This is a genomic window from Methylomonas sp. MgM2 (genome assembly GCF_054172045.1).
Map to the genome: position 1 here is coordinate 115,344 of NZ_JBSYXO010000005.1, position 57,671 is coordinate 173,014.

55 protein-coding genes and 1 tRNA gene (2 of these 56 cut by a window edge) are annotated in these 57,671 nt (G+C 48.7%); 24 read left to right on the top strand and 32 right to left on the bottom strand.

The genetic code is table 11. The annotated features are described in order from the left end of the window. The 6 genes from ACW73I_RS05975 to ACW73I_RS06000 form a co-directional block, all read left to right on the top strand. Positions 1 to 142, top strand: partial view of a TIGR03756 family integrating conjugative element protein gene (locus ACW73I_RS05975; RefSeq protein ID WP_458028326.1) — the 3' end only. 755 nt of this gene lie to the left of the window's left edge; the window shows 142 of its 897 coding nt (coding positions 756-897); the start codon falls outside the window, past its left edge; the stop codon is at positions 140 to 142. A gap of 11 nt (positions 143 to 153) precedes the next feature. Further along, positions 154 to 1,515, top strand: a complete 1,362-nt coding sequence (locus ACW73I_RS05980) for an integrating conjugative element protein (protein WP_458028327.1) — start codon at positions 154 to 156, stop codon at positions 1,513 to 1,515. Between the two features lie 134 nt (positions 1,516 to 1,649). Beyond that, positions 1,650 to 1,898 (top strand): hypothetical protein, encoded by a 249-nt coding sequence (locus ACW73I_RS05985; protein WP_458028328.1) that lies wholly within the window; start codon positions 1,650 to 1,652, stop codon positions 1,896 to 1,898. Further along, positions 1,895 to 3,415, top strand: a complete 1,521-nt coding sequence (locus ACW73I_RS05990) for a conjugal transfer protein TraG N-terminal domain-containing protein (protein WP_458028329.1) — start codon at positions 1,895 to 1,897, stop codon at positions 3,413 to 3,415. The genes ACW73I_RS05985 and ACW73I_RS05990 overlap by 4 nt, the downstream gene beginning before the upstream one ends. Before the next feature lie 30 nt (positions 3,416 to 3,445). After that, positions 3,446 to 3,901, top strand: coding sequence for a hypothetical protein (locus ACW73I_RS05995; RefSeq protein WP_458028330.1), 456 nt, complete (start codon positions 3,446 to 3,448; stop codon positions 3,899 to 3,901). 6 nt (positions 3,902 to 3,907) lie between these two features. Next, a complete protein-coding gene (locus ACW73I_RS06000) occupies positions 3,908 to 4,756 on the top strand; it encodes a TIGR03758 family integrating conjugative element protein (RefSeq protein ID WP_458028331.1) in 849 nt (282 codons plus the stop codon). 24 nt (positions 4,757 to 4,780) lie between these two features. Here ACW73I_RS06000 and ACW73I_RS06005 read toward each other — a convergent pair whose 3' ends face one another. After that, a complete protein-coding gene (locus ACW73I_RS06005) occupies positions 4,781 to 5,413 on the bottom strand; it encodes a hypothetical protein (protein WP_458028332.1) in 633 nt (210 codons plus the stop codon). A gap of 382 nt (positions 5,414 to 5,795) precedes the next feature. Here ACW73I_RS06005 and mobH point away from each other — a divergent pair, with 382 nt between their 5' ends. Next, the gene (gene mobH, locus ACW73I_RS06010) at positions 5,796 to 7,562 is read left to right on the top strand and encodes a MobH family relaxase (protein WP_458028333.1); all 1,767 of its coding nucleotides are present in this window, start codon (positions 5,796 to 5,798) and stop codon (positions 7,560 to 7,562) included. A 399-nt stretch (positions 7,563 to 7,961) separates the two neighbouring features. Here mobH and ACW73I_RS06015 read toward each other — a convergent pair whose 3' ends face one another. The 18 genes from ACW73I_RS06015 to ACW73I_RS06100 form a co-directional block, all read right to left on the bottom strand. Beyond that, entirely contained in the window at positions 7,962 to 14,261 is a 6,300-nt protein-coding gene (locus ACW73I_RS06015; protein WP_458028334.1) for a DEAD/DEAH box helicase, read from the bottom strand. Between the two features lie 14 nt (positions 14,262 to 14,275). Beyond that, positions 14,276 to 17,587: an STY4851/ECs_5259 family protein gene (locus ACW73I_RS06020; RefSeq protein ID WP_458028335.1), complete on the bottom strand. Its 3,312-nt coding sequence runs from the start codon at positions 17,585 to 17,587 to the stop codon at positions 14,276 to 14,278. Between the two features lie 72 nt (positions 17,588 to 17,659). Next, positions 17,660 to 18,604, bottom strand: a complete 945-nt coding sequence (locus ACW73I_RS06025; RefSeq protein WP_458028336.1) for an ASCH domain-containing protein — start codon at positions 18,602 to 18,604, stop codon at positions 17,660 to 17,662. 151 nt (positions 18,605 to 18,755) lie between these two features. After that, on the bottom strand, positions 18,756 to 19,661 hold the full coding sequence (locus ACW73I_RS06030) for a hypothetical protein (RefSeq protein ID WP_458028337.1): 906 nt from the start codon (positions 19,659 to 19,661) through the stop codon (positions 18,756 to 18,758). Continuing rightward, positions 19,654 to 21,309, bottom strand: coding sequence for a DUF3696 domain-containing protein (locus ACW73I_RS06035; protein WP_458028338.1), 1,656 nt, complete (start codon positions 21,307 to 21,309; stop codon positions 19,654 to 19,656). Before ACW73I_RS06035 ends, ACW73I_RS06030 begins: the two co-directional genes overlap by 8 nt. A 251-nt stretch (positions 21,310 to 21,560) precedes the next feature. Next, entirely contained in the window at positions 21,561 to 22,433 is an 873-nt protein-coding gene (locus ACW73I_RS06040) for a hypothetical protein (protein WP_458028339.1), read from the bottom strand. Continuing rightward, positions 22,433 to 24,079: an AAA family ATPase gene (locus ACW73I_RS06045; RefSeq protein WP_458028340.1), complete on the bottom strand. Its 1,647-nt coding sequence runs from the start codon at positions 24,077 to 24,079 to the stop codon at positions 22,433 to 22,435. Before ACW73I_RS06045 ends, ACW73I_RS06040 begins: the two co-directional genes overlap by 1 nt. A 73-nt stretch (positions 24,080 to 24,152) precedes the next feature. Beyond that, positions 24,153 to 24,335, bottom strand: coding sequence for a hypothetical protein (locus ACW73I_RS06050; RefSeq protein ID WP_458028341.1), 183 nt, complete (start codon positions 24,333 to 24,335; stop codon positions 24,153 to 24,155). Continuing rightward, positions 24,332 to 24,508, bottom strand: coding sequence for a hypothetical protein (locus tag ACW73I_RS06055; RefSeq protein WP_458028342.1), 177 nt, complete (start codon positions 24,506 to 24,508; stop codon positions 24,332 to 24,334). Before ACW73I_RS06055 ends, ACW73I_RS06050 begins: the two co-directional genes overlap by 4 nt. Positions 24,509 to 24,563: 55 nt before the next feature. Then, on the bottom strand, positions 24,564 to 24,722 hold the full coding sequence (locus ACW73I_RS06060) for a hypothetical protein (protein ID WP_458028343.1): 159 nt from the start codon (positions 24,720 to 24,722) through the stop codon (positions 24,564 to 24,566). A gap of 106 nt (positions 24,723 to 24,828) precedes the next feature. Beyond that, complete coding sequence (locus ACW73I_RS06065; RefSeq protein WP_458028344.1) at positions 24,829 to 26,001, bottom strand: restriction endonuclease subunit S; 1,173 nt, start codon at positions 25,999 to 26,001, stop codon at positions 24,829 to 24,831. A 60-nt stretch (positions 26,002 to 26,061) separates the two neighbouring features. Further along, positions 26,062 to 27,120 (bottom strand): PDDEXK nuclease domain-containing protein, encoded by a 1,059-nt coding sequence (locus tag ACW73I_RS06070; RefSeq protein WP_458028345.1) that lies wholly within the window; start codon positions 27,118 to 27,120, stop codon positions 26,062 to 26,064. Further along, positions 27,117 to 28,805 (bottom strand): type I restriction-modification system subunit M, encoded by a 1,689-nt coding sequence (locus ACW73I_RS06075; RefSeq protein WP_458028346.1) that lies wholly within the window; start codon positions 28,803 to 28,805, stop codon positions 27,117 to 27,119. Before ACW73I_RS06075 ends, ACW73I_RS06070 begins: the two co-directional genes overlap by 4 nt. A 181-nt stretch (positions 28,806 to 28,986) precedes the next feature. Further along, on the bottom strand, positions 28,987 to 32,358 hold the full coding sequence (locus ACW73I_RS06080) for a DEAD/DEAH box helicase family protein (protein WP_458028347.1): 3,372 nt from the start codon (positions 32,356 to 32,358) through the stop codon (positions 28,987 to 28,989). Positions 32,359 to 32,406: 48 nt separating this feature from the next. Then, positions 32,407 to 33,900 carry a sigma-54 interaction domain-containing protein gene (locus ACW73I_RS06085; RefSeq protein ID WP_458028348.1) on the bottom strand — a complete coding sequence of 498 codons (1,494 nt, stop codon included), beginning with the start codon at positions 33,898 to 33,900 and terminating at the stop codon, positions 32,407 to 32,409. A 501-nt stretch (positions 33,901 to 34,401) separates the two neighbouring features. Next, entirely contained in the window at positions 34,402 to 34,713 is a 312-nt protein-coding gene (locus ACW73I_RS06090; RefSeq protein WP_458028349.1) for an integration host factor subunit beta, read from the bottom strand. A gap of 15 nt (positions 34,714 to 34,728) precedes the next feature. Further along, the gene (locus ACW73I_RS06095) at positions 34,729 to 35,130 is read right to left on the bottom strand and encodes a type II toxin-antitoxin system VapC family toxin (protein WP_458028350.1); all 402 of its coding nucleotides are present in this window, start codon (positions 35,128 to 35,130) and stop codon (positions 34,729 to 34,731) included. Beyond that, on the bottom strand, positions 35,114 to 35,359 hold the full coding sequence (locus tag ACW73I_RS06100; protein WP_458028351.1) for a type II toxin-antitoxin system Phd/YefM family antitoxin: 246 nt from the start codon (positions 35,357 to 35,359) through the stop codon (positions 35,114 to 35,116). Before ACW73I_RS06100 ends, ACW73I_RS06095 begins: the two co-directional genes overlap by 17 nt. A 649-nt stretch (positions 35,360 to 36,008) precedes the next feature. On the opposite strand from ACW73I_RS06100, the gene ACW73I_RS06105 reads away from it, so the two are divergent. From ACW73I_RS06105 to ACW73I_RS06160, 12 genes are all read left to right on the top strand, one after another. After that, positions 36,009 to 36,338, top strand: a complete 330-nt coding sequence (locus ACW73I_RS06105; protein ID WP_458028352.1) for an integrase arm-type DNA-binding domain-containing protein — start codon at positions 36,009 to 36,011, stop codon at positions 36,336 to 36,338. A 30-nt stretch (positions 36,339 to 36,368) separates the two neighbouring features. Beyond that, the gene (locus ACW73I_RS06110; protein WP_458028353.1) at positions 36,369 to 36,728 is read left to right on the top strand and encodes a hypothetical protein; all 360 of its coding nucleotides are present in this window, start codon (positions 36,369 to 36,371) and stop codon (positions 36,726 to 36,728) included. A 107-nt stretch (positions 36,729 to 36,835) separates the two neighbouring features. After that, positions 36,836 to 37,108: a hypothetical protein gene (locus ACW73I_RS06115; RefSeq protein ID WP_458028354.1), complete on the top strand. Its 273-nt coding sequence runs from the start codon at positions 36,836 to 36,838 to the stop codon at positions 37,106 to 37,108. Positions 37,109 to 37,506: 398 nt separating this feature from the next. After that, a complete protein-coding gene (locus tag ACW73I_RS06120) occupies positions 37,507 to 37,716 on the top strand; it encodes a hypothetical protein (protein ID WP_458028355.1) in 210 nt (69 codons plus the stop codon). 167 nt (positions 37,717 to 37,883) lie between these two features. Further along, positions 37,884 to 38,390 (top strand): small metal-binding protein SmbP, encoded by a 507-nt coding sequence (smbP, locus tag ACW73I_RS06125; RefSeq protein ID WP_458028356.1) that lies wholly within the window; start codon positions 37,884 to 37,886, stop codon positions 38,388 to 38,390. Between the two features lie 376 nt (positions 38,391 to 38,766). Next, positions 38,767 to 38,937: a hypothetical protein gene (locus ACW73I_RS06130; RefSeq protein WP_458028357.1), complete on the top strand. Its 171-nt coding sequence runs from the start codon at positions 38,767 to 38,769 to the stop codon at positions 38,935 to 38,937. Positions 38,938 to 38,983: 46 nt separating this feature from the next. After that, complete coding sequence (locus tag ACW73I_RS06135; RefSeq protein WP_458028358.1) at positions 38,984 to 39,157, top strand: hypothetical protein; 174 nt, start codon at positions 38,984 to 38,986, stop codon at positions 39,155 to 39,157. Between the two features lie 278 nt (positions 39,158 to 39,435). Continuing rightward, complete coding sequence (locus ACW73I_RS06140) at positions 39,436 to 39,807, top strand: rhodanese-like domain-containing protein (protein ID WP_458028359.1); 372 nt, start codon at positions 39,436 to 39,438, stop codon at positions 39,805 to 39,807. Between the two features lie 89 nt (positions 39,808 to 39,896). Continuing rightward, positions 39,897 to 40,415 (top strand): formaldehyde-activating enzyme, encoded by a 519-nt coding sequence (gene fae / locus ACW73I_RS06145; protein ID WP_458028360.1) that lies wholly within the window; start codon positions 39,897 to 39,899, stop codon positions 40,413 to 40,415. A 320-nt stretch (positions 40,416 to 40,735) separates the two neighbouring features. Continuing rightward, complete coding sequence (locus ACW73I_RS06150; protein WP_458028361.1) at positions 40,736 to 41,458, top strand: phosphoadenylyl-sulfate reductase; 723 nt, start codon at positions 40,736 to 40,738, stop codon at positions 41,456 to 41,458. A 274-nt stretch (positions 41,459 to 41,732) separates the two neighbouring features. Continuing rightward, positions 41,733 to 41,960, top strand: coding sequence for a hypothetical protein (locus ACW73I_RS06155; RefSeq protein WP_458028362.1), 228 nt, complete (start codon positions 41,733 to 41,735; stop codon positions 41,958 to 41,960). Positions 41,961 to 42,367: 407 nt separating this feature from the next. Beyond that, complete coding sequence (locus ACW73I_RS06160; protein WP_458028363.1) at positions 42,368 to 42,955, top strand: hypothetical protein; 588 nt, start codon at positions 42,368 to 42,370, stop codon at positions 42,953 to 42,955. Between the two features lie 319 nt (positions 42,956 to 43,274). On the opposite strand, the gene ACW73I_RS06165 is transcribed toward ACW73I_RS06160, so the two are convergent. The 4 genes from ACW73I_RS06165 to coxB are packed head-to-tail and all read right to left on the bottom strand — an operon-like array spanning position 43,275 to position 47,638. After that, the gene (locus tag ACW73I_RS06165) at positions 43,275 to 44,075 is read right to left on the bottom strand and encodes a cytochrome c oxidase assembly protein (protein WP_458028364.1); all 801 of its coding nucleotides are present in this window, start codon (positions 44,073 to 44,075) and stop codon (positions 43,275 to 43,277) included. After that, positions 44,075 to 44,428, bottom strand: coding sequence for a hypothetical protein (locus ACW73I_RS06170; protein ID WP_458028365.1), 354 nt, complete (start codon positions 44,426 to 44,428; stop codon positions 44,075 to 44,077). The genes ACW73I_RS06165 and ACW73I_RS06170 overlap by 1 nt, the downstream gene beginning before the upstream one ends. Continuing rightward, the gene (ctaD, locus tag ACW73I_RS06175; RefSeq protein ID WP_458028366.1) at positions 44,428 to 46,944 is read right to left on the bottom strand and encodes a cytochrome c oxidase subunit I; all 2,517 of its coding nucleotides are present in this window, start codon (positions 46,942 to 46,944) and stop codon (positions 44,428 to 44,430) included. Before ctaD ends, ACW73I_RS06170 begins: the two co-directional genes overlap by 1 nt. Then, positions 46,937 to 47,638 (bottom strand): cytochrome c oxidase subunit II, encoded by a 702-nt coding sequence (gene coxB / locus ACW73I_RS06180; RefSeq protein WP_458028367.1) that lies wholly within the window; start codon positions 47,636 to 47,638, stop codon positions 46,937 to 46,939. Before coxB ends, ctaD begins: the two co-directional genes overlap by 8 nt. 39 nt (positions 47,639 to 47,677) lie before the next feature. Here coxB and ACW73I_RS06185 point away from each other — a divergent pair, with 39 nt between their 5' ends. Continuing rightward, on the top strand, positions 47,678 to 48,130 hold the full coding sequence (locus tag ACW73I_RS06185; RefSeq protein ID WP_458028368.1) for a DUF2231 domain-containing protein: 453 nt from the start codon (positions 47,678 to 47,680) through the stop codon (positions 48,128 to 48,130). Between the two features lie 45 nt (positions 48,131 to 48,175). Here the strand turns inward: ACW73I_RS06185 and ACW73I_RS06190 are convergent, their stop codons facing one another. Together ACW73I_RS06190 and ACW73I_RS06195 are read right to left on the bottom strand one after the other, a co-directional pair. Then, complete coding sequence (locus ACW73I_RS06190; protein WP_458028369.1) at positions 48,176 to 48,595, bottom strand: CopD family protein; 420 nt, start codon at positions 48,593 to 48,595, stop codon at positions 48,176 to 48,178. Positions 48,596 to 48,899: 304 nt separating this feature from the next. Continuing rightward, entirely contained in the window at positions 48,900 to 50,321 is a 1,422-nt protein-coding gene (locus ACW73I_RS06195; protein WP_458028370.1) for an aminotransferase-like domain-containing protein, read from the bottom strand. A gap of 147 nt (positions 50,322 to 50,468) precedes the next feature. Between ACW73I_RS06195 and ACW73I_RS06200 the strand changes: the two genes are divergently transcribed. The 4 genes from ACW73I_RS06200 to ACW73I_RS06215 are packed head-to-tail and all read left to right on the top strand — an operon-like array spanning position 50,469 to position 53,558. Further along, a complete protein-coding gene (locus tag ACW73I_RS06200) occupies positions 50,469 to 51,263 on the top strand; it encodes a PhzF family phenazine biosynthesis protein (RefSeq protein ID WP_458028371.1) in 795 nt (264 codons plus the stop codon). Continuing rightward, a complete protein-coding gene (locus ACW73I_RS06205) occupies positions 51,256 to 52,143 on the top strand; it encodes a DMT family transporter (RefSeq protein WP_458028372.1) in 888 nt (295 codons plus the stop codon). The genes ACW73I_RS06200 and ACW73I_RS06205 overlap by 8 nt, the downstream gene beginning before the upstream one ends. 39 nt (positions 52,144 to 52,182) lie before the next feature. Then, positions 52,183 to 53,061, top strand: coding sequence for a branched-chain-amino-acid transaminase (gene ilvE / locus ACW73I_RS06210; RefSeq protein ID WP_458028373.1), 879 nt, complete (start codon positions 52,183 to 52,185; stop codon positions 53,059 to 53,061). Further along, positions 53,058 to 53,558, top strand: a complete 501-nt coding sequence (locus ACW73I_RS06215) for a DinB family protein (RefSeq protein WP_458028374.1) — start codon at positions 53,058 to 53,060, stop codon at positions 53,556 to 53,558. The genes ilvE and ACW73I_RS06215 overlap by 4 nt, the downstream gene beginning before the upstream one ends. A 779-nt stretch (positions 53,559 to 54,337) precedes the next feature. Here ACW73I_RS06215 and ACW73I_RS06220 read toward each other — a convergent pair. The 7 genes from ACW73I_RS06220 to mtnA all read right to left on the bottom strand — a co-directional run. Continuing rightward, a complete protein-coding gene (locus ACW73I_RS06220) occupies positions 54,338 to 54,895 on the bottom strand; it encodes an ImmA/IrrE family metallo-endopeptidase (protein WP_458028375.1) in 558 nt (185 codons plus the stop codon). Continuing rightward, positions 54,888 to 55,376, bottom strand: coding sequence for a hypothetical protein (locus tag ACW73I_RS06225; protein ID WP_458028376.1), 489 nt, complete (start codon positions 55,374 to 55,376; stop codon positions 54,888 to 54,890). Before ACW73I_RS06225 ends, ACW73I_RS06220 begins: the two co-directional genes overlap by 8 nt. A gap of 559 nt (positions 55,377 to 55,935) precedes the next feature. Further along, complete coding sequence (locus tag ACW73I_RS06230) at positions 55,936 to 56,085, bottom strand: Arm DNA-binding domain-containing protein (protein WP_458028412.1); 150 nt, start codon at positions 56,083 to 56,085, stop codon at positions 55,936 to 55,938. A 108-nt stretch (positions 56,086 to 56,193) separates the two neighbouring features. After that, a tRNA-Leu gene (locus ACW73I_RS06235) sits at positions 56,194 to 56,280 on the bottom strand. Between the two features lie 42 nt (positions 56,281 to 56,322). Then, the gene (locus ACW73I_RS06240) at positions 56,323 to 56,538 is read right to left on the bottom strand and encodes a DUF1289 domain-containing protein (protein ID WP_458028377.1); all 216 of its coding nucleotides are present in this window, start codon (positions 56,536 to 56,538) and stop codon (positions 56,323 to 56,325) included. After that, positions 56,538 to 57,287, bottom strand: coding sequence for a sulfate transporter CysZ (gene cysZ, locus ACW73I_RS06245; RefSeq protein ID WP_458028378.1), 750 nt, complete (start codon positions 57,285 to 57,287; stop codon positions 56,538 to 56,540). Before cysZ ends, ACW73I_RS06240 begins: the two co-directional genes overlap by 1 nt. Further along, on the bottom strand, positions 57,281 to 57,671 hold the 3' end of the coding sequence (gene mtnA, locus ACW73I_RS06250) for an S-methyl-5-thioribose-1-phosphate isomerase (protein WP_458028379.1). Its footprint extends 647 nt past the window's final position; only the last 391 of its 1,038 coding nucleotides appear in the window; its start codon lies beyond the right edge, outside the window; it ends in the stop codon at positions 57,281 to 57,283. The genes cysZ and mtnA overlap by 7 nt, the downstream gene beginning before the upstream one ends.

Genomic DNA, 57,671 nt, shown 5'->3' on the forward strand with positions numbered 1-57,671 from the left:
CGGCTGGGGTGGCGGTCGCGTGGCAGAAGACGGGACTTACACGCACGCACTCTGGCGCCCCTATACCTGTTGTGAAGTCAAAGCCGGTGCGTTGATCGTGATCGATTTCATGCCGTATCCCAGTCCTACCGTGACCAATTGAGCAGAATGGCCATGCGATTAGCGATCGTTCATCTATCCATACTCGGCTCAATGATGGTCTTCAATGCGCCGCTGGGTGCGGTCCCGTTGGCCAATAGCGATAACAGCGATTTTTACTATGAAATAGGCGGTGCTCGCTCGATTTCGGTGCCGGCCAATACCCAAGTCAATACCTACGCCATCAACGGTGCGCTTGAATACGGTTTGGGTTACAGCTGCGGAAATTTTGATCCTACCCTAGGTGTGGCGAATCTGCTCAATGGCTTGCAACAAACCGGCAACAATCTAATCAACGGTGCGGTCGGCGCGGTGCAAGCGGCTATTGGCGGTTTACCGGCTTTAGTGTTACAGCGCATCGATCCGGGATTGTATGATTTGTTCCAAAATGCCGTGATCCGGGCGGAAGCGGTGATTGCACTGGCCAACAAGACCTGCGAAGACTATGAACAAGAAATTCGCCAAGGCCAAAACCCCTATGCCGATTGGGGCGATTTATCGAAAATAATCGATTGGAAAGTCCAGATGGGCAAAAATGGCTACGGCAGTGCTAAAGTCGATGTCGTGCAGGCCAAGCAAAACGTGCAAAAAGCCAATGGCCAGAACGGTATTCCGTGGATAGGCGGTAAAAAAGCCGGTGGGGTAAAACAAGCGGCTATCCAGGTGACCCATGATAGCGTAACGGCTGGTTATAACCTGACTTTGAATCGTCAGGCCAATGACAGCTCGGCACCTAAAAAGTCAAAAAGTACGCCGCGGCTGGTGGAAGTGTTCGCCGATCCGGGCAAGGCCTCGCAATGGGCGGTCGATGTGTTGGGTGACGTCCATATCCGTACCCACGACAATCATCCGGTTGAAACCATTCCTGGATATGGTCTTTTGCCCAAAGTCGAAAAAGACATGCAGAGTATTCAAAAGGATTTAACCGATTTGGTGTCCGGCAAAACCCGAGCGACGCTGGCTAATCTGGAAAACGTTTCCAGCGATGCCGTGTTGATTAACGGCGATGTCATTGCCGCAATCAAAACCCTGAAACCTTCCGAACGAGTGGTGGCTGTCAGCAAGCTGGCTTCGGAGGCTGCAATGACCCGCACCGTGGAAAAAGGCATGTTGATTCGGCGCCTGTTGCTAACCGCCAGTCGCGAACCCAATCTTAGTGCCACCGAGGCTACGACGGCCATTCAAGCGTCCATTGACCAGCTAGATCGTGATATCGATGATGTGTTGTTCGAACGGAAAATTCATAACGAACTGGCCTCGAAAACCTCTGCTTTGTTATTGGCTTTACAACGGCGACAGACCGAACGCGGCCGGGCCTATCAGCGTTCCGCCGGTTCCGATGAAGCGATCTTGCAAGATGGGGCCATCACGCCATGAGGGGTAATCGACAACCAGATAACCGTCGCAGTGATGGGTTTGTTCGCGTGCTTTTTGTCGTCACAGCGGCTGTTGTTGTGCTGGTCTTACTGTTCTCACAAATCTTTTCCAGCTGGGACAGCCTGGCATGTGCCATGGAAGCCAGTAAGCTTGGCCTCACCCTGTGGCGGCTGTCGTTATTTTTATTGTTGATCGGCGGCTGGTCGGTTTTTACGGATGAGTATGCCGATTGGGTTGGTTTGACTCTCGAACAAACGGCCAGTCTTAAAGCCTATCGTTGGCGGATGGCGGTGTGGCTGTTGGTGATGGAGGCTCTGTTTTGCCAAACGCTGTGGCTGGGCTTTGCCCGGACACTGGTAGAGATGGGGGGCTGGTCGACATGAGCGTATCCAGTTATTTGGAAATCTATCTGACCCAGTTTGGCTGGTCGCTGTATGGCCTGTTGTGGGACATTCTGGTGCAAACCGGCCTGGCCTATTTACCGTTTATTGCCATGTTGCTGCGCAATATCGCAGAACCCATCAAAAGTCAGGAAGCCAAGGATGCCTCCAGCACCTCGTTACGCAGGATCGAGATCGATCTTATCAGTATGTTTACGGTAATTGTGTTGGCGGTTCAGCCGGTTTTGACCATTCAAACCACCGGCTTAAGCGTCAGCAAAGCCTGCGCGAATGGCAAAGCCGTCGCAGGAGGTAACACCGGGACCACTTATGACAGCACGTTTACCCAGGCGGCTTTGGGTGGCGTCAGTGCCAAGATTCCGATCTGGTGGTACGGGGTATTGGCGGTGACCGGCGGTATCGATGATGCGGCGATTGTCGGCATCCCCTGCAGTGCCGATCTGCGGTTGACTTCTTTTAAAATCAGCAACGCCCGCATCAAAGACCCGCAGTTGAGACAGCAGACCCGCTTATTTTTTAACGATTGCTATGCGCCCGCCATGGCAGCGTTTTTGGATAATGCCCAAAGCTTGCCGAACAATCTCGCATCTGACGATGTAGGCTGGTTGGGTTCGACTTTTATGCTGAACGGGGCTTATCAAACCCTGCGCGCCAGTACCAACATGCCGGGATTTCGTTACGACAAAAACCGCGATATGGAATATAACCCGGCAGTGTATCTGCCTAAGGACGGCAAGCCGACCTGTGCGCAATGGTGGACCGGACAAGGGCATGTCAACAACATCGGCTTGCGAGATGCGTTAATTGGCCAGATCGACGTCTCTTATCTGACCGATTTTAAAACCACAGTCGCTGCTTTAGCCGGCAAGTCCAAACAAGCCGTCGAAGATATCGCGCTGAAAACGCTGATCGCACGCGAGGAAGGGTACTTCAATGGCCTGCGCGATCTCAATCAGTACAACGATCCCAGTATGGCCAATGTCGGTAATTCCGTCGCCGCCACGTTGGGTAGCCTGGTCGAAGCAATGTCCTTTTATCCGGCGATGTACATGATGAAAGCGGCTGCGCCCATCATCCAAGCGGCGATTCTGATGCTGATTTACGGCTTGATGCCGTTTTATTTTCTGTTTTCAGCGTACGACATCAGCAAGGTGGTGCTTATGTCCATTGTCGTGTTTTCCGTCAAGTTCTGGACCGTGTTGTGGGCCGTTGCCCACTGGTTGGACAATCATTTGTTAACCGCCATCCAACCCGCTTGGTTTCAACTGCAAGATGCCGCCAGCCAAAACAATCTCATCGTATCAATGGTGGTAGATTTTGTGACTGCTGGAATGTTTGTGGTGGTGCCGCTGTTTTGGTCGGGCGTGCTGGGATGGGCGGGGTATCGGGTTGGGAGTGAAATGATGAGCAGTGTACACCGGATGAGAGACAACGCTGGCGCAGCAGGGATGGCGGGAGGCGCTGTCGTAGCGAAAGCAGGTGGAAAAATTATCAAATAGCTGTCATTAGATTATCCACGAGATGTGTTTATGAATATTAAGTCGGGATTCTGTTTTATCTTGGTCCTCATTGTAAAACTGTCCATGACTCGGGCGGAAGCCAATGATCCTTCGCTCGAAGCGTTGCTGAAGCAACAGGTGGCCATTAATGAAGGCGTGCAAATACAGCAAATTCTGCCGGTGGAACTCGATGATCGTGTGGCAGGCCTTGAAAAGGCCGTGTTGTGGACGATCATCGGGTCGACCTATTGGCGCAATCAGTTGAGTATCTTAGCGAACCGGGCAGGGCACATGAAAGTTCTCGTCACGGTTCCAGTTCAAGGCATGGTCATTGGATTTGGACCGGTAAAGCCGGATCGCACGCTGGTAGTCGAAACCAGGATTAGCGGTCCGAACGATCCTTTGTGCTGCCCGTCGCAGGTCAAGGGACTTTATTTTCGCTATCGGGCAGAGCGGTTATTAGCCGTTGAGTCCGATCCGGAGTGATCGGTTATGAATGCCAGGCGAATGTTCGTGTTGGGGATATTGCTTTCAACACTGGTGTGGGCGGCATCCGAATACAGCGATTACTTGGCTGCGCTGAGCGCAAAAGAGTCCGGTAACAACCCAACCAGTGTGAATTCATACGGTTTTTTAGGCAGCTATCAAATGGGCGAAAGCGCTTTGATCGATGCGGGGTACTATCAACAAGATTCGACGCCTAACGTCAACGATTGGCAGGGTGTCTGGACAGGCAAGGACGGTATTTACAGTAAAGCCGATTTTTTGGCCAATGCCGCCGGGCAAACGCAAGCCATCAGCGATTACAACAGTAGACAATGGCGCAGCATACAAACCTTAGGTTTGGACAGTTACGTGGGCCAAACAATCGGTGGCATTCTGATGACAGAATCAGGTCTGTTGGCAGGCGCTCATTTGGTGGGGGTAGGTGGGCTTCAATCGTTTTTAAAATCCAATGGCACCGTGGTGCCCAGTGATGCCAATCACACTGCAATTACCCAGTATATTGCGGCTTTTAATGGCTTTAACATCGCAGCGATTACAGGCAATACGACTTCTGGCGGCAATGGTGTTAGCGGAATTCAAAATCCACACGCCGGTCAACCTCAGACATCGCCTTCGACCGCTCTTGCCTCTGGCGCTGGGGGCATAAGCTTTCAGAATATCAAAACGGCGATTCAATCGATCATCGCCATTCTGCTGTTTTTATGGATGGCCTTTGTGACCTGGGGACAATTCAAATTATGGGGCGATAATGGTATCTCGATGATGGGGATGCAGACCAATATTTTCAGAGCGAGCGCCGTGATGCTGTTACTGATGTTTATTTTTATGACGTAGACTTCCTGCCAAATCTGGAAGTGGTCAATAAAGACCACCTTCCCGATAACCATCATCCCATTTTCCAGTAGCGTAATTGTAGGCGGTGCCTCCCCATTTAGCCTCGAAATCCTGTTCAACTTTATCTACCAAGCCTATCCGAATAACTAAAATAAACCCGATAAGATAAACAAAGCCACTCGCCAACTGTTCGATGATGGGTGCGAACAGTATGACTGCTATAAGTAAGGTTCCTGCACACCAAAAGGCTACTTTATTCCTAATCAATTGCCTTGCATGTTTCAATATCACTCGGTGAATGGCGCCGATCAGCAATTTGCATTGAATGCGCCGGGTGATACCCAATCCCAGCAGGGTCGGGATCAATAGACTGACTGCAACTATCATAGAAAGACAACCGGCAATACCCAGATTGACAATCCATTTGATGCTGTTGCCGGCATCGAAAATCAATCCCATCACCAGCGGGAAAGTCGCTATGCCGCCGAAAAGCGTCAGCCACTTGCCGACACTATTTAGCCAGAACAACGCCTTGTCAGTGAAAAATGCCGTGTGGCTATTCCGTTGCATGTTGCTAAGCACGGTGTTCAATCGATAAACCGCCGTCAGCAGACAGAGGGGTAAAACAATGGCCAAGATGAATAAATATGTTTCCATAATGCCCTCCGATGTAAAAAATGCAGGCGCTTATGAGATTTGCAGTAGCGGGTCCAGGTTTGCTTAAGAGCAAAGATAACGGTCTGGATCAGTTGATTTGATCTAGCCTAGCAAAAGAATGTATTTGCTGTCTATCGTTAACTCGGGTTTAAGCATTCCAGATCGGAAGCTAAGCACGTTCATCAAAAAATCTAAACGCCAAACTTAGTGTTTTTGCTATCGCGCAGCGATTGGTATTCATTATCATGGTGAATCGTTGAGTTACGCTGGGCTCAATATCGGGCCTATCCGATCGATTCGATATGAGCATGACAAAAACGCTTGAATTCAATAAAACCGTTATCTCGATTTGCGTTGGTTTCGAAAGCTGCGAGCACTTCTGATGCTAAAACTGGGGTGGTTTAAGCAACCGATCAAAAAGCTACCTGCCGCGCGGCAACTTGATGGGTTGAGCGAGATTCCTCATTTGTTGCCGATACAAACTGCGGACGAACTATTGACACCTCATCACTGTTTTTTGGTTCAAATTGAAGAATTGGCAGGTTTGGCCAAAGAGCCTTTCAACTGCTTTTATTTAACCGCAATTCAACGCTTTGCCCGTTTCGTTCAACAATTGCCCGCTTCCGAAGTACATCATCATGCAGGCCCTGGCGGTATGTTGATGCATACTTTGGAAGTCAGTGTGGTTGCACTGAAAGTGCGCCGGTCTTATTTATTGTCCGAAACAGGTGGGGCTGAAGAGATATCGGCAAAACAAGATTTATGGACCTATGCAGTTTTTTTGGCGGCATTGTGTCATGACTTGGCTAAAGTGGCGGTCGATCAAGCCGTCACTCTATTTGATCTAAATCGCCAAGCACAAACATGGGATCCCTGGAATCAGTTTATGGACGAGCAAGGCATTGGTTATATTGCTGAGTTTTTGCCTAATCGGCTCTATCGGCTGCATGAAAAAGCCACACCTTTATTGACCAACAAAATCATTCCACCACAGGGGATGCGCTGGTTAACCAGCGATCGTGGCATTTTTGCTCGCTGGTTGGCCAGTGTTTCCGGCGATCTTGAAAATGCCGGAAGTCTGGGCCAGATCGTCAGCATCGCTGATAGCCAATCCGTGGCGGCCAATTTAGGTGCCGATGACAGGCGCATGCCTGCCGTGAAAACCATACCCCTGCATGAGAAAATGCTGACCGCCTTGCGGTATTTATTGGCGGAAGGAACCTTGCCATTGAACCGAAACGGCGCCGCTGGATGGATACAAGGCGAATATTGCTGGATGGTCAGCAAAAGAACCGTGGATGCGGTTCGGGAACATTTGACCCGCGAAGGCCATGCCGGGATTCCGACGAAAAATAGCCGGCTATTCGATCTATGGCAGGAACATGCGGTGCTCATCCCTAACGGTGACAAAGCTATCTGGACGGCACGCATATCAGGCGAGGGTTGGTGTAACGAATTGACCCTGATCAAAATTCCACTGGCCAAAATTTGGACCAATCCGGCGCGAAGGCCTGAGCCGTTTGAAGGCGGCATCAGTGTCATTGAAAGCAAGCCGTCAGTAGACGACCAAACAACCGACGTAACCCCAATCGATTCACAACCCACACCTTTTTCAACTTTGGCTGTGGAGAACATTGAAAGCGACAATGCGGAAATAGATTCAAATGAGGGGAACATTCTGGTGCCTAGTCCTAAAACCGGTAACGAGCCGTTCTCTCGCAGGCATCCCGATACAGATTCCTCTGAGCAAACCAATAGCGCTGACTCCTCAAAAGAATCAACCGGTCCGGTCGATGGCTTTTTTGCATGGCTACAAAACGGTATTCGCCAAGGCATTATCAAAACCAATCAACCCAAAGCCCGCGTGCATGCGGTCAAAGAAGGAGTTGCCTTAATGACACCCGGCATTTTCCAGGATTATGCGGTGTTTAAAGAAGGTGATTCCTCAAATTGGTTAGATATCCAGAAAAAAGTCTTGAAAAAGAACTGGCATGTCAGAGACGGGCTGGGTTTGAATGTCGTGAAATATCAGGTCAGCGGCGCCAGTAAATCAACTACCGTCAATGCTATTCTGTTTGAAGATATTACAATTGTGTTCGGTGCTGGATCAGCACCGGCCAGCAATCCGCATTTGCAAAAAGCGCCCTGATTTCAGAGTAATGAATTATCTTATTGGGATTTGTAATCTCTCAGTGTATTGGTAACGATTCAGAGGCAGTGAGATAAATGGCTAAAGCGCTAAAGTGTTTTAAATTTTCAGTGAACGAACATTGGGTTTCTGAGCCCATGTCACCTGTTAATAAAGCATTTACCTTTTAACGGCCCCTATGCATCGCAGGAAGAGCGCCGTAAAAAATCATCAAAATGATTTCTGCATTCGATCCTTCAGTTGTTGAAAGAGATAAATTTCAATTTTCAGTCTTATTACCCCGATCAAGCAATCGGTTGCTTTAATCCATATTGACGTTAGTAATGTTGCTGACTTGAAGCAGGATACTGATCATTTTCTACTAGACATAGCAGACGCTACCACATTTTAAATGTTCGATTAAAACAACTTGAGGTTTAATACCTCCACAAGCACATCTGTTGCCCATCGTTCGCCGTTTATCGCCTGCGCTCTTTTGCACGATTCGGACATGGAAACCAATTGATAATCTACGCTATCATCAAAGTCAAAGTAACTCTCGGCAGCTTTTGCAAATCGTATATTCCAGTAAGCGACCCCCTGGTCGAAGCGGATTTTTATCGCCTTGCCTGAGTCGAACTTAACAATTAGTTTCCTATGATGCGGAATATCTTTATTGCTATCGAAGATATTTAGCATCACCTTGGTATTTAGCTTTTTACCGATCCATTTTTGAGCAAAGGTTTCAAATTCATCTCTTTTTGCCCAGTCATGATGAGCCCGGTTTCCGTTTCGGTCTCGCGTCTTGAACAACGTATTCACCGTAAAGTGATTAATATTTGGGTTCTTTTCAAAAACGGGCTTAAACAAGGCAGTCAAAAGCGATACAGCGGCAGGATTCTGGATATATCGATCAGAATAAATAACTTCTGTGACCTCACCACTCTCCCATAAGGTACTTAACTCTTCATGTTGCCTGATGATTAGCTCCCAAAATTTGGAGCCAAAATTGTTTAGATCACCGTTAAGTTCCGAGCAGATTTCAATATCGAAAACCGACGTTTCGGTTTTCTCCATCCAGCGAGATGCATCAAGCTCTGTTACTTCGGTTGAAACATTTGCTAGTGTTTCAACAACGATTTCCCCTCGTTGATGCCATGAAGGGCCTGGAAACACCGCATCTGAAAGCTTAGAAGCAATTGTGTAGACGGCTTCGCCTTTTACGACTTGTGCGACAATAGGATTTTCGTCACCGACTGCGCTTTTGAAAAAACGTGCTCCAACAGCGGACAAGCGGTAGAGATCATGTTGCAGGTCCGGATCTTGCGGATCAATCCCTAGAACCAAATCAACCTTCACATCGTCTTGTAAAAGATAATTGTGAATTGCTTTCCGAAACGCCGGCGCAAGCAGATCCCATTCATGTTCATTTCCCTTAAGCCAAAGTGTAAGACGCTCAGCGCCTTCATTAATATGCCTACGTAATACTTCTTCAATTGAGCCAGGACAGTATTTGGCGCCCGTAATCAACCGCTCCTCTTCAGGTAGTTCTACATAATTTGCAAAGTTAGCTCCAAGCCATTCTAAAGCTAATTTACGATCCAGTGAATCATGGTCATGGCGCGTTTGAGAATCCAGTAAACATTCGCTACATGCCGTTTCACAGTGACTACACTCCAACTGTTTAACCATTTTCACTAGCAATGTTTCGATATGAATCGGCGCACTAGAAGCGAATCCTGCTCCGCCACTTATCGTGTCGTACAGTTGAATCACTTGAATGGCTGCCCCGTTTTCTAACCGCGCAGGACGAGTTGCGTAACCTAGTTCGGCCGAAGAAATACCAAGAATGCCGGAAAGCGCAGCGCGTAATGCAACGGCTAAAGTTATCGCTATTGACTTGGCTTCTTCCGAACCATCGGCGAGAAACTCTCCCGACACCGGGTGCCGGAGAATTAGTTCAAAAACATCGGTGTAAGCGTAGGCCCCCAAAACGACATTTGAAACTAGGCTCGCCGAACCTGGACATGGTAAACGTCTATTTTGGCTATCTTTGTCTTCCTTACTCGGGCGAGGAGGAAAATGGCCGCCTGATGGCGATAATGTGGAAGGATAATCTTTAGCTGTAACCATAGACTCTGCTCTTCCGCAGGATAAGCACAGGGCGTAACCATGACCAAACTCCCCAGAACTGTGATGGAAGACTTTCCCATTGACACCATAGGCCATATAGCCAAGCACAGGATTTGGAAGTGATACTTTCCTCGCATCAACGAAGACCCAAGATGGCTCGACGGGTATAAACTTTTGATGCTCGATATTATTGGATACGCTTTCACAGGCATCCGTCACAAAGCCTGCCGGCTGCATAACCTTTTTAATATTGTCAGCCTTTATCGGTTTTCTACAGTCGCTATTCGAACAAAGCAGTTCCGAATTTCTAACAACACCTTCATCGTAGCCAAGCGCACCACAGCTGTCACATCGCCATGCGATATCAAATTTCTGAGATTCATTAGCGTCACTATGGAGATTATGCCAATGCAGCGAAACACCAGCCGAACGAAACACTCTACCATCCAAAACAACTTCAGCTCCCGGTGCATATTCGCGAATGGCGATTGCAAGGTTGCGCGATGGCAAGCCTTTATATCTGGAAACATTATCATCACGGTCTTTCTTAGAAGTTTTTTGAGACTCCTTCTCCCGAATATAATCTTCAATCGTGAAATTATCGAAATTCACAACATCAGTAGGAAAACCATAGCCAGGCAAGAATGTGCGTGCAGCCAAATCCCGCAAAAGATATTCTTCTGAATGACGACGTTTTTCTATTCGAATGCGCATTAAGTAGGGACTGTCAGGTTTTGCGTTGCTTTCTTCGGCGACAAGATAACGGTAATCCTCTAACCAGCGCGACTGAAGCTGTTTGATCTTCGCAACAGTCTCAGTGCGCAACTGGAATGACGAGAGACCTTGTAACGCTGTGCCTGTAGCCAAATTGTTTACAGCAGGGTCTAAATCTAATGTTGCTTTTCCTAGCCAGCCAATAAAACGATCGCAAAGGGATTCTCCATGCTCGTCATTAAAAAACCATTGTGTATCGAGCCGAGTCCTTTCGGTTTTTGTTATACCAATCTCTTGGCATAAAAAATTCGCCAACATCAGCGAATTGACGTGCCTTTGAACTAATCTAGCGGAATTAAGCGCAACTGCAGGTGCTGGTATGACAGTTTCAAAAGGCCAAGATGGATTTGCAAAAACCTGTTGATCATGAGGATTGCCTTTACACAGGGTATATGCGAGTGCTCTTGCTTCCTTACCACGTCCGGCCCGTCCTGCACGTTGCAAATAGTTAGCCGGGTGCGGAGGCACGTTATTCATTACAACTGCAGCAATGCCCCCGATATCTACACCCATTTCCATGGTGGTGGAACAATTGAGTACGTTAATTTGACCTTCTTTGAACATTTCTTCGTAGTTTTCCAATCGTTCCGAAGACTGCTGTGCAGAGTGCTCGGCAGTGCGATAGTAAAACCCGCCTTCGATGGCTCTATCGTTAAGATTCGTCCACAAATTTTGCGACCGTAGATGTCTAATCGCCTCGTTGCTACCAACCAACTTTCTGACATTCTCCAGTCCGAGGACATAATCTTCCTGCGAATGATCAAACTCCCAAACTTCTGGCAACATGACCTCTGTAACCTTAAAGCGATTACACTCTTCTTCAGTCAAACGATTGAACTTGATATGGGTGGGCAAGTAAGGGGTTAAACCTTTAAAAGCGGTATCCAACAATTTATTGGTGACCGGGCAAACAAACGCTTTATCGATTAACGAAAACGTCATTTGTTCTCTTGCCAGATAGAATCGATTCCCATCGGACTTTAATACCCGATTGTTCTCGGTCAATTGCAACCAGGCTTTCCGTAACCAAAGATTTACCCGGTCAATATCGTCCTTTTTAGCTGGATCCAGGTTGGCAGCCAACATCAGCATTTTGATCAATCGCTGGCTGTAATTTCCATTACGAATATTTGGCCATCGCTTTACATAATTATCGTCGGCTTCTTCGGAAACAGGGGTTCTCAGCACCTTAGGCGCAAAGCGAGTACCAATCCATAAACGCCAATCTTCCTCAAGTTGGATAAAGCTACCTTCTCTGACATAAAAGTCGAGCGCAACTTTTAAGAAATCTTTCCAGTCCGTTAGAGAGAGCTCGCTCTTTTCCCAATAATCTGGAACAGAACTTATATCTTTTAGACCTGCATAACCGATCTTAACTAAGCCTTGAGTTTCCAGACTGTTTTTTAATTTAGGTCTACGCCTAAACTCGCGAAACAACAGCATTTCGGCTAATTTTAATGGCCCATCATTTTGCTTAAAAATTTCCGGTTTATGGTATTGGTTATAGAGCAGCATCGATGTTTTAATGTCATTCTTTTGCCTAAGTTCATTGGTCAGCTCACTCCATGTGAGTTCGGCCAATGTTGTTGAAGCACCTGATGCCATGGCTCTCGCCTTCTCTTCGAGATCATTGGCCATCGCCACCATTCCCATAGCCCTAAGATTTTTGGCTTGATCCAACAAATCTTGTGCAGTGACTCCCTCGGCAGGCGTGGATTGATTTGACTGAGTCCTTTGGTGAGATGAAAGTACTTCTACGATAAGCCCACGCACACGATTTCGTTCCGCTTCTTGCTGCATGCTCACAGCCATACGCGCAGTTCCCTGCCGACTGTCGGTAAAGGTAATCAATCTGCGGCCACGGCCGGGCAGTGATTGTGGTCCATGTCCTTGTTGCCCATCTTCGTTTTTGAAATCAGGGCAATATTCCAAGACGGTGGGTACCGCATTCGCCACATAGAAGGGGGAGCCCAATAAAGATCGCCGAAAAGGCAAAGCTCCCTTGCTACCCGCATATTCACAGCCAACTTTACTGCAAATCACATCACCATCATTCAGGCCAAGACGCACTGTCTCACCTGATTTAACGTAGAATTCAGCACTGTATCTATCCAGTTCTACAGGAATAAACCCTAGATCAACGTTAGGGGTAGCAGATAAAATAAGCGGGCTTTTTGCGGAACGCTGAGAAGACTCCCGTTCGGGTGGCGTTGCGTCATCGCTATCAACCTCGCTCAACAACGAAAACTCATCTCCCCCCGATTCGTTCCATTGCACCAATTTGCCCCGTTTGTCCCTTGCCAATAAATGCGGTTCGTTGCATTCATTACAGAAGCCCACTTCAAATACAGGGCTACCACAGCTACAGGTTTGGCGCTGGCTTACATAGACATAGCCGAAAGGCCAGTTTTCTTGTAAAGGCGTGTTCTTTTTTGCCTCACAATCTTTATTGAAACACGACCAAAGTCCTTGAATAGTACGCTGAAAAAAATGAGCTCTTAGCTTCAAGAATGCGGGCTCATCTTCGGATGGTTGGGTGCCTGTACAAATATCCAGCCAACGCAAAAGCTCGGATTGAGAAAGGCTATGTCCTCCTATTCGGCGATTAAACTGATCGACGATTTCGGTCTGCTTTAGTGGCTTAGGCGTAGTCACTAAAATGTCCCTAAGCAATCTCGCTTCCGGCGAATGAGTCAGCATTTGGTAACGCTCGGGATGAATATGAGGCGCCTTGGTATTCGTAAGCTGTATCGCTTCCAAATCATCTAGTTTGACAGGAATATTTCTGCTATTTGGCAGACTCGGAATAACCCGATTTCCTCCCAAAACATCGATTTGATCTATGGATACTCCGGACAAATCCGAAAGAAACTTCTTCAACTGTTGTTCAGTATCCTCGCCCGCAATGGTCGCGGAAGTCGCCACAAAGCGTATCTGCTTGGGGCTCACCCCAAAGGCGTGCATCACTCGACGTAATTGCAAGGCTAATTCCGCTGCCTGTGAGCCTGCATAGGTATGAGCTTCGTCCAATACTATCCAGCGAAGAGACTGCTCTTTCCGGGACTGTTGTAAGATCGGGGTATCAATCTGGCGCACGAGCATATATTCCAGCATCGTGCCGTTGGTGACGAGGATAGGCGCCGGCTCTTCGCGCATCAGTTCACGAGATAAGATCTCATTTGGCTTTAGGGCCTGCTCACTGCGGACTTTAGCGCGAAGCTCTTCGGTTTTACCGTTGTAAAGGCAATAACGAATTCCTTTATCAAAGGACTGAGTCCAGGCATTTAAGCGCTCTCTTTGCGAGTTGATCAGGGCATTGAGCGGATAGAGAAATAATGCACGAACACCAATCAATGGCTTGCTGCCGTTGTCGTTATATTCCCGGTAGAGATCTTCCAGTACCGGAACCATAAAGCATTCTGTTTTCCCAGAGCCGGTACCGCTTGTCACAACAACTGAATGTTTATTTTCAAGCAGCGATTTCCAACTCGCGAGCTGGTGCGTAAAAGGGTGCCAGTTTGCACCGAAACGGTAACGTCCGTTTTGCTTGCCATCAAGTGACTCAACCACTTTCTTGCTTAAAAGTCCCTTTTTGAATGCTAAATCATGCATCGTAATGTCTGATTCTTGCCAACCAAACATTTGTTCAAAAATCGGTGGTGCTAGAAAAGACCCTTCTTTTCCGCATTCAGACTTCATTAAACCGGTTAAGTGCTCACGCAATGCAGGATTAGTAATCCCCAAAACGCCTAGTGTTGCTTCGGTTGAGCGCGATAAAGACTGCTCGACAAGAGAAGAAAAATATTTCGTCATGGAAATCCGGTTCCTTATTGATTATTTGCGGTATAGCGAAGCAGAGAATACTGATACACGTCATAAAACCACTGGGTATCGAAATCTCTTACTTGTCTTAAAAAAAATACTGCATCTGTCGAATTAACAAAAACATCGTCAAATTTAATTTTCCCCGCCGCTACAGCTGCGGCAAATACAGGTAGATAAACAACTGCATTGCGGAACTCCCACTCAGGTTCGAATGAAATTGGACTTTCTTGTTCAGATAAACACCAGCGTTTCAAACGAGTACCGCCAAACTTTGGCCAACTATCATCGCTTCTAGTCCGGATCAACTCCTGATACCAAGTCCAAATAGCATGTTGCATCACAGCTTCCGGCATTTGCGCCTCTTGTGGAATACATCCATCATTTAGCCACTTGCTTATATTACCGTTGAACGACGGAACAGCCTCACTGAAGCGTTCGTACATTTTCTTGATAAGCTGGGGTAAAAATTCCTCTCTGATGCCTTTTTGCAATAAGTCATGCTTTAGTCTTTCCGCCGCATTTCTTATCTCTACAATTGGAAACAACTCCCATATAAAAGGGAACTCCGTTTCAATGCGAGATATAAAGTCGACGGACATTTCAAACTTAAACATCGCCATCGCTAGAGCAGCAGGAATTCTTACCAAGGCTCGCCAAACTTCAAAAGTGGACAGTGGTAAGTAACCGTAATTGTCGTATAAATTCTTTAAAAATTGCCAACTGCTATGCGCTGGATTCAACGCCATTGCATTCAAGACTGGATCGAATGAATTCAAAGGGGATGTCGGGTCGAATGTCAAAACCGCTCTCTGCAAATTGCGTATCTCACTAACTTGCTCAAGCGGTTCTAAATTTCCGGTTATGAATACCGGTCGAAATGTCACAGATGAAGTTTTTTCCGGAACGATCAGCCAAGGACCTGCTTTATCAGTAATCGCCGGCAATTCAAACTCACCTGTAGCAACGCCTTGGCTCATTCGAGAACGTAACTCGATAGGATGACGCTCCGGCTCACTCAACAGCATCATCATAGGTTTGGGTACTTTGCTGATGTTAGCCATTGAAACCAATGTACGGTAACCGGGATCTAGCTGCATCCCAACAGCGTACCTCCCAATTCGACAAACGATCTTGTTATCGATCGTCAGCTCAACAGGCAGGTCAATACCGGTTTGCAGGGAAAGTAAGCCCTCTATCTGGTCTTTCAGGTTAAAAAGATTCACTTCAACTGGTTTGTCACGAACCTGTGCTCGCCATGTATAAAAAGCATGTGTGGCTGTACTGCCTTTTAAACTTAATTCTATCCGATAGTTCGTTACCGATTGCCCGGCTCGTCCAAACAAATAAACACGAGCTCCTAAAAGATCCGAAACGGGCAATGATTTTGGCAAAGGCTGTTCATCTTTATCGAACGCCAGATAACCCGAACCGGGAAACGGCAGCTCAATGCAGATTGGATCACTTTCGAGATTTGCAGTGACCAATACCTTTACATGGGCGGGCGGAATTCCTTCTACTTCTAAAGACAATTCGGTATGGTCATCACGACGCACCCGCCGTGCTTTAACTTGAGAATTTTCCAGTTGATAAAGACAATTACTGTTTGAATAAAAAAGAATACTTCCTTGATTGGACTGCTTACCACTTTTTAGCTCAATTTTAAAATCAGTCGGAAGCAGGCCAATACGTTTTCGCAGTAGTGTTTCGTTATCATTATTTCGAACCGACAAATAATGGCGGCCCAGTTGCTGTTGCAGCGAGCATGTATCAACCTGTTGCCCAGAAAGATAGATATGTGCCCCTTTGGTACTGAGTTCCGGATCAGAATTGATCCATTCCACGGTAGGCACGCCTAAGAATGTTAGACTTGGCACGCAAGGCCATTTCAAAAGATTGCCTTTCAAATCAAGAGCAAGATTTGCCGAGGCTGAATCACCTATCCGAATTCGAAACCTTTCCTCGCCCAACACCATGACAACACAGGTGCCTTGTACATTAACGGTATGACAGCCAAGACACTGTTCGCGCTCGTTACAAATGCCGTCATCAACTTCCAATTTCGAGCCATTGGGTAACAAAAGCAATATGTCGGCACATTTAGTTTTGAAGCTAGCTTGCCCGCAGAGTTGCCAATGCTCATCAACAAATTCAAAGCCAAACGGCACTTCACCAACCGCGACGGCTGAATTTTGAATGGGTATTTCCGCCAGCTTGGAGCCTCCGTATAACGCAACGAGAGTCAGCCCATCACTAGGGGACTGCCGCTTACATCTAACAAGCTTATGTTTCAAGCGGACTCTAGCTCTCTTATCATCTAAGACTGCGTAACCCACGCCTAAGCTGACTAGCTGTCTTTCTGCTTCAAAAATTGCAAGTTCTAAGCGGCATGAAAGCGGCTCACCATCCAGATTGAAAGTGACTTCTTTGGGGAAGCTTATGTCTGATTGAAGGGCATCATTGTTTTGGTCAGAAAAAAAGTGTGTGCAATTCCACTGCCTGTCAGTGCCTCGTCGCGTACGCGTTTCTTTTGAAGCTGATTGGAGTAGACCATTAAGAAATTCACTACCCGTTTCTTCATCAAGAGGGATCGGGAAGCGTTCACGCCAATTTGGACTCGTAGCATCGAGCTCATTTACTGGCTCATCTTTTGTATCCAATCCGTATAAATGAACAATAGCGACTAACTCATCCGCCATTTGCGCAATTAAATCTACCGAAGTGTCTTCCGAAAAAACCTGAGGGAGCCCAGATTGTTCAATCAGACCAGTCACAAGCTGCCGTGTGGTTTGTCCCAAAAGCTCGGCATTTTCGTATTGTTTTAGGATCTTTCCGAATACCGTTTGAAAGCGACTGTCGGATTGCTTAAGAAGACGAAATGGCAAACCGCCTTCACTAAAAAGCGATCCCAGGAAATTTCGCCTATCCGATTCATAATACCGGATCGGTCGTCCCCAGAAACTCTCAAGGCCTTTGGGAACAACCCGGCTCAGCTCAACTGGTGACAGAGAGAAGCCTAACACCGACCAAATCGGCTCCCAACTCCAACCGCAATCACGCTGGTATTCACGTCGATACCACTCCGCACAAAACAACGTGAAACAAGCATTTGCACTCTTATCGGAGGTGAAGTTAGTCATGTTGCCCAGTTCCGATAGCAAGTGCTTTAAATTGCCGTACTCCTCATTACTGACGTGATATTCATACAGCGGTCGCTGATCGGGCTGTTTCAACGACCTTCGCGTTAAAAAGGCAGTGAGCCAGGAAGAAAATGCAAAGACCGACTCATTTTTAACTTTTTGAATACTCACTTCCATATAGTTCTACCTATTTTATGTAGCTCCGATCAAGCATCGGTAATCATTAAATAAAATTGAAAGTCGTATGATTTATTGGATTACCAATGCCAATTTTTCCTGAACTTTGGGGTCGAGGTTAACCCAAATCACGGCGCCATTCGGATGCTGATAATGGATGGGTGTAATCAACGGCTGAGCGTCTTCCAATACCCAGGCGGTATCCCATTTATCGGTTTCACCAGACTCCAGTCGATCTATCGAAATCTGATGTTTATCGATGGTCTTCAGCTTGTCTTGCTTGTTTAACGGCCCTTTGACATCCACCAAATTGGCAACGCCAATCACTTGGCCGCTGCCTTGTTTAATCAAGGCAATTGGTCCTCTCACGCTGGTGGCGCTGGAGCGCATTTCCCATGTTTTAGTGCCAGCGAGAATTCGGTCAATGTAGGGGCTTTTAATTACCAAGCCTTTGGTCGGCACCTTATCGATTTGTTTTCTTGGCTCGGCAACTACCGTCGTTTCTTTGGCATAAACCGGCTTATCATCCAAGACAGAGGCAGTTTCCGTCTGCGAGCTTACGGGGGCGATTGGCTCCGAAGACGGATGGTGCTTTTTGTTTCCAGCCGCCATTTGCTGGAACAATTTTCCCAGCGCTTCGTAACCAACCACCTTGAAGCACATGCCGCAGGGCTCGTCGTTTTCCGGGTAAACCGGAAACTTTTGATAATTGCTGCTGGAATGCAGATTCTTTTTCTTTTGCCGGTTGATCAACTCTTCGATGCCTTCCGGCACAGACACCCAGGCTTTGTTGAAAAAATTCGGATGCACCGCAACATGAAAATAGGCCGGAACACCGCCATCGCCAACGGCTCTGTCTTTACGGATATAAACCGTCTGATTCAGCGATTTGGAATAAAACATCAGATTTTTCACATACTGATCCAGTACGCCGTCCTTCAACTGGACAACAAAACCATGTTGAGCTGCGATCTCGATAATGCGTTGGCGGACTTGGTCAGAAATGGTTTTCGCCATGAAACGTCTCCTTGTGGTTGATAAAGTTGTTTAGCTATAAACAGAAACCATGCCAAACAACTTAATCCTTTGATTTAAAATGTAATATGCTTTTTACGGCAGTTTTAAAAACATAAGCTAAATAAGTTTATTTACTAAAAAATAAAATTACTTATACACCGACTTTGACTGCTCGGTTTTCTATCGAGTGCTCCTCTACAATGTCAAAGTCACAAACGGAATTTGGATCCAAGTACCAACGGCAATGTTGGTTATGCACGGATTTACTCAGAATCGCGATATCAACATACCTATCGTCTTCGAACTCTGAAAATCCATGATCAAACCGGAAACCACCCAGCGTCGATAGCATCAGCCTTGCATGCATTTTTTCACTGGAGTTATCGTCATTCACCAGTTTCACGGTAAGCGATGAACCAGGCAATAGCATGTCCAGGTAGCTGTTTTTTAACATCTGGCCGTAGGCCTGCTTGGTTTTCATGCTGGCTTTTTCATGTCTGGCCCATATCACCAATGATCGACATTTACCTTGCTGGGCGAGTGTTAGAATGTTTTTCAATACCTGCGCACAACGGTCACTGTAAAGTTGCAAATACGGGTCGACCAGAACGACTTCATGACTTAATTGCAGCAGCCGCCGGGTATATTTGGTGTAGTTAGCGCAAGATGCCAAGACTCGGATATCGTGTCCGCCGCGTAAATAATCTAATTCTATATCGTCAACCGTTGGATACTTCCAGGTGTTGCTTGCAGAGGCGATAATGCCATCGAAATGATTCTGTTCTATCTGTTGATGCGCGTTTTCAAGCCACGATAAATTGGGTAGAAATTCCTGGCCCGAAGGAACGACGCAATTCTTATGTTGTTCCATCAGACTGCGTATTCGCTTTTGTTCAACATCAGGCAACGAACTCATTCGCTCGAACACCTCCTTGCGCCACGATTTTGGAAATTGCCCAATGAATCGCCCTTGGTAAAAACCAAATTTTTCCAGCAAGTATTTGAGTTCAAGAGCACTTTTAAAGCCTGTCGGCTCAACCAAAAACTCTTCATTCATCAAATAGCTCTCCGTCGCGCTCGGAGAAGAACCCATGCGGCCAACGATCGATGAATTCGCCGTCAGGCGAAATCCTTAAAGGAAATATCTTGCTTGATCCATCCTCTAATTTATCGACATAAAGCACACTAACCTGATCGGCTGATAGGCCAAATAATTTATGTCGGATGTCGCTGTTATGGGTTTCCCGAATCCGGCGCAATAGCCGCAACAGGAAATGTTCGCTATGCGATTCGACAACAAAATTAGCACACATGTAGTCGTTGACTCGCTCAATAAAAGCATCCGCCATCTGCGCTTGCAATTTCGGGTGTAAATGCAGTTCCGGTTGCTGGATGAATACATGATCGCTTTGAACAATCGACATCAACACCGGGATGATTTGCGATACACCCACTCCAACATCTTCGATTTCTACGATTGAGCCATGCAATTTATGCCGTAGCTTTAAATGTACTTCGGCTTCTAGGCTACATAATAAATCACGCATCTTTTCGTTCGATTTATTTCCACAATTAAACGCACTGATCGGCGAAATAAATGCACATTCGCCGGTTAATTCATAATCCATATTCAAAAACATCGGATGCGAGAGTATGCGATTGATTGTCTCCAAATCTGAAAACGCTATTTCATTTTTTCTAGCCTGTTCGACGGGATAGCTTTGATTGATTAATTTCATGCATACCTGTTCAGCAAGTGCATTCCAACCATGCGATTTTGAATAAGGGGTTAATTTGCAGCGAAAAACGGCGCTTTGTTTGGTTGGAATCGGGCGTAATGGCTCTACTGAGGTAAACTCAAAACCCCGCGCAATGCCTTTTGTCGGAATGATCAATAAACTGATTAAGAACGTTCGAAGCTCAAGCACTTCGGCCGTCGGTCTCTTGCTACTGTTATCAGCTTCCAACCAACTAATCGGCTTTTTCCATTGCAATGCGCTATTGTTATCAATATTGGCAAACACCAGAAAATCTGCATCGCTTGATTCTTCATCCATGTGTTTTTTTATAAAGGTATCCGCTTCACAAAAAACGTTATCGATGAGCGAATAAACCAAATGCGAGCGATTGATTCGCAAAACAGAAGTTTCAAAGTCTAAGTCTAGACATAAATCATCACCCAAATGCAATGAGAAATACCTAATCTTCCAATGCGAATTGCCTGAACTGTCTGAAAAATGAAAGTTAACTCGAAATGGAATGGTATTATTTAAATCACCCCCTAAGGCAAAAACAGTATTCGCTAATCCATCGGTTATAAAGTCCTGATTTTGATGATATTCCCCTTCCCAGTCAAAATAATCGAGCTCACCGGTTGCAGAGCTGATGCTGATGATCACATCTTCAGGCTTGCCTATATAACCCTTGGTCAGTGGTTTAGAATATCTAAAGTGATTAGCCCAGCGAGCTAGGTATTCTGCGGTGGTTTTGGCATCCCACTCGTCACTAAAAAAACCAACGATGAATTCTTGAATATCGTGTATAGTGCTTTTCCCTGCAGAATTCTGACCATAAAGCAAAGTCAGAGGAGCGAGCGGTATTTGGGTGTATTCGCGTATCCCTTGAAAATTCTGTACGCCAAAAGAGAATTCTTGTTTCGAGTTGTTGAAATATTCTTCGAGTCGATCCGTTATTTGTTCAAGCATTGGTTTCCTTTATTTTTTTCATCACTGCCGTGATCTTTATAAGATGTCGCTTATCTGGCTGCTTCAATGAACTTCGAGTTAAAAAGACAGTGAGCCTGGAAGAAAATTTAAAGACTGAATCGCCTCTAACTGTTTGCATACTTACCTCCATATCTTTCAACCTTTTTTGCAGATTCTTTTTATTTAAAAGTGATCCAATTTTCAGAAAACGGACGTCATCTTTTTGATATTCCGAATTAGCCAGCCATGACTCAAATCGTTAATATTTGTGAAGCCTTACCATTATTAAGCAATTCCTCTAAGTCCCTTAATGTTCTAAGTGCTTCTTCTCGACTAATAATGTTTAGATTGGCCTTATCAGCGTGAGTGCCTTTCTCAACCTCAGCCATAAATCCATGTCCCGAGCGAAGCGCTCCAACATTGGTAATAAAATATCGATCATGGAAAAACTTTTCCGGCGCTTTTATCCATTCAAAGGAGATTGAACAAACATTTAACGGGCGATAGTTATTTTCATAAGCGCCTTCCGCATTCGCTGTGTCCATTGCTGTTACGATCCTTAGTTTCCGAATAGAAGAATTCGTTATCCTGTTAAATATTTCAACGAGAACAGGGTTGCCAACAAGTCTAAAGTGTTGGTCAATGATGGTGATTTCCTCGCTGATCAAGGCGAGAGGAAGTAACACATTCACAATATCATGCGCGGTTCGGCTCACGGAAATAGAGGGTGGAATTTCCCATTCCTCGCAACCAGTATTAATTTGGTCAACATTAACGCAACCATCGTTCGCTGATTCTGAAATAGTGATCGAGAATTCTCTAAGTTTCCTTTGTTCTTGCCACCATGAACTCCATTCTTCAATTTTTATACCTTTCCGATCTTCCGCGAGCATAAATTCCTCATGGTATTTTGCTCGCCCTAATTTGTTCAGATAATTCTTTATAGATTGCTGTTTAATAGGCTGAAGGTCTGAGTCTTTTACATACCTCATTGCCTCACGTGCCCAACTCCTAACATCCGCTGCTATATAACGACCTTTTTCAAACCCAAAATGTTGCCTGACTAGTCCGTAATATTCCATGTTAGCCATACAAGCTGGATCAAATGCCACCTCCTTGTACATTAAAACAACTCCGCATCGCGTTCATTGAAAAAACCGTGTGGCCAATCGTGTTCAAAATCACCATCTGCGGTCACTGCTAACCGTTCAGCAATCGTACCATCTTGTGATGGCGATAGATAAACAACGCTAATATCATCAGGACTAATTGGATTTTTATCCGCTTTCGACTTATCCGATTCCCGAATTCTGCGTAACAACCGCAGTACAATATGTTCGCTGTGAGTTTCTATGAGAAAACTATGTTTATCTCGCGATGCTAAAAACAGATCGGCCAACTCAACCTGAAATCGAGGATGAAGATGAAGCTCGGGTTGCTCAATACAAATCAATCCCAAGGGGTCATAGTTTGATGCGACGACAATCGGCAATACTTGCGAGATACCCGTGCCCAATTGGTTTGCGAACAGGTAAATATCCGTTCGCAACTCTCTGAAAAACACATGGCGCTTATTGATTAACCCAAGCATTGCCGAATTTGGATTATCTTGCAAATTAAGTGAGTCATTCAAAGAACGATTGATAATCTCGTATCCGGAATCGAGTTTATCTTTGGAGTAAAACCAATTACTGGTGTTACGAAGTAGCTTTTTTACTGAATCATCACTGTTTGGATCTTTATGCAAAAAATCCCAAGCAGCCGAACCGTCCACCCAATCAGCCTGTTCCGGATGCGGATTCGGCACATATTCATTATCCGGCACAACACGCAATGGCCCGATCAAAATACTTTTCTCAATACTCTCCAATAGCTTGTCGAGGGGCAATACAAACGCCTGACTTAATGCCTCCCGAATAACAAGAAAATTAAGATAATCGCCGGAATCATCAAAGTCTTGGCCGCCAAGATTCGTCATAACTGGGGTACCAAGCATTGGAATGGCACCCTGTTGACAAACTAAGCTGATAGGAGCTACACAATTAACAAACTCGTCCTCAGCACTCTCAATATCTGCTATAGCTGCCGTATTTATTGGATTTGGATTCAGCTGGTTTAGCCTCAATTCAAATTCCGTGAGAGGTTCTTCAGGATCAAATGGCTCGCGCTCATCCTCCGGCACGTAATGCGTTTCCATCCAATAGTCGTTATCGACAGGAAGCAACAAAGGATGCTTAGTATTCAACTCCTTGATCACGGTATTTTTTTGATCCTCATTCGACGTCACACAACCGATATAGCGTCCATTGATCCAAACACGATAATTTTTCACAAAGGCTTTTTTATGTTGGTTTGACCAGCTAATTTCTAATTCCACCGCACCGGTTTCAATACTCCCACCAAAATCTGTCATAAGGACAACCTCGGCACCAACGCCCATGACTTCAGACATAGCTATGGCATCCGCGGCATAGTTATCGAAAAGGGTATTGCCAGCTTCAAAATACAAGCGAATCTTTATGGACTGAGTAGTATCCTGCCCGTAAACAAGAGAGCGAAACCCACCAATCGTCTTATTGCCCAAGGCTTCAAGCTTTTGGGGGTTACAGTGGCCTTTCCGCAATATTTGCTGCACATAAGCCAATGCCATTAAAACCGAGCTTTTGCCCACGCTGTTTGGACCAAATAACAGCGTAACCGGGGCCAGCTCAATAGACTGTGTAGATTTAAAAGAGCGAAAGTTGGTGAGTGATATTTTGGTGATTTTCATCGTTACAACGTTTCTATACTGATTCAATACGCTTTAAATCGGCCATTGCCTGTATTGGAAAATAGGTAAGTGGCTAATCGTGTTTTTGCGTTGGTTGTGGGGTATCGTCGCCTCGGTAAACGACCTTATCGTCCTCCCAGAACACGGAATATTGGCCGAAGCGACATTTTCTTTTCAAGGTAGCGGCAATGGCCTGATTCAATACCATTTGAACATCCTGGCGTTCTTGTGACGGTGGATTTTTGGCAAGTTTCATAAGCCGGCCTTGTTTAAAAGATGTTGATAGAAAGGGTCGTGGATGACATTGCGTTGCTCACCTTGCTGTTCAAAGATCAACGTGGTTTCGTCACGGGTATTCATAAAACAGGCGCAACGATCGACGGCATAACTGAACTGAGTGAGCAAGTTGCGCAAACTACGCGATTCCATACATTTCAACCTATTTTCAGCGAGCCCGATCATCAAGCACCAGTCAAGCAAAATGCTAAGCCCAAAACGGAACATAACGCATTGCCTTGGTTCCGGCATCCGGGTCATAAGGGCGAATTAGTCCTACGTCCGAAGCTTGTTTGATGATTCTGCTGATCATTGCGCTGTTTTTTTCCTCAAAGCCCAAACGCTCTCGCAGAGAGGTATTGTTCATAGACTCTCGATTAACCGTAGGTCGGGTTAGCGCAGCGTAACCCGACGCATCGGAGCCGTAAATTGTCGGGTTACGGCTATGCCTAACCCGACCTACGCGACTGCCATTAGAGTTCACCTGAGAAGGCTTTTTGGCTGAGAGATTCAAATAGTCCGGTTTCTGCTGATTCGTACTGCTGTTTTACAGCCCGAATCTTTTTTAATGCTTCTATGTATTTCAATTGCTGTTTATAAGGTGGTACAAACGGCACAAATTCGCTCAATACGGTTTTGTTAATCGTCGCAATGCCGGTTGTTTGCTTGCCAACTTTCAGAAAGTATTGTTTGCCTCTTTGTGATCCAATTAAAGCACTTAAGAACAATGGATCAATTTTATTTTGGTCATAAATGCGAACAGAAAAAATATGATTCTGATGAATGCAATTTTTTATTTCACCGTGCCAAACATAGCCACGTCCTAATTTATCTGGGTCGCCACCTTCGGTTAGCAGGATGTCCCCTTCAATAAGTTTGCATTTTTCAGCATCAGTCGGAGACACAGTAATATCCTGGACATCGCTCAAATCCAAATATCCATCTTGGACATTTGCCACCCGCATATAGGGTAGTGTCACGGCAGACGATAGATCTATCTTTTTTCCTTTGGTAACACCTGAACGAATTTCAGCAATATCCTTGAGAACATATTCACCCCACCCCTTCGGATTCGTCACCGGATCGCCGAACATATCCAGAAACACGGCGCGGAGGAATTCGTCGGCAAGTTGGATGGCTTGCTGGCGTTTGCGGCGGATGGCATCGGCTTTGTCGAGGATGGCGGCGATGCGTTTTTGTTCGGGTAGCGGTGGGAGGGGGATTTCTATGCGCTCCACTTCGGCTGGACGTGCTCGCACTAAAGACCCTCCAACTCCAGCTGTCGTATTCATAAATTGCTTATGAAAAACATCCGAAGTCAAAAAGTGTTTTAAATAAGGTGAATAAATTTTGTCACTTCTGAAAATAATCCATTCCCCAGAACCAATTTGCCTGTAATCGCCAGAAGGTGACGGCACAATCCAGCATCTTCTGATATGAGGAACAATTTTTGAAAGCAGTACATCATCAGGCTGAACACAGCTTTTTGAAGAGCCTATTTCATTACCATTAAGTATTTCCGGTTGCTCTTTATCACATGCAGGAATACTGAGGAGCTCGAATGTTTCTTCAGGAAACTTCGCAGGGTTAATAGAACCTCCTCGTTTAAGCATCAAGTCTTTAGCGGGTATTTTCGGCCAACTCACAACACCCCCTCCAACATGCTCACCACAACCAAAACCTCACTAAACCCGATCAATAATACTTCATTCATCATTCTCTCCTAGCTCCCCCGCCAATTCTGCCTCGATCATTTCAATACTGGGCAGGCTGGCTTTCAGGTCGTCCGGCAATGCTTGAGTCAGTTGATATTCCGATACGCCTATGGGTGTGTTGATGCCTCTTAAGGCATATTCTGCAATCAGTTTGTCTTTAGTGCGGCAGAGTAACAAGCCTACGGTGGGTTGGTCGCTTGCGCTTTTTAACTGGCTGTCGACCGCGTTAATGTAAAAATTGAGCTTGCCGGCGTATTCCGGGGCAAAATCGGTGGCCTTGAGCTCGATCACCACATAACAGTGCAATTGCGTGTGGTAGAACAAAAGATCCAGATAGAAGTCTTTATCACCGACGGCGATGGGCACCTGCTGGCCCATATACGCAAAACCGGCGCCCAGTTCCAGTAAAAACTGGGTCATGTGTTTTACCAGGCCTTTTTCCAGTTCACGTTCATTGTGGTTTTCGGTCAACGCCAGAAAATCGAAAACATAAGGGTCTTTTAAACTTTGTTGTGCCAGATCAGATTGCGTTGAGGGTAAGGTCTTGGAAAAATTGGTTAACGCTTTGCCCTTGCGTTGCCATAATCCACTGTCTATCTGCTGCACCAAGACATTACGGCTCCAGGCAAATTCCAGCGTTTCGCGTACATAAAACAGGGCTTCTTCCCGGCTTTGTGCTTTACTGACGATGATGACATTATGCCACCATGGGATTTGTAAAAATTGCGTAGCAGCCTGCTGCGCAAATTCGACATCACCGGACCAAAAGCGATACCACCTGCGAATCTGTTCCAGATTACGCTTGGAAAAACCTTTGACGTCGGGAAATTCCCTCATCAAATCATGACTTAATTGGGTTAAAAAACCTTGTCCCCACTGGCTGTTTTGTTGCTTGTCAAGAATTTCACCACCCAGCTGCCAGTAAAACTCCAGCAACTCCCTGTTGACGGCGACGGCAGCCTTTAGCTGACGTTGCCGAAAGCTTTGTTTCAGCTCGGCAAGCCATTGCTGGTAATCTTTGCTTTGAATGATGGCATCATTTTTTTTCATAACATCCCCTCTAGGTCCTTGAGGTCTTGCATGATATCGGTTTCCAAATCCATCAGGCGTTTCAATATTACTTTGGGTTCTTCATATTCCTCTTCTTGATACACCACTTCCTTATAGCGATTGATGGATAAATCATATTTATTGGCGGCAATGGCTTTGGCATCGACGACAAATGCTTTCCGCGTCTTATCTCCAAAGCCTTTTTCAATCTCCGCTACCGGTGCATTTGTTTCGATTAAAGCCCGGTATTTTTTCCACTGGGCAATGGCGTCCGGCAGATCGTTAACCCCTTCTAGCGAAGGGGTACCTTCGACCGCTCCTGCTCTTCCTGCGCCCGCGGCATTAGTGCGTCCCTGCACGTCACCCTCTAACGCCTTCGGCTTGAGCGGTGTCCGTTTATCATCTAAGGAATAACCGTCGGCTTGCAGGTCGTAGAACCAGACCCGTTCGGTGGTGCCACCTTTGGTAAATATCAAAATGGCGGTGCTGACCCCCGCATAAGGTTTGAACACGCCGCTGGGCAGGCTGACGATGCCTTCGAGCTGGTTGTTGTCGATTAACTCCTGACGCAATTGCTGATGGGCTTTGGAGGAGCCAAACAACACGCCATCCGGCACGATTACCGCCGCGCGGCCACCGAGTTTCAATGCCCTTAAAATATGGGCGACGAACAGCAGTTCGGTTTTCTTGGTTTTAACCAACCCCAACACATCGGGGTTGGTATTGGTTTCGTCCAAACTGCCTTTGAACGGCGGATTTGCCAGTATCACATCGAAGAAATTTTCCTCCTGCCTGGGGAAGTGTTCTTTGATGGATTTGTTCAGCGAGTCCTGATAAAGGATATTCGCGCCGCTAACGCCATGCAGGGCCATGTTCATGCTGGAGACACGCAGCATGGTGGTATCGAAATCGAAGCCCCAGAACATGTGCTTGTTGATATGGTTTCGGTAAGGCTCCAGCAAGTCGCCGGTGTAATGCTTGTTGCCGTCTTCGTCTTCAAAGGTGCCGGCGTCGCTGGAATGCTGCCGGTTTAAGTATTCCATGGTCCGCGCTAGAAACCCGGCAGTGCCGCAAGCCGGATCGCAAATCACTTCGCTTGGTTGCGGATCGATCAGCTCGACCATCGCGTCGATGATATGCCGCGGGGTGCGGAACTGGCCGTTAATGCCGGCGGTGGTCAGTTTGCTGAGCAGGTATTCGTAGATATCGCCTTTGACATCGCTTTGGGTGAGTGGCAGTTCGTCGACCATTTCGATGGCGGACACCAAAACCGACTCGTTTTTAATTTCCAGATCGGCATCCTGCATGTATTCGCCAATATGGCCCAAGGCCTCCAGTGCGCTACCTTCGTTAACGGAATCGCCATCGTCATCGGAGGGTTGGCCAAGCTTGGCGAAGTAAGGGTAAACGTTGTTTTTAAGGTGTTTGTGCAGCTCTTTACCGCCGAGGTTTTTGAAGTTCTTCCAGCGCAGCAGTTGGCCTTCCGGCGTTTTGGGAAACAACCGGTCGAAGTCTTTACCGGTACGCGCGGCTTTACGCTCGGCAATGTCTTCCTGCATGTCCAGCATGCGAGCAAACATCAGATAGCTGATTTGCTCGATGACGGTTAAAGGGTTGGTAATGCCACCGGTCCAGAACTTTTCCCAAAGTTTGTCGATGTCGTTTCTTATTTGGCCTGTTAGCATGTGTGCTTATTTGTCTTTATATAATTTTTTGTATTTATCGAGCCTAAGTCTGTAGGTCGTGGTTAGGCGAAGCCGTAACCCGACATTTTACCCCGATTGTCGGGTTACGGCTGAGGGCCTAACCCGACCTACGAAACTGTTGCAATCGCGGAGAAACTTTCCGGAAATTTTTGCTTGTCCGTCATGGTTGCGCCTCCTGCTTTAAGAACGGTTTCAGCACTGCAATCAGATCGCTTGCATCATCCGGTTTGAATACCCCATCGATGCCTTCGTGCGAGATACTGTCGAAAGGTGGTTCGTAAAGCTTTTCCACTACGATGGAACCATGCTGGGCAATGTAGTTTTTCAGCAGGTTCATAAACCGTACTTGTTGCGCGGTGAGTTTGGGGTGGTCGTGCAAAAACCCTTTGAAGTGATCTTCTATCGCTTGCGGGTCGAGGCCGATCAGTTCGCGGACGGTTAGCTGCAATTGATCCGCAGTACGCCCATAAAATTCGTTGAGCACGTCTAAACTGACGCCCGGATGGCTGGTGAGTATGGTCGATGTCAGTGATTTCAGTTCCGACTCGGCGATGGCTTCGCCCTTACGTATTTTCTGTAACGTCGGGTTGGCGGCGATCATTTCATCCAAGATCCCTTTCAAACGGCGACGGTAGAGCATCGCTTCGTTGGCGCCGGCAATTCTGACGTCGCGTTCAAATTCCTGAACGCCGCTATCACCGGTTTTGGTGCTTGGCGTGGAGTAAACGCCTCCGCCGCCGGATTGCCGGTACTTCATGATGCCGCGCAGTTCTTTACGGGCGGTTTCGAGTTTCTCGATGCTGGGTTGCTGCCAGAATGCGGCACTACGCACCTCGGCAATCACAGCGTCTTTTTGACGAACCGCTTGAATGTTGACGGCGAGTTGATCGAGTTCGGCCAACAACTGATCGCGGCCATCATCAAAGCAGCTGGCTTGTTCCACCAAACAGCGTTCGATGTTGGCAATCAGTTTATCCAGCGCGGTGGCGTGCTTGTCGCGCAAAACCCGAGCTGCCATTAAGGGTGCGATAGTATTCGTCAGCAGGTGTTGGGTCTTTGCATCCAGTGTTTTTAACACATCGGTTTGCTGGAGTTGATGCACCACCCGCAGTTCTCGTTTGACTGCAATGCTGGTGTCAGGCAGGTCGTTGATATCGGCGCGCAGCAATTCAATGGCCGTATCGAAGGCTTGTGCATGGTTCTGTTTAAGTGCCGCCTGGGCGAGTTCCAAGCGCGCTTCGAAAGTGGTTTGCAATAGTGACTTGCCACCGGTGTCTTCCGGCTCTTGGTATTCTTGTTCGAAGTAATCGAAGTTACCGTAATGATCAAAAATTAAAAACTCGGTTTTATGTTTGCCTGGTCCAAACAGATTGGTGCGCAAGCGGGTACCCCGACCTATCATTTGCCAAAATTTCACCCAAGATTTGATTGATTTGGCAAACACCAGATTAACCACTTCGGGTACGTCGATGCCGGTATCGAGCATGTCGACTGATATGGCAATGCGAAACTCGTTGTCGGGCTTTTTGAATTCTTTGATCAGGCTGTCCACATGCGGAATCGCATTATGAATCACTTTGCATACTTTGCTGCCGTATTGCGGATACAGCTTGCAAAATAGCTTTTCCAGATGCTCGGCATGATCTTGGCGTTGGGCAAAAATAATGGTTTTACCGACCAAAGACCCTGTTTCGTCTTTAATGCCGTTGTTGATGAGGTTTTCCAGAATGATACGGTCGGTATCTTCACTAAAAATTTTACGGCCGATGTCTTTGCCGGCGATGGTGGTGTTTCTGGCTTCTTCTTCGCCTAAGTCTTCTTCCAGTTGGCGTTTTTGCTCTTCAGTCAGATCGTTGTAATGAATCCCTTCGCGCAGGAAATCGGTGGTCAGGTCTTTGGCCCGGAACGGCACTAAATAGGGCGGCTCGTTATTGATGGCCGCATCAAGACCAAATTCAAAAGTAGGATCTGTCGTTTCACAGTCGAACATATCAAAGGTGTTGCGGCTGATGAACTTGACCGGCGTGGCGGTGAGCCCTACTTGTAAGGCATCAAAGTAGTCGAACAGATCCCGGTATTTGTTATAGATACTGCGATGGCTTTCATCGGCGATAATCAGGTCGAAAAAACCGACATCGAGCTGTGTAAAACGGTTCATCATGCCCGGATAGGTTGCAATAAAAACGCGAGCAGTTTGATCGATGCGATTGGTTTCGCCGATTACGCAACGTGGTTCGCTGGGCAAGTTTTGTTTAAAAGCCTCGTCGGCCTGCGTCCGTAGTTCTTTACGATCGCATAAGAAGAGTACGCGCTTTGCCCAACCGGTGCGTAACAGGAGTTCGTCCAAGGCGATCGCCACTCGGGTTTTGCCGGTACCTGTTGCTTGAATGATCAATGCTTTGCGGCGTTGTTTCTGGAAATGCGCGGCAACCGTTTTAACCGCTTCGATCTGATAGGGGCGATCGGCAATTCGGAGGTCAGGATTGAATTTTTCCAGTTCGGCAGCGCGATAATGACGCTGGTATATCAGGTAGTCCAAGCTGTCTTTGCTGTAGAAGCCATAAATCGGACGGTAGGTATTGTACTGGTGATCATCCCAGATAAAGGTTTCGTAACCATTGCCGTAGAAAATGACCGGACGCTGGTAACCCATGTTCTCAAAGGCATCTGCGTAAAGACGGGCCTGTTCTCGCCCAGCTTGCAGGTTGGTTTGACCGGATTTTTTCGCTTCGATCACCGCTAACGGCTGGCCGTTATCACCCCAAAGCACATAATCCACATAACCTTTGCCCGATTGGTTATCGGCATACGCCACTTCAAATTCTTGTCCAACCTGCTCGGGATTTTCAATGTCCCAACCGGCTTGCAATAACATGGCGTCGATGAGCAAGGCACGCGTTTTATCTTCCTTCCATTGCAGGCTATCGGCCACTTGCTGGCTTTGTTGTTTGCGTTTTTGCTGGTCTGGTTTGGCGGGTGCCTCCAAGCGTTCAATGTTTTTGGTGCGTTCACGTTCAAGCGCTTCCATGACGCGCTGTAGTTCGTCTTGCTGTTTTTGCAGTTCCTTTTCATAACTGGAAACCGATTTTTTCAGCTGGTTCAGAGTAGCTGTGGGGTCTTGCACATCCTGAAATGCTTGAATGTTGTCTTTTGCTTTGCCGTAGTATTTGATCCCCATATACATGGCAAGCTGATAGGCCGTACCAAGGGCTATTTGGGCGTTACGAATTTCGCCTTCGGCACCGTGGGCTGTGTCATTACCTTGAATACGTAAGAAATTGATCTGATGAATAAGCGACTTACTGACGCAATCTTCAAACACCGCATTTTTGATCAGCTCATAAAAACTCGACTGTGGCAATCGAGGTAAACGTTCTTCCTTGTAGATCGTTTTGGTGAGTTCTTCGGCGAAACTTCTCAATCGTGTCAAAGCACTACCTGGATCAATATGCAGCACAGCTTCAGCCAAGCCGCCTAAATTAGCCAGTACCTCATTTTGTGGTCGAAGAAACTCAAAATTGATAGATTTCATAAAGATTATTCTGTCCATATCGGCCTTATAGCGAAAGCCGTGCCAATGTTATTTTACATCGTATTTTTCGATCCAATTATTCAATGTCTGATAATTTTTCAGCCCTAACATCGCCGCCGCTTTACTTTTGTTCCCATCATTTTCCTTCAATGCACGTTCGATATAGTGCGTACTCACTTCTTTAATTATTTCCGTTATATCAATGCCTTGAGAAAGGTCTCGTCCCAATATTCCATCTCGAACTGGGCAGGTTTCAAGCAGTGCATCACGTATATCGTCCTCGGTCAGCAACTTATCTTGCTGCCATAACGATGCACGAAGGATAGTTGCTTGAAGCTCTCTCACATTCCCAGGCCATCCGTAGTTGCATATAAATTTTATTGCACTAACAGAAAGATTTTTATGTATATATCCGGGGGCATTGTTGGCTTCCTGATTCACTTTTTCCAACAATGCTTTTGCAAGCAGCGGCAAATCACCTTTTCGCTGCCGTAGCGGAGGAAGAGTAATCATGCCGATCGCCACCCGATAGAACAAATCTTCCCGAAATTTGCCTTCAGCAATTTCCTCGATCAGGTTACGGTTCGTGGCTGCAATTATGCGCACATCGACTCGCTTTTCAGCCGTGGAGCCTACTGGGGTAAATGTACCTTGCTGTATCACTCGTAAAAGTCTTACTTGTGATTCCAAGGGTAGTTCACCGAATTCATCCAAGAATAAGGTGCCGCCATCGGCCTGCTCAAAATAGCCTTTCTTTGTTTCATTCGCTCCGGTAAACGCGCCTTTCGTATGACCAAATAAGGTTGTATCAATAAGTTCTTTTGGAATGGCGCCGCAATTTAATGTCAGTAGCGGCTTGTCTGCGCGGCTACTCGCATTGTGAATTGCTTTGGCAAATAGCTCTTTCCCTGTTCCGGTTTCACCATAAATCAGCACTGGAACATCACGTTGAGCAATGGTCGCCGCTTTCAGTTTCAGGGTTTCCATAATGGCTGATTGCGTCAATATATCAGCGAATGCCGCAGTATTCGGCGTTTGCCCTGAAAACAAGCTAGAAAATTTCGCGTCAGTCTTTTTTGCCAAAGCCGGTAAAAAATCAGCCGCAATATCAAACGGCAAATCTGGCTCAGACACCCCTTGTTCAATGGATGACTGCACGAACTTTGTCGAGTACTTGGCTTTACCCAACAGAATCGAAACGGCCGTCATCGCCGGCGTACCCGAAGTGATTTGAATTGTAAGCTCAGCATTTGGATACGCGCTGTGGGCTTTATCCAGCATCGCGTCAAACGCCCGATAGATATCGCCAAAATGCGTTGGATCCGCTAATGAAACCGGGTTTTTTATGATGACTAAGTCGAATCTCTCTTCAATATGGCGGATATACGGGATGGCCTCAGCTTCCGGTTTGTCGTATATCAGGTATAGAACATCATATTCAGAAGCTTCCAGGATGCTTTCTAAAGGACCTGGGCGTTTGCGGTCTGCCGCCTCCCGAATGTCTGTGTTGCCAATCCACGAAAAGAGCAATCTGTGTTCCATTAAAAATTTTATCTAAAATGTAAAATTTATTATGCTCAGTATGAGCAAAAATTGAGAATGGTCAACCTGATTTTTTCTGTGCTCACAGATATTCGATCAAAAGCAAAGCTGTTAACGGCATTTTACGTAAGCTATACGGAAACCATCTAATTACGTTAAGAGTAAAAAGAACATGAGAGAAGGGTGGTATTAACTGGCCAAAAGGTTTTTCCATAAATCGGCACCATGGTAAACTTCTAATCCATTGATAGACAATAACTCGTCCTGTGGAATGGAAAAATTCCCACGCCGATTAACATTGCCGCCCAAGGTCTTACTGTTTCTGTTCGAAAAGATCAACGATGAAATCGAATTATCGTTCCGTGATAATTTATCGCTGGCCGATCAGAATCCGAAATATTCCTGTTGCTATTCAATGGATGCTTGAAGGTTGACCATTCAGCTCAGCATCCGATTGGCCCTGATTTGAGATGGGATGAAAGCGGGTTGTTGACGATTACATTAATGATCTTTGATCTTCGGAAAGGTTGCTCTCGACTGATCAACGCGTTCGCGTAAATCCAGCCCTGGCTTAAAGTGGGTTGCGTAGCGGCTAGGCAAACTCACTTTTTCACCCGTTTTAGGATTCCGGCCCAAACGAGCGGCGTGCCGGGTAAGCGAGAATCCCCCAAAACCGCGGATTTCAATGCGTCCGCCAGTCGCCAGACTATCTGTCATATTGTGAATCATGATGTTGACGGCCAATTCCACATCCTTGGGCAATAAGTGCGGTAGTTTTATTGCAAGTTGTTCAATCAATTCAGATTTAGTCATTGTATTTTGATAGGTTTACCAAACACACCGTAATTCTGGAATAGAGCGCAGTTTTTCGTCAGAAGTAATCAGTTGGGTACGGTGAGCCAATGCTGTCGCTGCGATAAGACGATCGGCAGGATCGCCATGCATAAACGAATCGCTTTGTGATAATTCGGCAATTTCTGCCGTGATCGGCAGAACTGACATGTTCATCGCTAGGAGAATATCCTCAATATAGGTACTGGAAGATACGCCTGCCTGATTATTGATTCTTCCCCGGGTATAAAGCATTGCGATTTCCCAAAGACTGATATCCGAACAGGCTAGATTTTCTGACTCGATGCCTGATTTCAGGGCTGCATTGGCGGTCGCCGAAAGGCGATGTGGGGCATCGGCCCAGAACAACAGGATATGCGTATCACAAATTGTTAGCATCGCCCGTCCATTCATCGGAACATGGACTCAGAATATCACCGACGATCATTTTGCCGCGTAGTGCTGACAACCGTTTAAGCGCCGCTTCACGCTTGGTCTCATCATGATCAGGCACAATGCGTGCGATTGTTTTACCGCGCACGGTGATGGTAATCTCTTCGCCGAGTTGCACTTGCTTAAGATATTCCGGTAAGTGTTGGCGTAATTCAGTGACATTGACAGCCGTCATAGTTACTCCAAGTAATGTACATCGTTAATGTACATTATAGGCTTTTTTAGTCAGAGTCGATGGTTAATTAGACTGGTAGTCGAATTGAGTTTAGATGATTAAAGTAGAGGCGATGTTGGGGTGAAATTTAATCATTTGATGCCGGTAATAAGGGTGAAAATTTAAGGATTGAACGAGGTACCCAGTCGGTAGTTTAGAAAGGCCATGTTAACGAATCGAAATAAGTCAGGTTGATGCGGTTTGCCAGGTACTTACTTATTCTTCTGATTCAAATGAATCGTCCCAAAATTTTTGATAATTGCATCAGCTGAAGCGTAACTTTTAGCGTAACCTGGCAAAATTAAATATTCAACTTATTGTATTTAAATGATAACACGACTATGCATCATCGGCGTGTGTTGCATTTTATCTTCTTGCTTGGTGCCTTGTGTTTTCTGGTTATTCATTTGTAATAAACTGATAAATAAGTAATATTTTCTTGTGTTCCGTTGAGTGCAACATTATCGACACTTATCAAAACTTACCTGCACTTTAGTTTTTAGTATGGGTTTTATCAGGTTATACGAGACCGATCACTCGCTACAAAAAAACCTAGACTAAAATGCAATTCGACGCCCGCACCGCTAAAGCTTTGCTACTCGGACAGCCTATGGCTTTTGACGATTACCCCGGATTGCGTTTGTCTGCCATGGCAAAGGTGAGAACCTGGTTTTATCGATATGGAAGCAGTGTTGATGGACGCCTTCGGCAGGTATCGATTGGTCATTGGTCGTCTATGTCATTTCCATCGGCTATTGTCGCCTGGGAGGCTTTGAAAAACCAGCGTGATTCCGGCGGGGATCCTGTATTAGAAGCCAAGCAAGCGAAATTAGAGGCAAAAGCCTTAACGTTAAAACAAGAGGCGGCAAATTCTGAAAACGCTTATACAGTACGCGTGCTGTGCGATGAATATTTAGCCGGACATGTTCGCCGTCACTGAGCCCCAAAAGGCTCGGCTGAAATTGCAAGGATGTTTAACACGATGCTGGGTGATATGGCGGATTTACCATCCACTGCGATTACCCGAGCAATGGCTTTTGATTTGATTCAGAAGTACGCCGCAATATCGCCCGTGCAGGCTGGAAAATTACGATGCGAGCCAGGCGCTGCCTGGGATTATGCAATGGATGCCGACAGACTGCCTGAAGCCGCAGTAAATTGGTGGCGCTTAATTTTACGCGGAAAAATTAGATCAAAAGGAAAAACCATAGAAGGTAAGAACATCGGCGTGATCAAGCGCGTACTTACTGAAGACGAAGTCGGTGAATTGATTGCTTGGCTTTCGAATTTCGCACCGGTCATAACCGATGTTTTAACGCTATATCTTTGACCGGAACTCGCGGCTCAGAGATTGTCGGTATGTCAGGAACTGAAATTAGCGAAGAGGGGGGCGATTATGGTGGACTATACCGAAAGTGAGAACGAAAAATACCCGGCATGAAACTGCTGCGGATCAAAGAGATACGCCCCGAACAGGCGAGACCTAGATTGACGGTGGCTCATTGGGCGCCGCATGACTTACGACGGACATCGCGTACCTTGCTTGCAAAATTAGGATGTCCGGATGCAGTAGGTGAAACGATTATCGGTCATATGTTACCCGGGGTGGTTGGAACTTATAATCGCCATCAATATGACGATGAAAAAAGCTTTTGGCTTTTCAATCTATCGGAGCATCTTGAGTTACTGGCAAAGCGTTTCGAGCGTTAGGCTTGCCGTTGCGTCCGGCAGTTGCCGTATTAGGGGGTGGCAGTAAATCGGAAACCGGACGCGGTCGGTCCATTCTTCAATTTCGCGCAGCAACCAGCATGAACGGCGTACAGATGCTTTATCCTAGAAAGATGGGTATTTCCACGCATTGCGTTTGCACAATGTTTTGTTCATCATAAACTGCCGTTGGGTAAATCCGGTGGACGGCAAGCTTCGGTTCACAACCGCTCACATTTGTCGCTTGAAGACAGCCAAGTTGGCAAATATTAATTAAACAAACCCAAGTAACACAAAAGATACTACGACCTACGACGAATAGCGAGACTACGCCGCAAGCACTGGAAACTTAGGTAATTTCCATTTTTTCGGGGGGTAATACCATGCGAGTACAGCGGATAATGAGCAAACAAATACAGTCTTGTCATCCCGGGCAGAGCCTTGAGCAAACCGCGCAAATGATGTGGGATCACGATTGCGGATGTTTACCCGTGTGCGTAGGAGATGGTGCGCATAAAATCATGGGAAGCATCAAGAACATTACGGAAAGGGAAGTAAGTAACACGCTCGCCACGATTTGCGCACCGCTCGCCGGCCGGGTATCAGTTTGATCTGGCAAATCCGGTTTAAATTAATTATAGGTCGTCGAACGGCGGGCCTAGTCACTTAGCCCGTGTAGGGCGAACGACCCAATCGTTGAACATAAAACAGACCTATGGAATCAGGCGCCAGAACTTGGCAACGTTTCGAAGGTCTGTGGAATTAAGAGGATAGATTTATGAAACTACTAACAATCACCACACTTGTACTGCTGCTTGGCTTCAGTCGTTTAATTCTCGCCGAAGATCATACATCCGTTGCATTGGAACACGCCAATGAGGCTATCAAACACGGTCAATTGGGGCATGCGCCAATGTTAGTCGAACATGCCGAAGCTGCGCTTGATCAGGTTAAAATGGCGCTTAAAGATGCCAAAAGCGAGGATAAAATACATTTGGAAGCAGCGGCAAAGAATTTGAATGCTTCCATAGAGCACGGCAAGATGAACCATACCGCGATTGCAATGGCGTCGGCCGAAGAAGCCGTAGAGCATTTGAAACAAGCCAGTCGAACCAATGCCGATGCCGCAGAAATGGCGATTGAGTCCAAGGAAGCGGTCAAAAAGATGAAACAATCCGCTCAATCCAAAGGGATGGAAGCGGTAACAGGTGAAGGCAAGGCGGCTACGGCGGAGAAGGCAATTGAAGCCCCGGAAGCGCAAAACCCGGAGTCACAGGGTGAATAGCCGGTTCCCAGGCTCAGGCCGCGTAGCGCATTAGCAGAGTGCAACAGGCATAGGCGGCGACTAGGCGTGCTTATGCAAAAGAGGTTATCGATAAAGCGGGAGATGTTGTTTGCTATTCACAAATACATCGCTCGTAGCCGCTAAATTCAGCTTTCGTGCTAGTGCTTAATTTCAAAAAAGCGATACGAAAACGTCGCTTAACATCATGAACGTAATTAACGTTCTAGCTTTACCGATTAATGCGATTAAGCACTAGCACAACAAGCCAATGCCACTATCGGATAGCCGGGAAAAGGCGAGTGCAAAGCTCCCGGTCGCGTCGAACCCTTTCGCACGACAAATGAATGTGTCGAATAAGGTAGATGAGGAACGGAAAATGAATAAAGTCACTTTTCTCCCCAAACTGATTGTCGGCGTTTTAGTATTGCTGACGTTGATTGCCCTACACATCCTGCCACTTCCAATTTTGGAAATACTCATTTTGTACGTGATGATTTTTCGGCCGGCCTGGTTCAAAAATATGGTAGACCAGCTTTATGATCGATAAGGCTGCCATCACGCCGCGCCGCGAAAACTAGAGGTGGAGCCAAAAATTGAACAACCTGTTAAGTGAAAAAACTGCTACTTTTGAGAGTCCGCAAGGACACAGAAACGGAGCAGAAGATGTCCAAAAAACCAAGAAGAAAACATTAGCCCGCCTTCAAGGCCAAGGTTACTCAAGCATCATGGCCTCGACAGGCAGCATTTTCTTGGTAACTTACAATTGAAGGATATTATGCCGTTTGATAGTCAAGGGCAATACGTTAACTCGTACGTTTTTGAGTATTTCTACTTAGGTATTTCTCAGGATTGCGATTTTGCGATTTCGAGCGTTAAATCATATGGCCTAATCTACAGGTGGCTGATTTTTCCAGAACTTCGATTCAAAGGAAGATGGTATTCAAGCGTAAGATTCTAATTTCTCCTTGCTTATTCAAAATGTGGAATAACTTCGGCTTCAATTTGCAGGCAATTAAGCCTGAAACGCTCAACAGGAGATATCGACATGAAAGTACTTTCACGCTTCGATTTAAAACAAATGTTAGACGAACAACAGGACTTTCTGTTGCTTAACGTACTTTCGAGTTCATCGTTCCGGAAAATGCATATTCCAAACTCTCAAAACATTCCCGTTTCAACAGCTGATTTTGTTAAGCGGGTAGAGGGCTTATTGGGAGACAAGGGTAATGATTACCCAATAGTGACTTACTGTGCAGGATTTCATTGCAGTGCTTCAAAAGAGGCTGCCAACCTTTTAACCGATGCGGGTTATACCAATGTTTCGGCGTACGAAGGCGGAATGGAAGATTGGCTGGACGCCGGCTATTCGGTATCGTGCGATGATATCGCCGCTTGCGAAGAGCAGTGTTCTTCATGAAATCTGATTTTTCTAAACGAAATTCAAATCGTTTCCTCTGAATACGACTTTTACTCGAATTAATCACGGGAGATAACACAATGGAGAGCATGCATGTTACCAAAATAGATCGTGTTATGGTCGGCGAAGCCTTGGTTGGTGAAGGCAACGAAGTGGCTCATATCGACTTGATTATGGGACCCAGAGGCAGTGCGGCTGAAACTGCTTTTTGCTCCACGCTTACCAATCAGAAACGCGGCGATAACGCATTATTGGCGCTGGTGGCGCCTAACTTAATGGCAAGGCCTGCGACAGTGATGTTTAACAAGGTAGAGATCAAGAACGCCAAGCAGGCTGAACAAATGTTCGGTCCCGCTCAGAGAGGAGTGGCGATGGCTGTTGTCGATTCGGTTAAAGAAGGTGTAATTCCGGTAGCCGAGGCAAGAGACATTTTTATTTGTATCGGGGTATTTATTCATTGGAATGCCAAGGACAACGCCAGAATTCAGGATTGGAATTATGCTGCGACCAAACTGGCCATTCAGCGTGCGGTAGAGGGTTTTCCGGCTCCTGAAGTAGCAATTGCCCAAGAATCCCTTCAGCATCATCCCTTGGCCGCTCACGATTGAAGCAGTAGGAAGGACATTTGAAGCCGAACGATTAAATACCGGCATTTACCAACAAATTTTGATGCCTTAAAAAGAGTTTCATCGGTTAGCTATCAACCGGATAAGTGCAAAAAGCATAGGATGACAAATCCGCGTGCCAATTAGGGTTCGAAGGTATCATCATTCCGTTTTGGCGTTCGGTTATCGGAGGCACCAAATTAACTATCGCCAAATTACCGAAAGGGGACTATTTAAGCCTTCGCTATGTCGGAAAAGCTCGCAGCAGAGTCGATAGCCAGCGTTTGGGCAGGGGCGATTTCTGTTTATCGGTAAAGAATGCTATGACCACTTTCGATATCCTGAAATTACAAACTGATACCGCGCATAGGCCGCCTGGCAAAATACTTAAAATAGCGTTGGATCTGTTCGATAATATTGCAATCGCTTTCAGTGGTGCGGAGGATGTGGTTTTGATTGACATGGCCGTCAAGATCAGAAAGGACGTTTCCGTTTTTTGCTTGGATACCGGCCGTTTACATCCCGAAACCTACCGTTTCATCGAAAAAGTCAGAAAGCATTATCAGATAAACATCGAATTATTATCGCCGGATAAAGACTTGCTCGATAGCTTAGTAAAGAAGAAAGGCCTGTTCAGTTTTTATCGGGATGGTCATGCGGAATGTTGCGGCATCCGTAAAGTCGAGTCGTTAAGACGCAAACTGGTTCAGGTGGATGCATGGATTACCGGTCAACGCAAGGATCAAAATTCCGAAACCCGGGAAAATATTCCTGAAGTGCAAATCGACTCGGAGTTTTCTAGGCCGAGGTATTCGCTCATAAAATTTAATCCGTTATCGAATTGGACCTTAAATCAGGTTTGGGACTACATTGACGCCTATCGGGTACCTTACAATGAATTACATGATAAAGGCTATGCCAGCATAGGCTGCGAACCTTGCACACGGGCTATTCTGCCTCATGAACATGAACGAGCCGGCCGCTGGTGGTGGGAGGCGGGAGCCCAGAAGGAATGCGGCCTACATGCCGGTAATTTAAAAGATTAAGGCCGATCGCGGCAAATTTGAAATACTATCGGCAGGACTTGTAGCGCATTTGCGCTGCGTATTGAATAGTTTGCGAGGCGAAGTCCGGAGGTATGTTATGCAAATAGGGGTATTACAGGCAGCGCTAGATCTGGCTAAGAATTTAGCGCATGTCTTCGTAGCCACGACAAATTCCAAGGGATTGCCCCATCTCGCAACTGCAGCTCGGTTAGTACGAGCGTCCGAGAACCAAGTGGCTGTGCAAGAATGGTTCTGCCCTGGCACGATGCGGAACGTGAGCGAAAACCCGTTGATTTCCCTAGTGATTTGGGATGCCCAAAAAGACGAAGGCTATCAACTGCTTGGCGCGGTTGTGGATGTCAGAGATTTGGCCGTGCTGGACGGTTATGCACCCGGAGTCGACGATGAACAACAGCTGCCGCAGATAGAACGGGAACTACTGATGCGGGTTGACCAAATTCTCGAATTCACACACCGTCCTCACTCAGACATTGAAGTATGAAGCCGAGAATGGCCGAACGTTCATAAGGCGGCCCCACGCCCAAAAAGGCTTACTGCTGGATATGCCGGGACGGTTGATGCGCAGCTGCCTCAGAGAAGTCCTTGCGGTAATCAACATTGATTTCCGTCGCATCTTCTGCGTGTATACGGGCATCGTGGTTGCTGTCGATAGGTTTTGCCGGTTTGTCGCAAGCTGGGTATTGATCTGAACAGCTAAACGATAGCCGTATGTTTATGTCGCGAAATGGCCCACTGTTAAGTTCAACTTCACCTCCCCTGTTAATACAGTTTGTAAGTCGCCATTTGACAACTTTTTTAGACTAATGGGGTCTACGTTGCAAAACTAAGCCTGGCCGGCTAATCGGCCGGAAGCGTGGCTTACAAAACGACGGGAGACTAATCGCGATAATGACTGCATCTTTGAATCTTCTAACTCACCGGGTTACGGTAATATGGATAGCAATGCTGGCAAGCGTGCTGGTTTTTCACTGTGGCCACCTGATCCATAGGCATGGTCAGCATCGCTGGTTTCACGGCGCTCATATCGTGATGTTGCTCGGAATGCTTTATATGTACGCATCGATGGCGTTCGCCTGGAAATGGATTCCAGCGCGGGCTTGGATGAGCTTGTTCGCGTTCACAACGGCGGCGATTTTTCTATGGATGATTGCGCGCTGTATACAACGACGTAAGTTCAGTTACTTATGGATTTTGGCGCTGATTCAGCAGGCCGCGATGGTTTATATGTGGATGCCCGTGGGGTATTGGATACCCTGGCTCAGCTACTCGGCAGTCGGCTATTTTACGTTGGAAACCATCGGTTGGCTTATCGGCTTATGTAATGACGCAAGAGCTGGCCGCAGCATTGAGATCGGTTTTGGCGGCAAGGCATGGATAGGGCCTTTGATACCCCGGACTGTCACCGGCAATATCAGTATGGCCGTGATGGCGGCGTCCATGGGATACATGTTTGCCGCAATGCAGTTAATGTTATGACGGCATTAATCCGAATTGTGACGCGACGAACGTTAAACGCCGTTTGACGAGCCTGACTCGCTATCTTTTTTGTATGCCATTTGAATTGTTGAACAAAATGTTTCTAAGTCCTTAGGATATCGTTCAAAATAACTTCGCTATGTGGCAATAGTCACTGGGGACGTAGCGAGTGAGGATGTCGGCAGCAAGGACGCTGCCGTCAAGCCCCCATGGAAGGGTGCACGGCGTTCCTCATTCGGTATGACCCAGGGTTCGCACCGGCAAAACGGGAAGTTGTTTTTGGCCAAATCCTTAGCTGTGACAAGCGGAACTGACCGAATTATTTCGATCCGGCACCAAAGTGCGGGTACGCATCAACCAACAAGCGCGATCCGCACCAGCCGCCCGCAATCAGATAGGCCAAGCCGCCGGGTACCCACATGATCAAGCCGGCCAATTGCTGGTCTTGCAAGTCGCGGGCGTCGTTGTAGAAGGGGGTAGGCGCGAACGTCAACAAGGCGCCGAGCATACCGGTGTGCATCAGTGTGAACAGCACAGACAACAATGCGGTGGCAGCGTGCCGGCGTAATACCGACCACCAGAATAAACCTGCGGCAATGATAAATCCGGCATGTTCTGCCAGATGCCACCACGGGTTGGCCACGGCCAGATTGTAAAATTTCGGTGCATGCCAGAACCAAATCAAGAGGCCTTGCAGGCCGCCCATCCACAGCGGCCGGCTGCTCAGGCGAATCAAAGGCCGCCACAGCCAGAGGCTGTTCCGGCCGGTTGCGGCAAGCCACTGCGGCAAAGGCCGGGATACCACGAAAAGCGGCGCTACGACGACCATCATCAACAGATGTAGGGCCATGTGCAGCGAAGCGCTATCGGCCATGCCGCCGTATCGGTCGGCAAAAAGTGTCATGACGGTAATCAGACCGGCTATCTGAAAAGTCAACCATCTCGCCGTCGTCGGTGCCGTACGTCTCGCTCCGACGATATAGGCCGCCCAAAGTAGGGTCAGAAACAGTCCTCCGGCCATGGAGGGTGAAGAAACGTTCGTATCCGACACCAAACCATGCGCCTGTGCCGAATCGAATCGCAGCACCAGGCCGGTCAGCAGCGCTACCTTTAAAGACATTAAAGACATGGAGGCAAAAGCAGCGAGATCAGTCCCTGACTGAGCGTTACGATGGCCCCCAATAGATTGATTCCGGCGCCCAATCTGACGATAAACAGATCGATTGCCCGGTCGTTTCGCTCAAGATCGGAACGGGCCGCGCGCCAGCAACGGTGCGCCCAATACAACAACAGGCCGGATACCGTCAGAGAACCAAGCAGCAAAGCCGCATTGATCCAGGTGAAAGCACCCAGTTCAACCGACGGCGGCGCCCATTCGCAGACAAACGCCAAAGCCGAATATTTCAGGATAAACCAGGCGATCCAGACGATCAGGCCCATCGCCAGTTGCATTGGGTGATACGGCGACAACATCAGACGCTTCTCCATGCTGCGGATATTACGGCGATGGCCGCCAAGCTCAGCCAGAACACGCCGATCGTGTAAAGCCACCAGGGTGTCACGACGGCAATCTCGAATGGCGCGGTTTTGCCGACATAACCGTAGGCCGCACGTAGCGCCTGCAACAGCGTCATGATCACGGCCAGCCCGCTGTGAAACAGTTGATACATCAATACCACGGCGATCACGGCATCGTGAGCGGTTTCCGTGACGGCCAACGTCGATGTCGACCACGCCCACAGCAACAAGCCGATGTGGACCGAACCGACCGCGGCAATAATCCAGAGGTTACGCTTGAGATGAGTATCCGAGCCCATGCGTAGCCGTCGCAAGACGGACCAATGCCCGATTGCCGCAACCGTCAACAACCCAGCGCTGATCAACAACGGCAACCAAGACAGCGGCGGGAAGGCGGGCGCTTGCCAATGCGGCGCCACGGTCCGGAGGTAAAGCCAGCCGAACAGCAAGGAAAGAAACAGGGTGGCGTCTGCCAGCAGCGTCGTGATGATCCCCCATAAGCCGGGGCCGTCGAACGTGCGCGAATGTAAAGGCGGGTAACCCGGTTTGACGCTGGCATCCGGGGCCGCCGCCGGATGGGCGCCGTTGATCCAGGACCAGCGCAACAGCAATATCAAACTCAGCAACAGCGTAATCACCGCGATGTCGTAGGTCCTCAGCAACAGGCCGATACAGACGCCCGACAATGCCAAAGCCGAATAGAAAGGCAACCATGAGTTGCCGGGCAGGTGAATGATTTCGCGCAGCTCGCCGCTAAGCGGATCCGAGCCCCAGGTTTCGCGCCTGCCATGGTCTATCTCGGTCAAACGGTGTTTGCCTTCGGCCACGGTAGCCTGCAGATCGGGATGATCCCACGACGGGTGTCTGGTCGGACAATCGGGCAGACTGATGAAATTGTAAGGCTGAGGCGGCGTCGCGGTGGTCCATTCCAGCGTATCCGCCTGCCAGGGATTGGCGCCGGCCGGGCGGCCGTAACGAAAATGCAATGCGATATCGAGCAGAACCATCGCCACGCCCATCGCAATGATGAAACCGCCCGCCGAAGAGACGGCGTTGGGCAAATCCCATCCCAACCCCGCCGGATAGGTGTAAACTCGCCGCGGCATTCCGAGCAATCCGGTCAGATGCATGACCAGAAAGGTGGTGTTGAAGCCGACAAAGAAAAGCCAGAAGCCCCAGCGTGCAAGCTTTTCCGACGGCATGCGGCCCGAGAAATGCGGCAGCCAGTAGTATAAACCGGCAATCAACGGGAACAACATGCCGCCGACCACGACATAATGCAAATGGGCGACCACGAAATGCGTGTCATGAACCTGCCAGTTGAACGGCGCCACTGCCAGCATGACTCCTGTCAATCCGCCTATCATAAAGATCACCAGGAATCCGACCAGCCACAGCATCGGCACATGATATACCGGCCGCCCCGTCCATAAGGTCGCCAACCAGGCGAACAGCTGAATGCCGGTAGGAATTGCGACCAACATGCTGGCCACCGAAAAAAACGCCTGCGCCAGATGCGGTATGCCGACGGTAAACATATGATGCACCCATAGCCCGAAACTGATGAAGCCGGTCGCGATGACAGCCAGCACGATCCAGCGGTAGCCGACAATGGGGCGGCGCGAGAATACGGGCAGTAGGGTCGAGACGATGCCGGCGGCCGGCAGAAACAGGATGTACACTTCGGGATGGCCGAACAGCCAGAACAGGTGTTGCCAAAGGATAGGATCACCGCCGCGGGCGACATCGAAGAACGGCATGCCGGCCGCTCTTTCCAGTTCCAGCAAGATGCTGCCCAGGATCAACGGCGGAAAACCGAACAGGATCATCAGCGCCATGACCAATATGTACCAGCAGAACAGCGGCATGTGCAGCAGCGCCATGCCGGAGGTGCGGCTGCGCAGGATCGATACGACCAGTTCGACCCCGGCCGATACCGCGGAAATCTCGATGAAGGTGATGCCGAGCAGCCAGAAGTCGGCGTTCGGGCCGGGCGAGTGAGCGGCATTGGTCAACGGCGTATACATGAACCAGCCGGCCGCCGGCGCAATGCCCAACGGCAGGCTCGACATCAGAATCAGGCTTCCGAACAGATAACACCAATAACCGAACGCGCTGAGCCGGGGGAACAGCAAATCGCGCGCGCCTATCATTTTCGGGATCAGATACATCGCCAAACCCTCGATCGCAGGCACGGCGAACAGAAACATCATGATCGTGCCGTGCATCGTAAACAGCTGGTCGTAGAGTTTCGGCTCTACGATGTTCTGCGCCGGCAAGGCTAGCTGGGTGCGCATCAACATCGCGATCAGTCCGCCGATCAGGAAAAAAACGCCGCCGGTGATCATGAAGCGGATGCCGATCGTGGTGTGATTGACTATGGTCAAGGCCCTCCAGCCGCTCGGATTGCCCCATACTTTGATAAACTTCTGATGTAGCGCGTTTCTCTGTTGCCCGATCGCCTCATTCATGGGTGTGTGCCTCCAGCCAGACCTTAAAATCTTCAGGCTCATGTGCCTGCACCTCGAACACCATATGCGCGTGCCCCAGACCGCAAAATTCCGAGCATTGGCCGCGGAAACGGCCCGGCGTATCGGCTTGCAATCGCAGAATATTGGTCCGTCCCGGAATCATGTCAAGCTTGCCCGCCAGCCTCGGCACCCAGAACGAATGAATCACGTCGGCGCTGGTCACATATACATCGACCGGCATCCCGGTCGGCAGATGCAGCTCGTTTTTCAGCAAAATCCCCGCGTCGGGGTAGCGTACCTCCCACCACCACTGATGACCGGTCACCTCGATGCGCAGCGGCGTTTGCCCGGCGACGGGCAACGGCAGCATGCGATGCCCCATGGGAACGGCGAATCCCAACAGCGCCAGGATGCCGACCATGGGCAGCAGCAATCCTCCTCCTATCAGCCAGCGTTGATTGATCCGCCGAATTTGCGCGTCGGTCGCCGATAAAGGTTTACGCTTCATCGCATATAGCCATAACGCGGCGATGACTATAAGTACCAGCGCCGAAAAACCCAACATCCACCACCACAGCCTACTGACGGCGAGGGCCGCGGGTCCGGCCGGGTTCAATGCGGATTGATATTCGTCGCAACCGCTCAGGAAACAAAGGGTGATAAATAGTGCCGGTAACGTTAAACTGCGAACCATCGTCAACGATTCCGGTTGCCAGCCGGAAGGGAGGCCGTTATGGCGCAAGATCCCATCATTAGCCGTATGTCCATACACGGGCATCCGATACATCCTATGCTGATTCATTTTCCGGTGGCCTTTCTGCTCGGGCTGGTGGGGGCAGACTTGGCTTACCTTTACACCACTGATCCTTTCTGGATGCGCGTCGGTTTGTGGCTGGCGGGCCTTGGCAGCTTGGGCGGCTGGCTGGCCGGTCTGGCCGGTCTCGTCGATCTGCTGCTGGTGTGGCACATCCGCAATCTGATCATTGCTTGGAGCCATGCCTTGCTGGCCGTCATGACGCTGGCCCTGGCTTCGTTCAACTGGTTGTTGCGAGTATCCGCCGAAAACGGCTTTAGTCTCTGGAGCTTGTATGTTTCGCTGCTGACAGCGGCGATGATCAGCGTCACCAGCGTTCTCGGGGGGCAGATGGTCTACGGACACGCCGTCGGCGTTAAAATCGAGACCTGAGCCGTCGTGTGGTTGTTTCGGCTTAACAACTCGCAACTTCGCCTCCTACGCTGTATAAGGTTTGGTCAGCACGACCCAGACAATCGCCGGAATCAACATCACGACCATCACTCCGCTCAATGTGCACGGCAAGGTTAGGTCTCTGGCGGGGGATTTTTCAGCGCTTAGAATAATCCAGCCGCCGACAGCGTGACAAAGCACCAATGCCGTGACCAGCGTGAGTTTTATTATGAGCCAGTGGCTGGCAATGCCGGCTGTTACGAACAAGATCGTGCCGGAAATGATGGCAATCAATGCGGCCGGCGTTGCGAAGTGGCTGAACACCTTGAGGATCAAGGCTAAGTGACGCTGCCGTTCATCCGGTGTCGGCTGGGAAGATACGCCCGCTGTGAAAGCAAACAAATAGAGCAGTGAACCGCACCAACACACCACCGCCGAGATATGTAACAGCAAAAGCCAAATCATATCTTCCCCTTACGAGTAATGAAATTAATTCCCGTCTAGTACAACAGAACTCAAGTTCCAGATCATATCAAGCCTGAACCGTCGGGACTCCGCCTTGATAGTTTCATTTGAAGAATTTCCGCACGGTTTTTGTGTGCGGCGGCCAACTACTTTTAGACAATAAAATTAAGCTTTTCTTGCATTGTTGTCAGCGCCAATACGCCCGATGCCATACGCCTTTTGTTTCAATTGTCGGTTGGGCTAACTATAACCATGTTTGTTTGTCAGGTCATCAAGCATTTTTTTGATGGTTGAGCCAAATCGATCACCCGTTCAGTTTTTCTTGAACCAGCTGCCCTAAAGTCACCAAAGCTTTGTTCAACCGTTCGTCCCAATCCACCGCGCAATTCAGGCGGATGAAATTGCGGTATTTTTGCGTGGCGGAAAAAATCGGTCCCGGAGCAATGCTGATACCCAGGATCAAGGCCTGTTGGGTCAGGGTAATTGCGTCGACATTACCGGGTAGCTCCACCCACAACAGGAAGCCGCCCTGCGGCTGAGTGATTCGGGTGCCGGGCGGAAAGTACGCGCCAACCGCCGCTGTCATCCGCTCCACGGCTTGCCGGTACTGTTGGCGGGCCCGGCGCAGATAACGGTCGTAACCGCCGTGCTCCAAGACCTCGGCCACGGTCAACTGCGCCAGCGTCGGGGTGGCCAGATTCGTCACGTATTTCAGATATTCGGTTTTCTCATGCAGTGCGCCCGGTACCAGCCAGCCTACGCGCAAGCCGGGGGACAAGGATTTCGAAAAAGAGGCGCAATACAGCACCCGTCCTTCGCTATCCCGGCTTTTGACCGTTGACGGCCTGTGCAGGCTGAATCCCAGATCACCGTAAATATCGTCTTCTATCAACATGATTTGGTAGCGGTTGATCAATTCGACCAGGGCCTGTTTACGCAGGTCGGACATGCAATAGCCGAGCGGATTGCTGTAATTGAGCACCACAATACAGGCCTTGATCGGCCACTGTTCGCAGGCTAATTGAAGCGCTTCCAGGGCAATGCCTTCGCGCGGATGGGTCGGAATTTCGATGGCCCGCAAGGACAGCGATTCGATGACTTGCAGCAAGCCGTAAAAGGTAGGCGATTCCACGGCAACAATGTCGCCGGGTACGGTGACAGCCCGCAGCGCCAGCGTCATGGCCTCCTGGCAGCCGTTGGTGATCAGGATGTCGTTGGGATCGACCGGGCAGTTTTGTTCCGACATACGCTTGGCGATTTGCCGCCGCAGCTCCGGCGCGCCGGGCGGAAATTCGTAACTGGACATGCGCTGCCGGTAACGCCGAGACGCGGCTGCCGATAGTTGCGCCACTTTTTGCGTAGGCAGGAAGGACGGCGCCGGTACCGCCGCGCCCAGCTGGATGAATTGCGGATTATTGGCCGCTTTCACCAGCCGCAGCACCAGCTCCTGGCCGGTCACCTGGGTCGGTTCCCGCGACGGCGAGGACATGGCCGGTTCCTGCAGGACGGAGCGCAAGCGAGGCCGCACATAATAACCGGAGCGTTGGCGGGCCTCGATCCGGCCTTGGTCTTCCAGCAGGCGTAACGCCGATACCGCGGTAGCCGTGCTGATCTGGTGTTGCCGGCTGAGTAGCCGCACGCTGGGCAAGCGTTCACCCGGTCGATAGATGCCCTGATCGATGGCGGTTAACAAGTGTTCGGCAACGGTTTCGTAACGTAGCGTCATACACATTCCAATACAGTTGGGTTAAATCACAATCGATACAACGGTGTGCAGCTGTTAATTGTATCGATATAAATTAACTATTTTGCATCTGTATCGGTTTGGGCATCTTAGATTACAGTAACGCCTCCCATCAAGCGACCGAAGACTATGAAAACTTCACTATTTATTATCGATGCATTCACCGATCAAGCGTTCAGCGGCAACCCGGCAGCAGTTTGCTTGGTGAGTCCGGGTCGGGATGAAGCGTGGATGCAGAATGTTTCGGCGGAAATGAATCTATCGGAAACGGCTTTTTTGTATCCTCTGGATGCGGATATGTGGTCGTTGCGCTGGTTTACCCCGACCGTGGAAGTCGATTTGTGCGGCCATGCCACCTTGGCTGCCGCGCATGTGTTGCGGCACGAATTGGCAGTGGCCAATGGCCCGATGAAATTCCTGACCCGTAGCGGCATTTTGACCGCAACCGCGGCAGGCACCGCCATTAGTCTTGATTTCCCGGGCTTCATCGCTGAGCCGGTCGAACGGTCCGCGGATTACGATGCCGCAATCGGTGCGCAAACAACGGCCGCCTTGCGTGCCGGAAAGATTTTGATTCTTGTGGTGCGGGACGCGCAAACCGTGGCCGGCCTCAATCCCGATATGAACCTTATTCGCGGGTTGACCGGGCGGGGCGTCGCCGTCACAGCGGCCGCCGCTAACAATTCGCGCTGGGATTTTGTGTCCCGGTTTTTTGCGCCGGCGGTAGGCATACCGGAAGACCCGGTGACCGGCTCCGTGCATTGCATGCTCGGGCCTTATTGGGGAAAGGTTTTGGGGAAAGCGCAGCTGACCGCCTATCAGGCTTCGGCCAGAGGCGGCGAGGTCGGTATCGAGCTGTTGGGCGACAGGGTGCGGCTGTCGGGGCAAGCCAAAACCGTGATCAAGGGAGAACTTTATGCATAACCCTTCGCCGACAACTCGAAATGCGGCGGCCGTCAGGCGCGCTTATCTGTCGGGTATGGTCGGCATCGTCGGATTTAGTCTGACTTTGCCGGCCACCCGATTGGCAGTGGCGGATCTCGATCCGGTGTTTGTCGGGCTCGGCCGGGCAGTGGCGGCTTCGATATTGGCCGCGGTGGCGCTTTTGACGGTCAATGCCCGGCTGCCTAGCAAGCGTCAATGGCTAAGGCTGGGCTCGACGGCGTCCGGTGTGGTGATCGGTTTTCCGTTGTTATCGGCCGCGGCCATGCAAAGCGTTTCCGCCATTCACGGTGCGGTCATTGTCGGATTGACGCCTTTATTTACCGCCTGGTTTGGTGTGAGGCTGTCCGGCGAAAGTCCGTCGGGGAAATTTTGGTTGGCCACCGCAGTCGGCAGCATGGCGATCGTGGTTTTCGTGGTTTTATCGGGAGCCGGCACACTGCAAACCGCCGATCTGTATCTGCTGGCGGCCGTATTGTGCGCGGCTTACGGCTATGCGGAAGGAGCCGGTTTAACGAAAGAGCTGGGCGCCTGGCAGACCATCAGTTGGGCCTTGCTGGCAGCAACACCGCTATTGCTGCCCTGGGTGGTGATGGCGGCGCCGGCCAATTTCAAGCAGGTCGGCTGGCTCAGTTGGTCGGGGTTCGCTTATGTCAGTATAGTGAGTATGTATTTGGCGTTTTGCGCTTGGTACAGGGGTTTATCCCTGGGCGGTACCGCTCGCATCGGCCAATTACAGCTGTTGCAACCGTTTTTGACCATGGCGGCCGGTGCAACGTTGATGGGGGAATCCCTCGAAGCTCTCCAACTCGTTACGGCTCTGATTGTAGTGGGTTGCGTGATGGCCGGACGTAAGCACTGATAACAAAAAGGCTGCATCTACTATTTTGAGGAAAACAACATGAACGAAAAAGCCTTGTGCTGGCTGAACGGCACGCTATTGCCGCTGTCGGCAGCCAGCATACCGGTCAACGACCACGGTTTGCTGTATGGCGACGGCGTGTTCGAAGGCATACGCTTTTACAACCGCCGTGCCTTTCGTCTGCAACGGCATTTGCAGCGTTTGGAGCTGTCGGCGCGGGCGATTGCACTGGCAATACCGCTCTCCACCGAAGAATTGACGGCCGTCATCGAACGGCTGATCGACGCTTTTGCCGACAATGATGGCTACATCCGCCTGATGGTGACCCGCGGACCGGGCTCGCTGGGTTTGAATCCCAAAGGCTGCGAGCAGCCGAATGTCGTTATCATTGCCGATCAACTGAACATGGTCGATCGATCCAGCCGTGAGGAGGGCGCACGGCTGATCGTGTCGTCGGTGCGCCGCTTGCCGGCCGACGGCCTCGATCCGCGCATCAAAAGCCTGAATTATTTGAACCACATTCTGGCCAAAATCGAAGCCAATCATGCCGGCGCCGACGAAGCCGTCTTGCTGAATGCGCAAGGCCGTGTAGCCGAAGGTACTGCGGATAATATATTTATCGTGCGGAACGCTTGCCTGTTGACGCCGCCATGCTCGGAAGGCGCGCTGGAAGGTATCACCCGCGAATTGGTGCTACAGTTGGCGCAAGCCGAGGGCATCGAAACCAGTGAGCAGCCGTTGGGCGTGTACGACCTGTACGCCGCCGACGAATGTTTCTTGACCGGCACCGGCGCGGAACTGATTCCGGTGGCCGGCATCGATCAGCGGGTCATCGGCCAATGTCCGGGGCCGGTTTTCCGGAAATTACAGCAGGCCTTCATTCAGACCATCGCCGAAGAGTGCAAGGGCGCCTTATGAATTTGCTGGAGCATTTCGCGTTACAAGCCCGTTACAGCCAGTGGGTCAACCGGCGATTGTACGACGCTTGCGAGGCCTTGCCGGATGCCGAACGTAAACGCGATAGGGGCGTGTTTTTTGGTTCGATCCACGGCACCTGGAACCATTTGCTGTTGGGCGATCGCGTCTGGCTGGCCCGCTTGCAAGGTCGGCCGGCGCCATACCGGCGCCTGGACTTGGAACTTTGCGCCGACTTCGGCGAACTGCGTGCCGCGCAAAGCGCCAGCGACGTGGCGTTGCTGGATTTGATCCCGGGCTTGAGCGAAGATGACTTGCAACGGCGCATCGCATTTCGCAGTCTGTCCACCGGGCAAGATAAAGTGTTGGCCGTGGCTACCATGCTGACTACCTTGTTGATCCACAAAACCCACCATCGCGGCCAAATCACCGCGCTGTTGAGCCAGTGCGGTTGCGACTACGGCGCCATCGATTTCATCTGCGCGCCGTTTGTCGACTAATCTTGCATTTTTGTAACCGTTCAGCGATGGGACTAACTTTTGTTGTTGGAGCGGCTTTAGCCGCGAACGAAGGCTTTTATCGCGGCTAAAGCCGCTCCAACACAACCAGCGCATTGCTTGATTTCGAACAATCTGAAACCGAGTTGAATAGTTACGTATTTTTTAACTCTCTTAGGATCGTTCCGAATGCAGAATCAGCCCTCCCTATTGCCGCCGCTGGCAAGAAAATCCTTGTATCCGCCAGAGTCATTTGCGGCTTGCACGGCGCCCGGCTGGAAGGCCGGGAAAAACGGCCTTTAGGCGAATTGTTCGGCCTGTAAATTTCGGTGTCAATCCGACCCGGGTGGCGCCGGGGGCGATATCGGCTTTGCGCCATGCGCACAGCCGGCGCTGCGAAACCTTGGAAACGAAGCGCCAGCGAGTGAAGGTTGAGTAGTCCCTGGAAGCCGTAGCGCCGGGCGGTTTTTCGACTAGAAAAACTGCAAGGCATCGCGGAACGGCGTCGAGTCATGCGAGAGCCAAGGCTTTGATCCCCTTGCTGGGTCAAAGCCGAGGTGACGCGGACGGCCAGGGCCGCCGCAGGCAATCACGTGGCGGTGTAGGCGCGATTGCTAGCCAGGGATGGCTAGCAATCTTTCCCGCCGGAAGCCGACACTCTCCGGACAAGAAAATTTATCATGGCGGGTAATTGCACCGGTTTCAAGTCGTATCAGCCAATCTAAACTGTATCACCTCGGCATCAGCCCCCAAGCCGTCCAAATAATCCACCTAGGACAGCATTATTGAATAACTTTTAGGTTTTTCAACCGGTATTCCATTGCTTTGTTTGATACATGAAATTTTGTCGCCATTTCATCAACAAATTTTCCAACAGGCATCCTATCAGCATTGTTTTTCTGCTTGTAATTGCTAATGATCTTATTTCCTTCTGAAATAAGTGATACCTTCGGCATAAGAAGTTGTGCAGCAAAACTATTTGCTTCAGATTCAAAGGCGTCCCAGAAAGACTCGCTCCGGCTCATCGTTTTTCTAGAATCCGTAAAGCCCTTTTTTGAAGATGCAGAATGCAGGCAATAATGTCCAAGTTCGTGCGCCAAAGTGAATCGACGGCGAGGCTCATACGAATTTTCAAATGGGTTAATCCTAATAACGGGATCTCCATCAACGAAGGTTATTTCACCGACGATTTGATCGTTATGCAACGAAAAGTCGGTTTCAACTGAAATTCCTAACTCTTGCGCAATACTATCCACATTAACCGGAACACCAATACTTAGACCTTGGTTCTTCATTTCTTGTAAAAGGGATGCAGCATTTTTATAGAGTGGTTCACTCATTATTCACTCCTATATTGTTAGGTCGAAGTTGCGCAGCTAAGCCATGTACAGCATTCAATTCCTGAGCCGCTTGGGTAGCGAACGCTTGTGAATCAGCTAACCGTTCGTTGATGAGTTCATCTATCTTGGTTTGCAGCAAAGTTTCAATGTGGCGTTTGACATCCGGGTTTTCCAAAAGTGCATCGAGAAGTGACGTTGCTGTTTGTTCGTGACTCTTGATTTTATCCTTCAATTCGTTTAGCGCCTGTATTTCATGGGTTTCTTTTGTGGCTGAAAACTGCTGGGTAAAAACAAAGCCGGCTACGGCGAGTACAACGGTGATTCCAACGAAGAAAAACGTAGTGAATACAATAAACGTATTCGCAACAGCAACAGCATCCGACGGTTCAGCAATCGGAACAGGTGCAGCCCATGACAGAACCCAAGGCGATAAAGCGCCTCCTACAAATCCCAGCAACAGTACAGCAAGTATCTTGTACATTCGCTTCATATATTTTTTATTCCCTTAGCAATCCAAATGAGTTGATAATTTTGTCTTCTTTATATCATCAGCCCGATAACAACTAAAGATAGCAGGTCCAAAACTGGACCCTATTGATTTTATAGATAATCAAATTTTGGATTAGGCACAATTTCAAGTCGTACCCGCCCGCCTAAATGGTATTACCTCGACACCGGCCCGCAAGCCGTCTAAATAATCCGCCCAATCCTGCATGCCCGTTGCGGCAAATATTCTGCATGATTGTAAGCAGTTCTAGCGCTGTTCTTTTTGCTATGGGCTAGTTGGCGCTCAATCCAATCCCGGTTGAAGTGTAGTTCATTCAAACGGGTAGAGACCATCGAACGGAAGTCGTGGTCGGTCATTTCCTTTTTGCTTAGCCCATGCGCCGGATCGCACCATTAACGATGTTTTACGACATGGGCCTGTTTTTCTTTTGTTCCGACGGAATCAGGCAATTTCGGTTGCCGGACTGTGCTCGCAGCTCCTTAAGCAAGATCACGGTTTGATCAGCCAGCAGCCCGAATTCCTGTTACGTTGGTTAGATGCCTAAAGCCAACGTTTTTCGTTTGCCGGCAAAACGATAGTTATAGCGAAAGTATTCTGCACCGATTGGGTTTACCAGAAGGTAAAGTCCTTTGTCGTCTTGCAGCTTGTAAGGCTTATCCAGACTGGGCTTGGCGTTACGAATAGCGGTATGTCAATAGACGACATTAGACAACACTGGACAATAAAAAACCCGCTAAGTCAGGAAACTCGCGGGTTTTTGGATTCTGTGAGACTGCTTGAGAATCTTAAATGGTGCCTCGGGCCGGAGTCGAACCGGCACGGATGTTACTCCGCGGGATTTTAAGTCCCGTGCGTCTACCAATTTCGCCACCGAGGCAACGCAAGCCGGCCATTATAATTTAGCGCTGATTTTTGTCAATTAACTTTCATTATCGATTTTTTGCAATTTCTTTAAAATGCTTTTGCTAATCGCGGCAACGAATGCTTCCGGGTTGTCGTATTGTTGTTCGCGTATAAAGCTTACGGCCGATTGTACGATTTGCTTGGTGCCGGCGATTTCTTCGTGCGAGCGGCCGCAGCCCTGACAGTGCGTGCCGTCTTTGGTGCATTGGTCGACACAGGGATTGAATTTCATTATTTCTCCTCGGAAGATGATGCGCCGGTAGCGCTTTCGGATAGGCGGTGAACATAAATCGTTGCGCCGATGACGGCGGCTTGGCCGATCAGAAAATTGACCAACGGCAGGGTCAGTGCCAAACCGGCGACGCCGCCAAAGCTAAGCGCGCCCCAGCGCGATTGTTGCAAGAACTGTTTTTGATCGCTAAAGCTGAGTCCGCGGTTTTCCAGCGGGTAAGCCATATATTCCATCGCGAAGCCCCAGGCCGCGAAAATGGCCCATAATACCGGAGCAATCAGATTCACGACCGGTATCAGGAACAACAGTAGCAGCGGTAGGGTGCGTACCACCAAATAGCCTATACGGTTCAGCTCTCCGAGGAATACTTTGTTCCAGGGTTGCTCGACGATAGGCGCTTCCTGGCCGAGCACGATTTGCAACGCCTTGGCCGATAGTTGACTGTAATAAGGCGCCGCGATCAGATTGGCAATTAGCGTGAACGTGAAAAAGCCTATCACCAGAAAACTGACAAAGAACAAGGGCCACAATATCCAGCTGATCCACGATAGCCACTCCGGGATGAATTCGTGTATCAGCGCGGACACCGAGTGATAGCCTACTACGAAAGCGCCGGTGTATAGCACGAAGTTGATGAACATCGGGATTAGAAGATATTTGCGCAGGCCCGGATGGTTCAGCAGTTTTACGCCTTGCAGTAAACAGCTTAAAGCCAAGACCGGATTGTTGCCGTTTTTAAGATTTAACATGGTTGTAGACTCCTTACGCCGTGTTTGCCGGGGTCGACGACGACGCCGTTTTCGGTAACGATCGCGCTGATGAGTTCCGCGGGCGTGACGTCGAATACCGGATTCCAGGCCGTGACCAATGAACCGTCGCCTAAATAGCAATCGGCCAGCAATTCTTTGGGGTTGCGTTGTTCGATTTCAATGCGGCTGCCGGTTTCCAGGCTGAAATCGAAGGTGGAAGAGGGCGCCGCGACCATGAGCTTTACGCCGTGCTGTTTGGCCAAGACCGCCAGCGAATAAGTGCCGATTTTATTGGCGACATCGCCGTTGGCGGTGATGCGGTCGGCGCCGACCACGATCCAATCGACTTTGCCGGATTTCATTAGCCAGGCCGCGGCCGAATCG

What these genes read in the sequence shown, in the direction of transcription:
- ACW73I_RS06130 (WP_458028357.1), top strand. Translation starts at nt 38,767, where the DNA reads ATGAATAAAGTCACTTTTCTCCCCAAACTGATTGTCGGCGTTTTAGTA.
- ACW73I_RS06020 (WP_458028335.1), bottom strand. Translation starts at nt 17,587, where the DNA reads ATGGAAGTGAGTATTCAAAAAGTTAAAAATGAGTCGGTCTTTGCATTT.
- smbP (WP_458028356.1), top strand. Translation starts at nt 37,884, where the DNA reads ATGAAACTACTAACAATCACCACACTTGTACTGCTGCTTGGCTTCAGT.
- ACW73I_RS06185 (WP_458028368.1), top strand. Translation starts at nt 47,678, where the DNA reads ATGGCGCAAGATCCCATCATTAGCCGTATGTCCATACACGGGCATCCG.
- ACW73I_RS06100 (WP_458028351.1), bottom strand. Translation starts at nt 35,359, where the DNA reads ATGACGGCTGTCAATGTCACTGAATTACGCCAACACTTACCGGAATAT.
- ACW73I_RS06005 (WP_458028332.1), bottom strand. Translation starts at nt 5,413, where the DNA reads ATGGAAACATATTTATTCATCTTGGCCATTGTTTTACCCCTCTGTCTG.
- ACW73I_RS06015 (WP_458028334.1), bottom strand. Translation starts at nt 14,261, where the DNA reads ATGACGAAATATTTTTCTTCTCTTGTCGAGCAGTCTTTATCGCGCTCA.
- ACW73I_RS06150 (WP_458028361.1), top strand. Translation starts at nt 40,736, where the DNA reads ATGACCACTTTCGATATCCTGAAATTACAAACTGATACCGCGCATAGG.
- ACW73I_RS05995 (WP_458028330.1), top strand. Translation starts at nt 3,446, where the DNA reads ATGAATATTAAGTCGGGATTCTGTTTTATCTTGGTCCTCATTGTAAAA.
- ACW73I_RS06195 (WP_458028370.1), bottom strand. Translation starts at nt 50,321, where the DNA reads ATGACGCTACGTTACGAAACCGTTGCCGAACACTTGTTAACCGCCATC.
- cysZ (WP_458028378.1), bottom strand. Translation starts at nt 57,287, where the DNA reads ATGTTAAATCTTAAAAACGGCAACAATCCGGTCTTGGCTTTAAGCTGT.
- ACW73I_RS06115 (WP_458028354.1), top strand. Translation starts at nt 36,836, where the DNA reads ATGAAACTGCTGCGGATCAAAGAGATACGCCCCGAACAGGCGAGACCT.
- ACW73I_RS06000 (WP_458028331.1), top strand. Translation starts at nt 3,908, where the DNA reads ATGAATGCCAGGCGAATGTTCGTGTTGGGGATATTGCTTTCAACACTG.
- ACW73I_RS05990 (WP_458028329.1), top strand. Translation starts at nt 1,895, where the DNA reads ATGAGCGTATCCAGTTATTTGGAAATCTATCTGACCCAGTTTGGCTGG.
- ACW73I_RS06225 (WP_458028376.1), bottom strand. Translation starts at nt 55,376, where the DNA reads ATGTACAAGATACTTGCTGTACTGTTGCTGGGATTTGTAGGAGGCGCT.
- fae (WP_458028360.1), top strand. Translation starts at nt 39,897, where the DNA reads ATGCATGTTACCAAAATAGATCGTGTTATGGTCGGCGAAGCCTTGGTT.
- ACW73I_RS06190 (WP_458028369.1), bottom strand. Translation starts at nt 48,595, where the DNA reads ATGATTTGGCTTTTGCTGTTACATATCTCGGCGGTGGTGTGTTGGTGC.
- ACW73I_RS06095 (WP_458028350.1), bottom strand. Translation starts at nt 35,130, where the DNA reads ATGCTAACAATTTGTGATACGCATATCCTGTTGTTCTGGGCCGATGCC.
- mobH (WP_458028333.1), top strand. Translation starts at nt 5,796, where the DNA reads ATGCTAAAACTGGGGTGGTTTAAGCAACCGATCAAAAAGCTACCTGCC.
- ACW73I_RS06160 (WP_458028363.1), top strand. Translation starts at nt 42,368, where the DNA reads ATGACTGCATCTTTGAATCTTCTAACTCACCGGGTTACGGTAATATGG.
- ACW73I_RS06165 (WP_458028364.1), bottom strand. Translation starts at nt 44,075, where the DNA reads ATGTCTTTAAAGGTAGCGCTGCTGACCGGCCTGGTGCTGCGATTCGAT.
- ACW73I_RS06120 (WP_458028355.1), top strand. Translation starts at nt 37,507, where the DNA reads ATGAGCAAACAAATACAGTCTTGTCATCCCGGGCAGAGCCTTGAGCAA.
- ctaD (WP_458028366.1), bottom strand. Translation starts at nt 46,944, where the DNA reads ATGAATGAGGCGATCGGGCAACAGAGAAACGCGCTACATCAGAAGTTT.
- ACW73I_RS06025 (WP_458028336.1), bottom strand. Translation starts at nt 18,604, where the DNA reads ATGGCGAAAACCATTTCTGACCAAGTCCGCCAACGCATTATCGAGATC.
- ACW73I_RS06200 (WP_458028371.1), top strand. Translation starts at nt 50,469, where the DNA reads ATGAAAACTTCACTATTTATTATCGATGCATTCACCGATCAAGCGTTC.
- ACW73I_RS06075 (WP_458028346.1), bottom strand. Translation starts at nt 28,805, where the DNA reads ATGCTAACAGGCCAAATAAGAAACGACATCGACAAACTTTGGGAAAAG.
- ACW73I_RS06240 (WP_458028377.1), bottom strand. Translation starts at nt 56,538, where the DNA reads ATGAAATTCAATCCCTGTGTCGACCAATGCACCAAAGACGGCACGCAC.
- ACW73I_RS06105 (WP_458028352.1), top strand. Translation starts at nt 36,009, where the DNA reads ATGGCTTTTGACGATTACCCCGGATTGCGTTTGTCTGCCATGGCAAAG.
- ACW73I_RS06070 (WP_458028345.1), bottom strand. Translation starts at nt 27,120, where the DNA reads ATGAAAAAAAATGATGCCATCATTCAAAGCAAAGATTACCAGCAATGG.
- ACW73I_RS06060 (WP_458028343.1), bottom strand. Translation starts at nt 24,722, where the DNA reads ATGAACAATACCTCTCTGCGAGAGCGTTTGGGCTTTGAGGAAAAAAAC.
- ACW73I_RS06205 (WP_458028372.1), top strand. Translation starts at nt 51,256, where the DNA reads ATGCATAACCCTTCGCCGACAACTCGAAATGCGGCGGCCGTCAGGCGC.
- ACW73I_RS06030 (WP_458028337.1), bottom strand. Translation starts at nt 19,661, where the DNA reads ATGAATGAAGAGTTTTTGGTTGAGCCGACAGGCTTTAAAAGTGCTCTT.
- ACW73I_RS06085 (WP_458028348.1), bottom strand. Translation starts at nt 33,900, where the DNA reads ATGGAACACAGATTGCTCTTTTCGTGGATTGGCAACACAGACATTCGG.
- coxB (WP_458028367.1), bottom strand. Translation starts at nt 47,638, where the DNA reads ATGGTTCGCAGTTTAACGTTACCGGCACTATTTATCACCCTTTGTTTC.
- ACW73I_RS06040 (WP_458028339.1), bottom strand. Translation starts at nt 22,433, where the DNA reads ATGTACAAGGAGGTGGCATTTGATCCAGCTTGTATGGCTAACATGGAA.
- ACW73I_RS06045 (WP_458028340.1), bottom strand. Translation starts at nt 24,079, where the DNA reads ATGAAAATCACCAAAATATCACTCACCAACTTTCGCTCTTTTAAATCT.
- ACW73I_RS06170 (WP_458028365.1), bottom strand. Translation starts at nt 44,428, where the DNA reads ATGTTGTCGCCGTATCACCCAATGCAACTGGCGATGGGCCTGATCGTC.
- ACW73I_RS06080 (WP_458028347.1), bottom strand. Translation starts at nt 32,358, where the DNA reads ATGAAATCTATCAATTTTGAGTTTCTTCGACCACAAAATGAGGTACTG.
- ACW73I_RS06035 (WP_458028338.1), bottom strand. Translation starts at nt 21,309, where the DNA reads ATGCTTGAACAAATAACGGATCGACTCGAAGAATATTTCAACAACTCG.
- ACW73I_RS06050 (WP_458028341.1), bottom strand. Translation starts at nt 24,335, where the DNA reads ATGAAACTTGCCAAAAATCCACCGTCACAAGAACGCCAGGATGTTCAA.
- ACW73I_RS06215 (WP_458028374.1), top strand. Translation starts at nt 53,058, where the DNA reads ATGAATTTGCTGGAGCATTTCGCGTTACAAGCCCGTTACAGCCAGTGG.
- ACW73I_RS06140 (WP_458028359.1), top strand. Translation starts at nt 39,436, where the DNA reads ATGAAAGTACTTTCACGCTTCGATTTAAAACAAATGTTAGACGAACAA.
- ACW73I_RS06090 (WP_458028349.1), bottom strand. Translation starts at nt 34,713, where the DNA reads ATGACTAAATCTGAATTGATTGAACAACTTGCAATAAAACTACCGCAC.
- ACW73I_RS05985 (WP_458028328.1), top strand. Translation starts at nt 1,650, where the DNA reads ATGGAAGCCAGTAAGCTTGGCCTCACCCTGTGGCGGCTGTCGTTATTT.
- ACW73I_RS06055 (WP_458028342.1), bottom strand. Translation starts at nt 24,508, where the DNA reads ATGGAATCGCGTAGTTTGCGCAACTTGCTCACTCAGTTCAGTTATGCC.
- ACW73I_RS06110 (WP_458028353.1), top strand. Translation starts at nt 36,369, where the DNA reads ATGTTTAACACGATGCTGGGTGATATGGCGGATTTACCATCCACTGCG.
- ilvE (WP_458028373.1), top strand. Translation starts at nt 52,183, where the DNA reads ATGAACGAAAAAGCCTTGTGCTGGCTGAACGGCACGCTATTGCCGCTG.
- ACW73I_RS05980 (WP_458028327.1), top strand. Translation starts at nt 154, where the DNA reads ATGCGATTAGCGATCGTTCATCTATCCATACTCGGCTCAATGATGGTC.
- ACW73I_RS06220 (WP_458028375.1), bottom strand. Translation starts at nt 54,895, where the DNA reads ATGAGTGAACCACTCTATAAAAATGCTGCATCCCTTTTACAAGAAATG.